This window comes from Nocardia sp. 852002-51101_SCH5132738, assembly GCF_001665695.1.
In the GTDB taxonomy this organism is placed as follows: Bacteria; Actinomycetota; Actinomycetes; order Mycobacteriales; family Mycobacteriaceae; genus Nocardia; species Nocardia nova.
The window spans coordinates 1-57,671 of sequence record NZ_LZML01000183.1; the positions used below are offsets into that span (position 1 = coordinate 1).

The 57,671-nt window shown below is 68.3% G+C and carries 52 protein-coding genes and 2 pseudogenes (1 of these 54 running past the window's edge); 32 read left to right on the forward strand and 22 right to left on the reverse strand.

The window, feature by feature from the left end:
- The 10 genes and pseudogenes from A5789_RS36035 to A5789_RS27050 all read left to right on the forward strand — a co-directional run.
- A pseudogene (locus tag A5789_RS36035) lies at positions 1-86 on the forward strand (F420-dependent glucose-6-phosphate dehydrogenase); the annotation flags it as partial.
- Between the two features lie 168 nt (positions 87-254).
- Positions 255-3,506, forward strand: a complete 3,252-nt coding sequence (gene fdh / locus A5789_RS27015) for a formate dehydrogenase (protein WP_064906887.1) — start codon at positions 255-257, stop codon at positions 3,504-3,506.
- Positions 3,507-3,508: 2 nt separating this feature from the next.
- Positions 3,509-4,414 carry a 4Fe-4S dicluster domain-containing protein gene (locus A5789_RS27020; RefSeq protein ID WP_082940991.1) on the forward strand — a complete coding sequence of 302 codons (906 nt, stop codon included), beginning with the start codon at positions 3,509-3,511 and terminating at the stop codon, positions 4,412-4,414.
- A 74-nt stretch (positions 4,415-4,488) separates the two neighbouring features.
- Positions 4,489-5,448 (forward strand): NrfD/PsrC family molybdoenzyme membrane anchor subunit, encoded by a 960-nt coding sequence (gene nrfD, locus A5789_RS27025; RefSeq protein WP_227462715.1) that lies wholly within the window; start codon positions 4,489-4,491, stop codon positions 5,446-5,448.
- A 106-nt stretch (positions 5,449-5,554) separates the two neighbouring features.
- Positions 5,555-6,116, forward strand: a pseudogene (locus A5789_RS27030) (hemerythrin domain-containing protein).
- Positions 6,117-6,493: 377 nt separating this feature from the next.
- A complete protein-coding gene (locus tag A5789_RS36975) occupies positions 6,494-6,754 on the forward strand; it encodes a hypothetical protein (protein WP_146098739.1) in 261 nt (86 codons plus the stop codon).
- Positions 6,751-7,596 (forward strand): SDR family NAD(P)-dependent oxidoreductase, encoded by an 846-nt coding sequence (locus A5789_RS27035; protein ID WP_064906886.1) that lies wholly within the window; start codon positions 6,751-6,753, stop codon positions 7,594-7,596. Before A5789_RS36975 ends, A5789_RS27035 begins: the two co-directional genes overlap by 4 nt.
- A 202-nt stretch (positions 7,597-7,798) precedes the next feature.
- A complete protein-coding gene (locus A5789_RS27040) occupies positions 7,799-8,377 on the forward strand; it encodes a hemerythrin domain-containing protein (RefSeq protein WP_064906885.1) in 579 nt (192 codons plus the stop codon).
- Positions 8,378-8,485: 108 nt separating this feature from the next.
- Positions 8,486-9,535 (forward strand): NAD(P)/FAD-dependent oxidoreductase, encoded by a 1,050-nt coding sequence (locus tag A5789_RS27045; RefSeq protein ID WP_064906884.1) that lies wholly within the window; start codon positions 8,486-8,488, stop codon positions 9,533-9,535.
- Positions 9,536-9,619: 84 nt separating this feature from the next.
- Positions 9,620-10,171: a dihydrofolate reductase family protein gene (locus A5789_RS27050; RefSeq protein ID WP_063017181.1), complete on the forward strand. Its 552-nt coding sequence runs from the start codon at positions 9,620-9,622 to the stop codon at positions 10,169-10,171.
- A 29-nt stretch (positions 10,172-10,200) separates the two neighbouring features.
- On the opposite strand, the gene A5789_RS27055 is transcribed toward A5789_RS27050, so the two are convergent.
- Positions 10,201-10,578: a VOC family protein gene (locus A5789_RS27055; RefSeq protein ID WP_227462716.1), complete on the reverse strand. Its 378-nt coding sequence runs from the start codon at positions 10,576-10,578 to the stop codon at positions 10,201-10,203.
- Between the two features lie 201 nt (positions 10,579-10,779).
- Between A5789_RS27055 and A5789_RS27060 the strand changes: the two genes are divergently transcribed.
- Complete coding sequence (locus A5789_RS27060; RefSeq protein ID WP_063017185.1) at positions 10,780-11,631, forward strand: SDR family oxidoreductase; 852 nt, start codon at positions 10,780-10,782, stop codon at positions 11,629-11,631.
- Between the two features lie 25 nt (positions 11,632-11,656).
- Here the strand turns inward: A5789_RS27060 and A5789_RS27065 are convergent, their stop codons facing one another.
- The 10 genes from A5789_RS27065 to A5789_RS27110 all read right to left on the reverse strand — a co-directional run bounded on the left by A5789_RS27065 (position 11,657) and on the right by A5789_RS27110 (position 23,866).
- Positions 11,657-13,018, reverse strand: coding sequence for an FAD-dependent oxidoreductase (locus tag A5789_RS27065; protein ID WP_064906882.1), 1,362 nt, complete (start codon positions 13,016-13,018; stop codon positions 11,657-11,659).
- A gap of 157 nt (positions 13,019-13,175) precedes the next feature.
- Positions 13,176-14,546, reverse strand: coding sequence for an MFS transporter (locus A5789_RS27070; RefSeq protein WP_064906881.1), 1,371 nt, complete (start codon positions 14,544-14,546; stop codon positions 13,176-13,178).
- A gap of 257 nt (positions 14,547-14,803) precedes the next feature.
- Positions 14,804-16,390 (reverse strand): NAD(P)/FAD-dependent oxidoreductase, encoded by a 1,587-nt coding sequence (locus tag A5789_RS27075; RefSeq protein WP_064906880.1) that lies wholly within the window; start codon positions 16,388-16,390, stop codon positions 14,804-14,806.
- Entirely contained in the window at positions 16,387-17,241 is an 855-nt protein-coding gene (locus A5789_RS27080) for an alpha/beta fold hydrolase (RefSeq protein WP_063017191.1), read from the reverse strand. The genes A5789_RS27075 and A5789_RS27080 overlap by 4 nt, the downstream gene beginning before the upstream one ends.
- 46 nt (positions 17,242-17,287) lie before the next feature.
- Entirely contained in the window at positions 17,288-18,046 is a 759-nt protein-coding gene (locus A5789_RS27085) for an aspartate/glutamate racemase family protein (protein ID WP_064906879.1), read from the reverse strand.
- Entirely contained in the window at positions 18,043-19,401 is a 1,359-nt protein-coding gene (locus A5789_RS27090) for a M20 family metallopeptidase (protein WP_064906878.1), read from the reverse strand. Before A5789_RS27090 ends, A5789_RS27085 begins: the two co-directional genes overlap by 4 nt.
- Positions 19,398-20,690, reverse strand: a complete 1,293-nt coding sequence (locus tag A5789_RS27095; RefSeq protein WP_064906877.1) for an amidase — start codon at positions 20,688-20,690, stop codon at positions 19,398-19,400. The genes A5789_RS27090 and A5789_RS27095 overlap by 4 nt, the downstream gene beginning before the upstream one ends.
- A gap of 1 nt (position 20,691) precedes the next feature.
- Positions 20,692-21,564 (reverse strand): VOC family protein, encoded by an 873-nt coding sequence (locus A5789_RS27100; RefSeq protein ID WP_063017196.1) that lies wholly within the window; start codon positions 21,562-21,564, stop codon positions 20,692-20,694.
- Positions 21,565-21,615: 51 nt separating this feature from the next.
- Positions 21,616-22,668, reverse strand: a complete 1,053-nt coding sequence (locus A5789_RS27105) for a 2Fe-2S iron-sulfur cluster binding domain-containing protein (RefSeq protein WP_082940994.1) — start codon at positions 22,666-22,668, stop codon at positions 21,616-21,618.
- A gap of 4 nt (positions 22,669-22,672) precedes the next feature.
- A complete protein-coding gene (locus tag A5789_RS27110; RefSeq protein ID WP_064906876.1) occupies positions 22,673-23,866 on the reverse strand; it encodes a Rieske 2Fe-2S domain-containing protein in 1,194 nt (397 codons plus the stop codon).
- A 213-nt stretch (positions 23,867-24,079) separates the two neighbouring features.
- On the opposite strand from A5789_RS27110, the gene A5789_RS27115 reads away from it, so the two are divergent.
- On the forward strand, positions 24,080-24,712 hold the full coding sequence (locus A5789_RS27115; protein WP_063017200.1) for a winged helix DNA-binding protein: 633 nt from the start codon (positions 24,080-24,082) through the stop codon (positions 24,710-24,712).
- Between the two features lie 11 nt (positions 24,713-24,723).
- On the opposite strand, the gene A5789_RS27120 is transcribed toward A5789_RS27115, so the two are convergent.
- The gene (locus tag A5789_RS27120) at positions 24,724-26,136 is read right to left on the reverse strand and encodes an acyl-CoA synthetase (RefSeq protein WP_082857313.1); all 1,413 of its coding nucleotides are present in this window, start codon (positions 26,134-26,136) and stop codon (positions 24,724-24,726) included.
- A gap of 132 nt (positions 26,137-26,268) precedes the next feature.
- On the opposite strand from A5789_RS27120, the gene A5789_RS27125 reads away from it, so the two are divergent.
- On the forward strand, positions 26,269-27,003 hold the full coding sequence (locus A5789_RS27125; RefSeq protein WP_063017234.1) for an IclR family transcriptional regulator: 735 nt from the start codon (positions 26,269-26,271) through the stop codon (positions 27,001-27,003).
- Positions 27,004-27,091: 88 nt separating this feature from the next.
- Positions 27,092-29,086, forward strand: a complete 1,995-nt coding sequence (locus tag A5789_RS27130) for an APC family permease (RefSeq protein WP_064906874.1) — start codon at positions 27,092-27,094, stop codon at positions 29,084-29,086.
- Positions 29,087-29,105: 19 nt separating this feature from the next.
- Here A5789_RS27130 and A5789_RS27135 read toward each other — a convergent pair whose 3' ends face one another.
- From A5789_RS27135 to A5789_RS27150, 4 genes are all read right to left on the reverse strand, one after another.
- On the reverse strand, positions 29,106-30,374 hold the full coding sequence (locus A5789_RS27135; protein WP_064906873.1) for a cytochrome P450: 1,269 nt from the start codon (positions 30,372-30,374) through the stop codon (positions 29,106-29,108).
- 30 nt (positions 30,375-30,404) lie between these two features.
- Positions 30,405-31,796 carry an NAD(P)/FAD-dependent oxidoreductase gene (locus A5789_RS27140; protein WP_064906872.1) on the reverse strand — a complete coding sequence of 464 codons (1,392 nt, stop codon included), beginning with the start codon at positions 31,794-31,796 and terminating at the stop codon, positions 30,405-30,407.
- Complete coding sequence (locus A5789_RS27145; protein ID WP_063017206.1) at positions 31,793-32,011, reverse strand: ferredoxin; 219 nt, start codon at positions 32,009-32,011, stop codon at positions 31,793-31,795. The genes A5789_RS27140 and A5789_RS27145 overlap by 4 nt, the downstream gene beginning before the upstream one ends.
- Positions 32,012-32,190: 179 nt before the next feature.
- Positions 32,191-32,688: a MarR family winged helix-turn-helix transcriptional regulator gene (locus A5789_RS27150; protein ID WP_063017208.1), complete on the reverse strand. Its 498-nt coding sequence runs from the start codon at positions 32,686-32,688 to the stop codon at positions 32,191-32,193.
- A 119-nt stretch (positions 32,689-32,807) separates the two neighbouring features.
- Between A5789_RS27150 and A5789_RS27155 the strand changes: the two genes are divergently transcribed.
- The 4 genes from A5789_RS27155 to A5789_RS27170 all read left to right on the forward strand — a co-directional run bounded on the left by A5789_RS27155 (position 32,808) and on the right by A5789_RS27170 (position 38,354).
- A complete protein-coding gene (locus A5789_RS27155; RefSeq protein WP_064906871.1) occupies positions 32,808-33,752 on the forward strand; it encodes an NADP-dependent oxidoreductase in 945 nt (314 codons plus the stop codon).
- Positions 33,753-33,907: 155 nt separating this feature from the next.
- On the forward strand, positions 33,908-35,419 hold the full coding sequence (locus A5789_RS27160) for an aldehyde dehydrogenase family protein (RefSeq protein WP_064906870.1): 1,512 nt from the start codon (positions 33,908-33,910) through the stop codon (positions 35,417-35,419).
- A gap of 21 nt (positions 35,420-35,440) precedes the next feature.
- On the forward strand, positions 35,441-36,556 hold the full coding sequence (locus tag A5789_RS27165) for an NDMA-dependent alcohol dehydrogenase (protein WP_064906869.1): 1,116 nt from the start codon (positions 35,441-35,443) through the stop codon (positions 36,554-36,556).
- Between the two features lie 109 nt (positions 36,557-36,665).
- Entirely contained in the window at positions 36,666-38,354 is a 1,689-nt protein-coding gene (locus A5789_RS27170; RefSeq protein ID WP_064906868.1) for a sigma-54-dependent Fis family transcriptional regulator, read from the forward strand.
- A gap of 76 nt (positions 38,355-38,430) precedes the next feature.
- On the opposite strand, the gene A5789_RS27175 is transcribed toward A5789_RS27170, so the two are convergent.
- Positions 38,431-39,234 carry an SAM-dependent methyltransferase gene (locus A5789_RS27175; RefSeq protein ID WP_227463014.1) on the reverse strand — a complete coding sequence of 268 codons (804 nt, stop codon included), beginning with the start codon at positions 39,232-39,234 and terminating at the stop codon, positions 38,431-38,433.
- A 349-nt stretch (positions 39,235-39,583) separates the two neighbouring features.
- Here A5789_RS27175 and A5789_RS27180 point away from each other — a divergent pair, with 349 nt between their 5' ends.
- The 8 genes from A5789_RS27180 to A5789_RS27215 all read left to right on the forward strand — a co-directional run bounded on the left by A5789_RS27180 (position 39,584) and on the right by A5789_RS27215 (position 46,742).
- A complete protein-coding gene (locus A5789_RS27180) occupies positions 39,584-40,714 on the forward strand; it encodes a 4Fe-4S dicluster domain-containing protein (protein ID WP_063017235.1) in 1,131 nt (376 codons plus the stop codon).
- A complete protein-coding gene (locus A5789_RS27185) occupies positions 40,701-41,210 on the forward strand; it encodes a Crp/Fnr family transcriptional regulator (RefSeq protein WP_063017223.1) in 510 nt (169 codons plus the stop codon). Before A5789_RS27180 ends, A5789_RS27185 begins: the two co-directional genes overlap by 14 nt.
- Positions 41,211-41,251: 41 nt before the next feature.
- The gene (locus A5789_RS27190) at positions 41,252-42,061 is read left to right on the forward strand and encodes an FAD/NAD(P)-binding protein (RefSeq protein ID WP_064906893.1); all 810 of its coding nucleotides are present in this window, start codon (positions 41,252-41,254) and stop codon (positions 42,059-42,061) included.
- The gene (locus tag A5789_RS27195) at positions 42,061-42,834 is read left to right on the forward strand and encodes an oxidoreductase (protein ID WP_063017225.1); all 774 of its coding nucleotides are present in this window, start codon (positions 42,061-42,063) and stop codon (positions 42,832-42,834) included. Before A5789_RS27190 ends, A5789_RS27195 begins: the two co-directional genes overlap by 1 nt.
- Positions 42,818-44,110, forward strand: a complete 1,293-nt coding sequence (locus A5789_RS27200; protein ID WP_064906867.1) for a Ni/Fe hydrogenase subunit alpha — start codon at positions 42,818-42,820, stop codon at positions 44,108-44,110. The genes A5789_RS27195 and A5789_RS27200 overlap by 17 nt, the downstream gene beginning before the upstream one ends.
- Positions 44,107-44,598, forward strand: a complete 492-nt coding sequence (locus tag A5789_RS27205; protein WP_064906866.1) for a hydrogenase maturation protease — start codon at positions 44,107-44,109, stop codon at positions 44,596-44,598. The genes A5789_RS27200 and A5789_RS27205 overlap by 4 nt, the downstream gene beginning before the upstream one ends.
- 90 nt (positions 44,599-44,688) lie before the next feature.
- Positions 44,689-45,501, forward strand: coding sequence for an alpha/beta fold hydrolase (locus A5789_RS27210; protein WP_063014171.1), 813 nt, complete (start codon positions 44,689-44,691; stop codon positions 45,499-45,501).
- Positions 45,502-45,575: 74 nt separating this feature from the next.
- Positions 45,576-46,742, forward strand: a complete 1,167-nt coding sequence (locus A5789_RS27215; RefSeq protein WP_064906892.1) for a PP2C family protein-serine/threonine phosphatase — start codon at positions 45,576-45,578, stop codon at positions 46,740-46,742.
- Here the strand turns inward: A5789_RS27215 and A5789_RS27220 are convergent.
- On the reverse strand, positions 46,729-47,586 hold the full coding sequence (locus A5789_RS27220) for an aldo/keto reductase (RefSeq protein WP_064906865.1): 858 nt from the start codon (positions 47,584-47,586) through the stop codon (positions 46,729-46,731). The genes A5789_RS27215 and A5789_RS27220 overlap by 14 nt on opposite strands.
- A gap of 262 nt (positions 47,587-47,848) precedes the next feature.
- Between A5789_RS27220 and A5789_RS27225 the strand changes: the two genes are divergently transcribed.
- Positions 47,849-48,358, forward strand: coding sequence for a DUF2231 domain-containing protein (locus A5789_RS27225; RefSeq protein WP_063014167.1), 510 nt, complete (start codon positions 47,849-47,851; stop codon positions 48,356-48,358).
- 87 nt (positions 48,359-48,445) lie between these two features.
- Positions 48,446-50,647 carry an acyl-CoA dehydrogenase gene (locus A5789_RS27230; protein WP_063910768.1) on the forward strand — a complete coding sequence of 734 codons (2,202 nt, stop codon included), beginning with the start codon at positions 48,446-48,448 and terminating at the stop codon, positions 50,645-50,647.
- A gap of 9 nt (positions 50,648-50,656) precedes the next feature.
- Here A5789_RS27230 and A5789_RS27235 read toward each other — a convergent pair whose 3' ends face one another.
- Positions 50,657-52,000: a cytochrome P450 gene (locus A5789_RS27235; RefSeq protein WP_063014163.1), complete on the reverse strand. Its 1,344-nt coding sequence runs from the start codon at positions 51,998-52,000 to the stop codon at positions 50,657-50,659.
- Positions 52,001-52,099: 99 nt separating this feature from the next.
- On the opposite strand from A5789_RS27235, the gene A5789_RS27240 reads away from it, so the two are divergent.
- Positions 52,100-52,711 (forward strand): TetR/AcrR family transcriptional regulator, encoded by a 612-nt coding sequence (locus tag A5789_RS27240; RefSeq protein WP_064906864.1) that lies wholly within the window; start codon positions 52,100-52,102, stop codon positions 52,709-52,711.
- On the opposite strand, the gene A5789_RS27245 is transcribed toward A5789_RS27240, so the two are convergent.
- Positions 52,702-53,286 carry a TetR/AcrR family transcriptional regulator gene (locus A5789_RS27245; RefSeq protein WP_064906863.1) on the reverse strand — a complete coding sequence of 195 codons (585 nt, stop codon included), beginning with the start codon at positions 53,284-53,286 and terminating at the stop codon, positions 52,702-52,704. The genes A5789_RS27240 and A5789_RS27245 overlap by 10 nt on opposite strands.
- A 99-nt stretch (positions 53,287-53,385) precedes the next feature.
- Between A5789_RS27245 and A5789_RS27250 the strand changes: the two genes are divergently transcribed.
- Entirely contained in the window at positions 53,386-54,525 is a 1,140-nt protein-coding gene (locus A5789_RS27250) for an acyl-CoA dehydrogenase family protein (protein WP_064906862.1), read from the forward strand.
- Positions 54,526-54,548: 23 nt separating this feature from the next.
- On the opposite strand, the gene A5789_RS27255 is transcribed toward A5789_RS27250, so the two are convergent.
- Positions 54,549-55,496 carry a PHB depolymerase family esterase gene (locus A5789_RS27255; RefSeq protein ID WP_064906861.1) on the reverse strand — a complete coding sequence of 316 codons (948 nt, stop codon included), beginning with the start codon at positions 55,494-55,496 and terminating at the stop codon, positions 54,549-54,551.
- Positions 55,497-55,980: 484 nt separating this feature from the next.
- Positions 55,981-56,724, reverse strand: a complete 744-nt coding sequence (locus A5789_RS27260; RefSeq protein WP_082940995.1) for a patatin-like phospholipase family protein — start codon at positions 56,722-56,724, stop codon at positions 55,981-55,983.
- A gap of 284 nt (positions 56,725-57,008) precedes the next feature.
- Here A5789_RS27260 and A5789_RS27265 point away from each other — a divergent pair, with 284 nt between their 5' ends.
- Together A5789_RS27265 and hypB are read left to right on the forward strand one after the other, a co-directional pair.
- Positions 57,009-57,386, forward strand: coding sequence for a hydrogenase maturation nickel metallochaperone HypA (locus tag A5789_RS27265; protein ID WP_063014148.1), 378 nt, complete (start codon positions 57,009-57,011; stop codon positions 57,384-57,386).
- Positions 57,341-57,671, forward strand: partial view of a hydrogenase nickel incorporation protein HypB gene (gene hypB, locus A5789_RS27270; protein ID WP_064906860.1) — the 5' end (the start) only. 608 nt of this gene lie beyond the right edge of the window; 331 of the gene's 939 nt are visible here — the first part of the coding sequence; the start codon lies at positions 57,341-57,343; its stop codon lies beyond the right edge, outside the window. The genes A5789_RS27265 and hypB overlap by 46 nt, the downstream gene beginning before the upstream one ends.

The window sequence follows — 57,671 nt, forward strand, 5'->3', positions numbered from 1 at the left end:
TCTTCCACGCCCCGGGCCACGATCAGCGTCGTTTCCTGGATCTGTTCGCACGCGACCTCGCCCCGCGCCTGCGCGCATTGACCTGAGATTTCACCGCTCATGGCGTGCCCGCCGTAGCAGTAGGCGTGAACCCCAACCGCTGCGGCGCGGCAGGCCTCCACCGCGACAATGCCGGGATCTCGGTGGGGCACGTTTGAGTCCGGAGATCGCGGGTAGCACGGCGAGGACTTCGACGACCGAGCCGAGGAGCCGCGGTGGGTATACGTCAGTGGATCACGGAGTGGCCGGTCTACCGGCAGTTGACCGGCGAAGACCCCCTCGGCAAGGCGGCCGCCGCGCAGTCCGAGCACAGTCGATCGTTGCAGGCCAGAACGACCGACGCCGACCGTGTCGTGACGTCGGTGTGCCCGTACTGCGGTGTGGGGTGTTCGCAGCGGGTCTACGTCAAAGACGAGAAGGTCGTTCAGATCGAAGGTAATCCGGACTCACCGGTCAGCCGCGGACGACTGTGCCCGAAAGGTGCGGCGAGCCTGCAGTTGACGACCGGGGAGGCCCGGCGCCATCAGGTCCTCTATCGGCCGCCGCACGCCACCGACTGGCAACCGATCGGTCTCGAGCGGGCGATGGACATGGTGGCTGATCGGGTGATCGCCACCCGGCGCGCGTACTGGCAGGACGAGGTCGACGGCAATCGCACCGCCCGCACGATGGGAATCGCGAGTCTGGGCGGAGCCACGCTCGACAACGAAGAGAACTACCTGATCAAGAAGCTGTTCACCGCGCTCGGCGTCGTGCAGATCGAGAACCAGGCCAGGGTCTGCCACAGCTCGACCGTCGTCGGGCTGGGCACCTCGTTCGGTCGAGGCGGGGCCACGACCTTCCTGCAGGACCTGCAGCATGCCGACTGCATCATCATCGAGGGATCCAATTTCGCCGAATGCCATCCGGTCGGCTTCCAGTGGGTGATGGAAGGTAAGGCGCGCGGCGCCGTGGTCATCCACGTCGATCCCCGCTTCACACGCACCAGCGCGCTGGCGGACCTGCACGTTCCGATCCGCGCCGGCACCGATGTCGCATTTCTGGGCGGAATCATCAATCATGTTCTCTCCGAGGACAAGTACTTCCGCGAATTCGTCGTCAACTACACCAATGCGGCGACGATCGTCGACGAGGAGTTCGGCGATACCGAAGACCTCGACGGCCTGTTCTCCGGTTTCGAACCCGAGGCCCGGCACTACAAGAGCGCCGAATGGCAATACGAAGGCGTCGACGTGGCCTCGGCGTCGGGGCAGCGTGGCCGCGGATCCGGCGAGCCGCACAAGGAAGACGACGTCCGTTCCGCCGGACGTCCCGAGCAGCACGGCATGGGCGGCGCGGCGCTGGAGGGCGAGTTCGTCCGCGACGAGACGTTGCAACATCCGCGCTGCGTCTTCCAGATCCTCAAGCGCCACTACGCCCGCTACACACCCGAGACGGTGCACCGCATCTGCGGCATCCCGCCGGAGACCTTTTTCGAAGTCTGCCGGCATCTGACCGAGAACTCCGGTCCCGAGCGCACCAGTGAATTCGTCTACGCCGTCGGCTGGACTCAGCACAGCACGGGCAGCCAATTCATTCGCGCCGCCTGCGTGCTGCAGATGCTGCTCGGCAATATGGGCCGGCCCGGCGGCGGTATTCAGGCCCTGCGCGGGCACGCCAGTATTCAAGGTTCCAGCGATATCCCGACGCTGTTCAATCTGCTGCCCGGCTATATCCCGATGCCGTACGCGATGCCGCGGCAGAGCCGCGCCGATTTCATCGACTCCCATGCCGCGCGCATCGGCTTCTGGGCGAATATGGACGACTATCTGGTCAGCTTGCTCAAGGCGTGGTGGGGTGATGCGGCGACCGCGGACAACGAATTCTGCTTCGACTATCTGCCCCGGCTCACCGGCTCGCACAGCACCTACGACACCGTCTTCGAGCAACTGGAAGGGCGGTGCAAGGGCTATTTCCTGTTGGGGGAGAACCCGGCCGTCGGCTCGGCGAACGCCACGCTGCAGCGGCTGGGCATGGCGAATCTGGATTGGCTTGTGGTGCGCGACTTTTCGTTGATCGAGAGCGCGACCTGGTGGAAGGACGGTCCCGAGACAGAGACCGGTGAGATCCGCACGGAAGACAACGGCACCGAGGTGTTCTTCTTCCCCGCCGCCGCGCACACCGAGAAGTCGGGCAGCTTCACCAACACCAACCGCCTGCTGCAGTGGCACGACCAGGCCGTCGAACCCGACGGCGACGCCCGCAGCGACCTGTGGTTCACCTATCACCTCGGGCGCATCATCCGCGAGAAGCTGTCCGGTTCCACCGACCCGCGAGACCGTCCGATCCTCGACCTCACCTGGGACTACCCGACTCTGGGCGATACCGCCGAACCCGACGCCGACGCCGTGCTGGCCGAGATCAACGGCTTCGACGGGCAGGGCAACCCCTTGCAGAGCTATACGCAGCTGCGCAACGACGGCTCGACCACGTGCGGATGCTGGATCTACTGCGGAGTCCGCAAGGACGGCGTGAATCAGGCGGCACGCCGCAAACCACAGACCGAGCAGGACTGGGTCGCGCTCGAATGGGCCTGGGCATGGCCCGACAACCGCAGAATCATGTACAACCGCTGTTCGGCCGCACCCGACGGATCCCCGTGGAGCGAACGCAAGAAGCTCGTGTGGTGGGACGCCGACCAGCAGAAGTGGACAGGCCTGGATGTGCCGGATTTCCAGGTGACCAAGTCACCGGATTACCGGCCCGGCGACGACGCCGCGGGTGTGGACGCGTTGTCGGGCATCGACCCGTTCATCATGCAGGCCGACGGCAAGGGGTGGTTGTACGTCCCGGCCGGCCTCGCCGACGGACCGCTGCCGACCCACTACGAGCCGCAGGACTCACCGGTGCGCAACGAGCTCTACGGACAGCAGCGAAGTCCGGCACGAATGGTGTTCTCCGACCCCCGGAATCGCTACGCGCCCGATGCCGGCGAGGCGGGCGCTCGGGTCTACCCCTACGTGGCGACCACCTACCGGCTCACCGAACAGTTCACCGCGGGCGGCATGTCGCGCTGGACTCCGTACCTGTCGGAGCTGCAGCCGGGAATGTTCTGCGAGGTCTCACCCGAACTCGCGACCGAACGGGGCCTGGTCAACGGCGAGTGGGCGACGATCGTCAGCCCGCGTGCGGTGATCGAGGCCCGGGTGCTGGTCACCGATCGGATGACGCCGCTGACCGTGTCCGACCGCACCGTGCACCACGTCGGCCTGCCGTACCACTGGGGACCCAATGGGCTCAGTACGGGGGATGCCGCCAATGAACTGTCTTCGGTTGTGCTGGATCCGAATTCGCACATCCAGGAGGTCAAGGCATTCACCGTCGACATCCGGCCCGGACGTCGCCCACGCGGCGCCGATGCGACCGCGATGGTCGCCGACTACCAGCGGCGAGCAGGAGTCACCGACAAGACCGGCACGGGAGTGTGAGCATGGACCTCGAACGAGACCTGACCGCCGACGACCCGCCACACAGCGGTGGCTACCCGGATCAGCACCCGCGGATGGGATTTTTCACCGACACCACGGTGTGCATCGGCTGCAAGGCCTGCGAGGTGGCGTGCAAGGAGTGGAACCACGTTCCCGACGACGGTTTGAACTTCACCGGCATGTCCTACGACAACACCGGCGGGCTGGGCGCCGACACCTGGCGCCACGTCGCATTCGTCGAACAGCGCAAACCGATTGCGGCACAGGCGAATACCGCCGAGGTGGTGGATCTCGGAATGCCGAGCTCCACCAAACCGGGGGACGGTGACGGGGAGCGTGGCGAATTCCGCTGGCTGATGTCGTCGGATGTGTGCAAGCACTGCACGCATGCGGCATGCCTCGATGTCTGCCCGACCGGGGCGCTGTTTCGAACCGAGTTCGGAACGGTCGTGGTGCAGGAAGACATCTGCAACGGTTGCGGATACTGCGTGCCGGCCTGCCCGTACGGCGTCATCGACCAGCGCGAGGACGACGGCCGGGTATGGAAGTGCACGCTGTGCTACGACCGGCTCGGCGACGGAATGGAGCCCGCCTGCGCCAAAACCTGTCCCACCGATTCCATTCAGTTCGGCGAACTGTCGCAGCTGCGCGAGCGCGCCGAAGAGCGCGTCCGGCAGCTCCACGACGCCGGCGTCACGGATGCCCGGCTGTACGGGCAGGATCCCGACGACGGCGTCGGCGGCACCGGGGCGTTTTTCCTGCTGCTCGACAAACCGGAGGTGTACGGCCTGCCGCCGGACCCGCTCGTCACCACCCGTGACCTACCGGCCATGTGGCGCAACGTCGGCATCGCGGCGTTGGGCATGCTCGCCGGGCTGTCGGCGACGTTCCTGAAAGGGCGACGATGAGCGAGCACGAGAGGCAGACCGGCATACCGCAGGATCGGTCTGCGCCACCTGATCGAACGGCCCTCACCGGAGACGTGAATCGGTTGCCGCGGCGCCGGCGGGGACGCGGCCGGGGCGAGAAGAAGGTGGTGCCCGACGCGCACTTCGAGTCCTATTACGGCAAGCCGATACTCAACAAGCCGACGTGGGAGGCCCGCGATATCGCCGGTTACCTGTTCCTCGGGGGGCTGGCAGGCGGATCGTCGGTGCTGGCGATGGGCGTGGAATTGACCGGCCGCCGGAAAATGGCCCGCGTCACCAAGGTCAGCGGGCTGGCCGCGATCCTCGCCTCCCTGGTGGCGCTGGTCCACGACCTCGGCCGCCCGGAACGATTCGTTCGGATGCTGCGAGTGTTCAAGCCGAGTTCGCCGATGAGCGTCGGTTCCTGGATCCTGGCCACCTACGGTCCGCTGGCGGGAGTCGCCGCGGCCACGGAGATCACCGGATGGTTTCCCCGTGTCGGCAGAGCCGCGACCGTCGGGGCCGGCGTCGTCGGCCCGGCCGTCGCCTCCTACACCGCCGCGCTGATGTCGGACACCGCGGTGCCGACCTGGCACGACGGATATCGCGAGATGCCGTTCGTATTCGTCGGCTCGGCCGCCACCGCGGCGGGCGGACTGGCGGTCCTCGCCTCGCCCGCGCACGAGGCGGGCCCCGCGCGCCGCGCCCTGATCCTCGGTGCCGCAACCGAATTGGCCGCCGGTGAGGTGATGAGCCGCCGCATGGGATTGTCGGCAGAGCCACTGCATCAGGGGACCGCGGGCCGATTGATGAACGCCGCCAAGGCATTATCGGTGTTCGGCGCGGTCGTCGGGGGAGTCGGGGGCCGACGGTCGAGGACCGCGGCGATCATCGGCGGCGCCGCCGCGGTGGCAGGTTCGGCGTGCACCCGGTTCGGCATCTTCCACGCCGGCGTCGCGTCCGCCGAGGATCCGAAGTACACAGTGATCCCGCAACGAGAGCGGCTCGCGCAGCGTGAGGGTGTTCCCGGCTGAATACGAGGGGCCGGGGCGGGTAGTGCGGCCGTATAGCGCCGACCTCGGCTTCCTGCGCCGACCGGCGTCGAAACAATTCATTCCCGGCAGAAGAAGGTGTTGGTAGATGAGCGCGGACAAAGCGGATGTCGTAGACCTGTTGATCGCGCAGCATCGACAGATCGAAGATCTCTTCGACAAGTTGCGCGCCGGACCTGACGACAAGCAGAACCTGTTCGAGGAGCTGGTACGGCTGCTGGCGGTGCACGAGACCGCCGAGGAAGAAGTCGTCCATCCGGCAGCTGCGCGCGCAGTTCGGTGCGAAGCCGATGGTGGAGAACAGGCTGGCAGAGGAGAACGAGGCGAAGCGCGACCTCGCCGAACTCTACGACCTGGGCGTGGACAACCCGGAATTCGACGCCAAACTCTCGGCATTCGCTCGAGCGGTGCTCGCGCACGCCGAACACGAGGAAAAGGAAGAATTCGCCTTACTGCGCCAGTCGTTTTCGGGGACCCAGCTGACCCACATGGCCAATACGGTCCGAGGCGCCGAGGCCATCGCACCTACCCGCCCGCACCCACACGCGGGTGAATCGCGTGCTGCCAACCTCGTGGCCGGACCACCACTGGCCGTGTTCGACCGCGCGCGCGACGCACTGCGGAATGCTCGTCAGCACGACACACAGTGACGTGCAGCGCCACCTCGCGCAGGCCGACGACGGGGCCTGCGCAGCGAAATGCGGGAAGCCACCGCGAAATTCGAGTAGCGGTCTACTCGGGTCGGTCGCTCCGTCGGTGCATACGCTGACAGCAACGTAGAAAGTTGAATGTTCGGCGTGGCTGGATCGGATGAAAGTAACGACGTCACCGGCACCGCCCGAACCGGGGTACGTTGCCGCAGCACATCGCGGCGACGGTCGGCGTGAACGGCGACCCGGGTTTCGTGGCGGCGGTGCGGCTCGGCTTATCGCCGCACAGCGTCGTCGGCACTACACCACACCGGTACCGCTGTGGGCCGCCTCGGGGTTCCTCGTTCGGTCGGTCGACACGATGTCCCCGGAGTCAGGTGGTGGACATCGTCGGTCTCGGTGGCATCGCGGTTGCCCATGTCGGTTTTGCGCTGCCCCGGTCCGGGAGGTTCCGGGTGATGTTCGATTCGTCGATTCGCCGCGGTCGGTGGCGCGATGGCAAGGGCCAGGTACCTGAGGGCGCGAGTAACGACCACGTCGGCTGGATGCTGAGACGCGCGCCGATCGTCGACCGAATTCTAAGCTGGTGGCATACGGAAGGCGCACGCCACGCATCCACCGACTGGAGACCCTGGTGACAGATAGCCGATCCTCGAACTCGCGACGCACGATCGTCATAACCGGTGCCAGCGACGGCATCGGAGCGGTGACCGCCCGGGCGCTGGCCGCCCCGGACGTCGACCTCGTCATCGTCGGCAGGTCGGCGCAGAAACTTGCCACGGTGACCGCCGACACCGGTGCGACCGCCTTCACAGCCGATTTCGCCGTTCTCGACGATGTGCGCGGTCTCGCCGAGCAGATCGGTGACCATGTCGGCTCGATCGACGTGCTGCTCAACAACGCGGGCGGTCTCTTCGAGCCGCGACAGCGGACTGTCGACGGGCACGAACCCAATTTCCAGATCAACCATTTGGCCCCGTTTCTGCTGACCAATCTGCTGCACGACAAGCTCGCCGCCAACGGCGCGCTCGTGCTGAACACCGCGAGCGTCGGCAACCTGTTCGGGCGCGTCGACATCTCCGACCTCGACTACCGGCGCCGCCGCGCCTTCGGATGGCGCGCCTACGGGACGAGCAAGCTGATGAACATCATGTTCACCCGCGGTATCGCGCAGCGCTGGTCGTCGGACGGAATCGTCTCCGCCGCAGTACATCCCGGTCCTGTGGCGTCGAGCTTCGGCCGCGACTCGCGCGCCGTCGGCCTGCTCTACCGCACCCCACTGCGCCACGTCGGAACGATCACCCCCGCCCGCGGCGCCGAACCCCTGATCGAACTGGCCGGCCGCGGCGCCGACCCGGAAATCAACGGCGTCTACTTCCATCGGCACCGAGCGCGAGGCCCCGAGTCCCCGCAAGCACACAACCGCCGCCTCATCGACGAACTGTGGACTGCCTCGGCCGATCTCGTCGGCCTCGGCTGAGCAAACATCGCCGAGAGTATCGCCGGCCCCGGTATCGAGGACTTGTTCGCCGCCGGGCGCAATTTTCGGCGTGAACTGCAGGGAGATGTGAGCGTCGTCGGCGGTGCGTTATGGTCGGGTTCCAGGGGACGTCCCGGCTACCTGCGCGGCAGCCGGTCCTCGGGTCCGGTACTTGCCTGCGATGCGGTGTCAGGGAGGAAATGTGGATATCACCCAGTTGATCCTCGATGACCATCATGAGCAGCGGCGGCTGTTCGCGATCGTGGAGCAGATCGATCGCGGGGACACCGGTGCGCTGGGGGCGATCTGGGACCGGCTGGCGGCGTTTCTCGAGCTGCATGCGCAGGCCGAGGAGGAGATCTTCTATCCCGCGCTGCTGCAGGTCGGGATCGCGGCGCGGCGTGCGAGCGGGGCGGAGGACGAGACACTCGACGCCATCCACGACCACAACGAGATCAGGGATGCGGTCGCCGACGTAGGGCGGCACCAGGTGGGCACCGACGAGTGGTATGCCGCTGTCGCGGCGGCGAACCTGGCCAACAGCGACCATATGGCCGAGGAGGAGCGCGAGGGGCTCACCGACTTTCGCCGCCTGGCCGGACTGCAGCGCCGCCATCAGCTCGCCGTGGCCTTCGCGGCGTACGAGGCGCGCAACTACGCGGGCGTCGTGCCCGTCGACAAAGATCCGGCCGGCTACGTCCGCGCGGCGGAGGCGGTGCTGCGCGGCGAGGGGAACGGATCGCTCAGTGTGGGCAGCTTGAAGCGAATTCCGCCCAGCTGAGGAGAGTCGATCAGTCCTCGGCGAATGTTGCGATGCGCGTGGCACTCTGGACAAGTGCCTGTTCCGGCGGATGGCCGCCGGCACGACAACGCTGGGAGGTCGCAGGACATGGTGAGCGTTATCGGTGGCGGGATCGCGGGCAGTTGCCTGGCCGGTGGTCTCGCGCGGCAAGGGCATCGGGTCGCGCTCTACGAACAACAGCGCCCGGGTCCCGGAGCCGGGGCGTTTCTGTTCATCGACGGGCGCGGACACGATGCGATGGAGGCGATGGGCGTCGATCGCTCGGCGCTGCACGAGGTGTCCTATCCGCTCGCGGGACTCGACTACGAGGACAGTCGCGGCCGGCGCAGCGAAATGCCCAGCCGCGGACATCGTTTCTGGTTGCGCCGCAACCTCATGGGCGTGCTCTCGGAATTCGTCGCGCGCTCCGGCGCCGACCTGCGCTACGGCGAGCCGATCACCGAAGTGACGGTGAGCGACGACGATCACACGATCCGGCGGGGCTCCGACGTCGTCACCACCGAGGAGCTGCTGATCGGCGCCGACGGTATCGACTCCGTCGTCCGGGCCGCGCTGGAACCCGCACGCACACCGGTCTACGCCGGTGATGTCGTGCTGTACGGAATGACCGGCACGCCATTGGATCCGCCGCCGCCCACGACCCCCGCGGTCCTCCACTTCTTCGCCGAGGTCGCCGAAGACGGCAGTGCCGGAAGTACTTTCGGCCACATCTGGCGCCCCGAGGACCCCGCAGCCCTGTGGTTCGTGCGGATCCCGCGCGATCCCCTCCCCGGTACTCGCGACGATATCGGGATGCGGCCGGTCGACGAGTGGGCCGAAACCGTCCTGGCCGCAACGCCTTCCAGCCGGGCGCTGGTATCGGCCTTCCTGTCGCGGACGGAACTGGTGCACGTCAGCAACGCCCGCAACGTCCCGCTGGAAGGCGCACGCGCACCGCAGGATTCGGTGATCCTGATCGGCGACGCCGACCACGCGATCACTCCGGCGGCCGGGGTGGGAGCCCGTGACGCGCTCGAGGACGCCCGTGCGGTCTTCGACGCGATCGTCGGCACCGCCTCACCCGCCGAAGCGATGACCCAACGCCGCAAGCAGATCGTCATCGACCGGGAAACCGCCCAGCGAGCGCGGCGCCGATGACTGTCACCGCGTCGGCAGATCCGTGAGCCGGGACCATTTCGTTGTGCGCCGATGAATTTCGCGCCCACAGGACGTCTCCTTCTCATGAGGAAACTGAGCTACGGGATCAGCATGTCCCTGGACGGCTACATCAACGACCGCGACGGCAGCATCGACTGGTCGAATCCGGACGACGAGTTGCACCAGTTTCACAACGACCGGTATCGGGACATCGAGATTTCACTGCACGGTCGTCGCCTGTACGAGCTGATGGCCGAGTACTGGCCGCATGTGCCGGAGGATGCGCCCCCGATCCAGCGTGAATTCGGCAGGTTGTGGACGGAGAAGCCGAAGGTCGTCTTCTCGCGGACACTGACCGAGGTGCACTGGAACAGCACGCTGGTCAGCGAGAACGCGGTGGAGCAGGTGCGCAGGCTGAAGGCCGAGGGCGACGGCGTCATCGAGGTCGGCGGCGCGAGTCTGGCGGCTTCGCTGATTCCGCACGGGCTCGTCGACGAGTACCAAGTGTTCGTGCTGCCCGTGGTGCTCGGCGGCGGCACACCGATGTTTCCCCTGCTGGACAAGCGTATTCCGCTCCGGTTGGCGCAGACGCGGCATTTCGACACGGCGGTGATGCTGCGCTACGTCGTCGACTGAGGACGGGTCCGGCTCGAGGTCAGAGAACGTCACCCAGCGGGGCTTAACCGACTGGCGATTTGGTAGACGTTCCCGAACGGGTCGCGAACCATGGCGCGGCGGTCACCGTACGGCGTGTCGAGCGGTGCCTCCAGCGTGTCCGCGCCCGCGGCGACCGCGCGCTGGTAGGTGGCCCCGACGTCGTCGACGTAGATGTAGAGAAAGGCCGGAAACGGTTCGCGCTCGCCGGATTCCGAGACCATGATCAGCGAATCGCCGACGCGGACCTCGGTCGGCCGGTTCGGCTCCACGTCGCCGGTCGCCCCGAATACGGTCCGCAGAAACGCGACCGCCGCGGGGTGGTCGGCCACCACCATGCGTGGTGTCACCGAACGAAAACCCGGCGGGGGAGCAGAAGCCGTAGCCATGGCGCGAGTCTGGCACGCGATCCTCGACCGGGATGGCGTGTCGGCGGGAAACGTTCGCCGACCTGCGCTGTGGCTCCCGTGGGGCGCGGTCGCCATTGTGCACGCGCTCGCACTCGGGCACAGTTCGGTGCGGCGGTGACGGGTCGTCGGCCGCCGGTTGGTGATCGTTCGAGGCTCGGGTAGCGGAAAGCAGGCGATGCGGTGGGTGTGTACGTGGTGACCGGTGCGGCGTCCGGAATGGGGCGCGCCGCGGCGGAGAAATTGCGTGAGCGGGGCCATACGGTGGTCGGTGTCGATCTCAAGGACGCGCAGGTGGTCGCGGATCTGTCGACGCCGGCCGGCCGCCGCACCGCGATCGACGGTGTGCTCGCGGAGGTGGACGGGCATCTCGACGGCGCGATACTCGCCGCGGGGGTCGGGCCGGCGCCCGGTGCGGACCGGCCGCGGCTGATCTTCGAGGTGAACTACCGCGGCGTCGTCGAACTGCTCGACGGGTGGCGCACGGCCCTGGCCCGGGCGGATGAGGCGAAAGTCGTTGTGTTCGGCAGCAATTCGACGACCACCACCCCGTTGGTGCCGCGCCGGGCGATTCGTGCGCTGCTGGCGGGCGACACGGACAAGGCGCTGCGGGCGTTGCGGATCTTCGGCCGGAACGCGCCGTCGATCGCCTACGGCACCTCGAAGATCGCGGTGAGCCACTGGGTGCGCCGCCACGCGACGACCGCGCAGTGGGCAGGCGCGGGAATCCGGCTCAACGCGCTGGCACCCGGCGCGGTGCTGACGCCGCTGCTGGAGAAGCAGCTCGCGACCCCGGCCGAGGCGAAGAACATCGAGCGTTTCCCGGTCCCGATCGGCGGCTTCGGCGATCCGGGCGATCTGGCCGAATGGGCGGTGTTCATGCTGTCGCCCGCCGCGCGATTCCTGTGCGGCAGTATCGTTTTCGTCGACGGCGGCAGTGACGCCTATTTTCGTGCCGATGACTGGCCACGCGCTGTCCCGCTGCGCAAGCTGCCCGGTTATCTGTGGCGATTCTTCGGCTCGGGTCCGCGCTGAACGTCGCGGACCGCGTCGGGGCGCCTCAGACGGCGGCGAGTTCGTGCCGCAGCACTTCGCTCGCGGCGCGTTCACCCGAGCGGACCGCGCCGTCGACCCAGCCGCACATCACGGCCGAGCTCTCGGTGCCGGCCCAGTGAATCCGGCCGCACGGTTCGCGCAGCGCGCGGCCGAACTGGGTGAGCACGCCGGTCGGCGTGTGGCTGAGCATTCCGCCACCGGAGTACCGTTCGGCGCTCCAGTCCTGCTCGACGTACTCCTCCGGGGAACCGGCCTTCGTCCCGAACCTGCCGGCCAGTTCTCGCAGGATGGCCGTTCTGCGGTCGGTGGCGTCGAGGTGTCCGATCCGGCGGGCGGTGGGCCCCTCCGTGATGACGCACAGGATTCCGGGCCGGGCGGTGTCGGTGCAGGCGTCGAGGGTGACGGTGGCCGGCGACCCCGGCGCGGCCGACTGCCCGGACAATCCGTCGTGCCGCCAGAACGGTTCGGCGTAGACGACGGAGGTCTTGATGATCGAGCCGCTCGGCACACGCTGATGCAGCAGTGAGCGATCGACCGGCAGCATCGGCTCGTACCGGATCTGACCGGCGATCGCCAGCGGGACGGCCACGATCGCCCGATGGGCACGCAGCGCCGACCGACCGGCGTGCACGGTTACTCCGGCATCGTCCTGCTCGATGCCGTGCACCGGCTGCGACAGCCGAATCGCCTCACCGAGCTCGGCCGCCATCGCACGGTAGATCGCACCCATGCCGCCCACGGGCCGGGAGTCCTGGGAACCGCCCCTGACGCTGAACATGAAGTTCGGCCCGCCCCCGGACGCCATCTGATACAGCGCGAAGAGCATCGACACCTCCGAGGCGGCCGAGGTGTAGCTGCCCGCGATGGCGGTCTCGAGCAGATCGTGGGCGGTCCTCGACCGGACGGTGCGATTCAGCCACTGCGCCAAGGTGATTCGATCCCATTTCTCGGCGTTCTTCGCATCCCACGGTGCGTCGAGCGGAATCGACTTGCACAGGTGGGCCAGCTCGGCGAAGCCGGCGCCGAGATGGATCGAGGCCCACGGACTCATCGTCCACGGGATCGTGCCGGTGTAGCGGTACTGCTTGCCGTCGACGACCATCAAAGCCTGGCCGTCGGTGTACTGGCGATAGCTTCCTACGCCGAACTCGTTCATCAGGGCGCGGACCCGGTCCTGGCCGGGCCCGATCCAGGCGCCGCCGCGGTCGATCCAGCAACCGTCCCCGCGCACCTCGGTGAACGTGCGCCCGCCGAGCCGGTCGCGAGCTTCGAGTACCGCTACCGATCGGCCCGCCTGTTTCAGTCGCAGCGCGGCGGTCAACCCGGCGAACCCGCCGCCGATTACGCAACAGTCCACATCCGTCATCGAGAGCCGCCTTCGTGTCGACGTTCTCCGGGCGGCGGCGGGGCACGGCACTGCTCACATCCACGACCTCGCCGCGACGAACCACTTCGGTCGGATCGGCACCTCAGGTGGGCAATTTTAGAGCAAATCGGGGAGGTGGCGGACCGAAACCCCGCACCTACCACCGGTGGCCGGTCGCGACGGGTTTCGGGGAGCCCTCGCGCGGAACGAGCACGACGCGCCGACCCGACATCCGCACTCGCAGGCCGGCGGCGCGGGCGAGGACGACACCGATCAGCGCCGCTGAAAGTGCGGAGACCGCTCCGCAGGCGAACAGGCCGAATCGGGGCCCGAACTCCTCGGTGAGCCATCCGACGATCGGGCCGCCGATAGGTGTGCCGCCGGTGAAGACCATCATGTACAGCGACATCACCCGCCCGCGCATGGCCGGGTCGGTTTCCAGCTGCACCATCGAGTTGCCCGAGGTGTTGAAGGTGAGTCCGAGCAGGCCCACCGCGGCGAGCAGCGCGGTGAACAGCCAATAGTCCGGGGCGAAGGCGGCGACCGCCTCGAGCGCGCCGAAGCCGACGGCGGTGCCGACCAGCATCCGCATCCGCACCCGCCCGCGGCGACCGGCCAGCAGCGCGCCCGCGAGCGAACCCGCTGCCAGTGCGGTGTTGAGCAGCCCGTACTTGCCGGCATCGACATCGAAGACGTGATACGCGAAGCCCGACAGCACGGTGGGGAAGTTGTAGCCGAAGGTGCCGATGAAGCCCACCATGACGATCGGCCAGAGCAGTTGCGGATGGGCGCTCACATACCGGAGGCCTTCACGCAGTTGCCCTTTCCGGCGCGGCAGGCGCGGCACCGGTGTCAGCTCCGCCGGTCGCATGGCAAGCAGACCGGCGATGACGGCGACGAAGGAACAGGCGTTGATCGCGAAGGCCCAGCCGGAGCCGACGGCGGCGATCAGCGCTCCCGCGACCGCCGGCCCGACCAGTCGCGCGGCCTGGAAGTTCGCGGAGTTCAGACTGACGGCGTTGCGCAACCGCTGCCGGCCGACGATCTCCGGGACGAACGACTGACGAGTCGGATTGTCGACCACGGTCACCATGCCCAGCACCAGCGCCAGCACGTAGACGTGCCACACCTCGACCGTGCCGGTCAGCGTCAGGACCGCGAGGACCGCGGCGAGCAGTCCCATGGTGGCCTGGGTGAGAACCAGAAGTCCGCGCTTGGGGAAGCGATCGGCGATGACGCCGCCGTAGAGACCTAACAGCAGCATCGGCAGAAACTGCATGGCAGTGGTGATGCCGACGGCGAACGCGCTGCCGGTGAGACCGAGCACCAGCCAGTCCTGCGCGATCCGCTGCATCCAGGTACCCGTATTGGAAACCACCTGGCCCGCGAAGTAGTAGCGATAGTTCGGCACGGTGAGGGAGGCGAACATCCCACTGGGGCGATCCGGCGGTGCCGGCGGTGGCGCGGGCAGCTCGGACGGAAGTGAATCGGTGGTGGTCTCGTGGTCGTCGGTGCGAGTCGCGGTCAAGACTGCCTTTCCTGCGGTCAGCTCCTTGTTCGGTGAAGAGCAACGTTCGGTTGCTGCGGATGGGCTCGGAGAGTGGATGCGGCGCGACGCCGGGTGAGCCGGTCGGCGGTCCGCCGATCCACGTTGTTTAGCCTATCTAATCAATTATACTGCGGCGCAGCCGATGATCTCTGTGCGGTTGGCAACAGGAAGACGGTCTCGGCTGGTGGGCCGGGTGATCGTGGCGCCCGAATCACCCGGACCATGCAAGGGCTTGGTCAGCGCGCGGAGGATGCCGGAATCCCCGCACCGGCGGCATCGGCGCCTCCACGGGGGTAGCGCCGATGGAGTGCCGCGGTCGCGGACCGATACGCGGCAGGCTTCACCGGAAGCAGCCACTGCCGCAGCCTGGCCACGGGGCCGATGTTCACCCCGATCTCGTCCAGGATCTCGTCGACGTGGCGAATCGAGAACGGAATGATGTTGGTGCCGCGGGCTTGTTTGCCCTCGGTGCGTTCGATCATCCAGTTCAGGCGGCGCCGGGCGAACTCCCGTCGGTGTTCGGCCGAGGGCAGGCCGGTGCCGCCACCGGCCAGATAGTCGACCACCCACATCGCGGAGGCCTCGGCGGCGATCGGGCTGACCAGCGACGAGCTGTAACCGACGAAGAACAGATTCGGCACATCCAGTGGCAGGATCTGGCGATACAACAGGAAATTGCCGTCGCCGTCGGTGAGCCGATCCTGCACCGAGGGACGCAGGAACGGCACGCGCTGAACGAAACCGGTGGCGCAGACCACGATGTCGGCATCTCGCAGCGTGTCGTCGGACAGTGCGATGGTCGGTTTGCCGTCCTTTTCGTGCAGTCGCGCGATGACCGCGCCGCGGTGCAGGGTGATGACGCCGTCGCGGATCTTCTCGTAGAAGTTCTCGGTGGCCAGGCTCACCGCGTGGCGGACCACGCGCTCGAACGGGCCGTCGGGCACCAGTCCCAGCCGGTCCAGCAGCAACTGCCGGCGCACGATCGAACCCATGCCCCCGAGCAGCGCGTTGCGCAGGAAACGTCCCGGCCCGGTCAGGAATCGAGCGAACCCGCGCTGGTCGATATGGTCGAACAGCGCCTCACTGAAACGGGTGAGCAGGATGTATTTGTAGGTCACCAGCCCGGCAAGCCTGCGCGGCACCTTCCATGTCACCTCCCGGGCCACGACGGTGGTCGAGCGAGCGACGTCGCTGAGCGCTTCCGCGATATCGCAGGCGGATTTGCCGTAACCCACCACGACGACATCCTTGTCGGCCGCGTCGTCGATCCGGGTGAAATCCGATGCAGCGCAAACTCTTCCGCCGGCGCGTTCGAAATCCTCCCGGCCCGGATACTCGGCAACGAACGGATCGCAGAAGATGCCGGTTGCCACGACGAGGTGGTCGAAGACCGCCGGTGCCTCCGTCCCGGAGGTGAGGTCCCGGACGATCAGCGTCCAGGTCCCGGTCCGCTCGTCCTGGGCGGCATCGGTCACCTCGGTCCGGAGGCGGATGAGGCGATGCAGATCGAACCGGGTCGCGTAGTCCTCGAGATAGTTCTGCACCTGGGCGCCGCTGGGAAATTGCGGATAGGCGCGCGGCATCGGGAAGTCGGAGAACGCGTAGGTGCCCTTGTTGTTCTGCGTGGTGACGCCCGGATACCGGCGGGTGCGGCTCCACACCCCACCGACGTCGGGGGTGCGGTCGTAGACCGTGACGTCGAATCCGAATTCGGTCAGCAGTTTCGCCGCACACAGTCCGGAGACCCCGGCTCCGATGACAGCGACCCGCACGGAGGATTCACCTCCCGCGGCCTCGGTTCCGGCATCGCCCGGCGCGCTCACGCGGGCACTCCGGCCGTGCTGCGTGCTTCCTGGAAGAAGGCGGACACCAACTGCTGGAAGCGCTGTGCGTGCTCGATCTGTGTCCAGTGCCCGCAGTGGCCGAACACGTGCAGCTGCGCGTTCGGGATCGTGGCGAACATGTGCTGTGACGCCTCCAGCGGTACCACGCGGTCTTCGCGTCCGTGCAGCAGCAGCACCTCGTGCGGGATGGCCGCGAGTTGTTCGTCGGGCACGATCTGGGCGTCCAGCCAGCGCGCCCGCGGGGGCGGGAAAACCTTCTCGAAGGCTTCCTGCGCGCCGGGCCGGATAGTGGCGCGGTAGCGCAGTTCGGCCAGCTCGTCCGTCACGAGCGACCGGTCGTAGGCCATGATGTCCATGATGTTCTTCATGTTCTGCACCGACGGGGTGTAGCCCCAGAGCTGATCGAGCTCCTCGGTGAAGCGCATCTTGACTCCGCCCGCGCCCATCAGCGCGATCCGGTTCAGGCGCTCCGGATGCCGGGTGGCTAAGTGCAGGGCGAGCCCGCCGCCGAAGGAATTTCCGACCACGTGTGCTTTCTCGATGCCGAGGCCGTCGAGCAGGGCCGATATCTGATCGATCCAGGTGTCGAAGATGTGGAAGTCGGCCGGTTCGGGAAGTCCGGTATAGCCGAAGCCGACCAGATCCGGGGCCACGACGCGAAAATCTCGGGCCAGCACCGGAATCAGGCCGCGCCAGTTCGCCCAGGCGGAGACTCCGGCGCCGGAGCCGTGCAGCAGCAGCACCGGGTCGCCGGTCCCGACGTCGTGGTAGTTGGTGTCGAAGGTGCCGGTGCGCATGCTCCGGCCGATTTCGGGATTCTCGGCGGTCATCGTGTACTTCCTCCGGTTGCCTGAGTGGTTCGGTACGTCGGGTGATTCAGTGGGTCGCGGCCAGTGCCGACAGCAGGTCGTCCTGCACGAGAGCGGGAGACGGGAAGGCGCGTTTGCTGTGGCTCAAGCCGGTCACCACCAGCAGCTCGCAGAGTTTGTAGGCCACCACGCCGGGATTGAGGACCGGCACGTCCAGCACACGTGACAGGTAGGCATGGGACTGATGCATCGTGGTCGAGCCGAGCACGATCACGTCGGCGCCGTCGTCGTCGATCGCGGCGCGTGCCTCCCGTTCGAGAGCCGCGAAGACGAAATCCTCTTTGCCGGCGAGCAATTCGGCCGTATCGGGTGCGACGCCGATATCGCGGACGGAGGCCATGCGGGCACCGAGCCCTTGCTCGCGGGCCGCCTTGTGGTACAGCTCGTGCCACTGCGGCCACATCGTGATCACCGAGAATTTCTTGCCCAGCAACGACGCCAGCAGCATCGAGGCCTGGCTCGGTGCGACCACCGGAATGGTGAGCCGGGAGCGCAGCGCCGCCAGCGCCGAATCGCTCATCGAGTTCACGCACACCGCCGCGTATCCCTGTTCCTCGGCGCGAGATCCGGCCTCGAGGACGAAGGCGTCGGCCAAGGTCGTTTCGTAGGCGCTGTCCAATGTGGTGCCGCCGGCGCGGGCGCTGACGAAGACGTTCTCGAATCCGGGATGCACGATGTCGTCCGGGATCTGGGCGGCGAAGGCGGCCAGCGCCTCCGGCGGCACCGGTACGGGAACGATGTTGAGTACCTTGCGTTCTGGGCTCACAGTCCCACGTCCTCTCGGGTTCGGGTCAGGGTGTCGACGACGGCGTAGGCGACGGCGCGCACCGCGGTCATCACGTCGGAGACCGACGCCACGCCCATGCCGCCCAGGCCTTCGTTCATTTCGGCGGGTGCGGTCGCGGGCGGCCAGGGATAGCCGATGCGCGCGCAGGGCACGCCCATGCGGCGGATGAGGGTTCCGTCGGTCTGGCCGCCGAGTAGTGGTGTGGATTCGTAGGGACGGCCTTCCACCTCTTCCCAGCCGCGCCGGCAGGACTGGATGATCCAGTTGCCGGGATCGGTCATGCCGCCAGGCAGCGACCCGTACATCTCCCAGTCGAGGTCGATATCGGGCTCGGTCGCGCGGATGTGGGAGATCAACCGGGCGAACTGGTTTCGCACCTCGCCCGGAGTGGTTCGGGGGTTGACCCGGACATCGAGGTAGATCTCGGTGGTCGCGGAGGGGAATGCCGGCTTGTCCGGGTTTCCGGAACGCAGGGCCGAGATCCACCCCTCGGGAATGGTGGAGCCGGAGGTGTTGCGCGCGGTGTATTCGGGCAGCCAGGCCTCGATATGTTCGACCACGCGCGCGGCCGGCACGATCGACGAGCGAAACCCCGGTGTGCCCCTGCTGATTCCGGCGTATCCGAAGGTGCCGCGCACCGACACCTTGAACCAGCACATGCCCGGTTCCTCCGGGTAGACGGCCCACCACGGTTTCAGGACGATGGCGTGATCGGGCATCGCGCCGTGGGTGAGCAGGTGGAACACCCCGCTGCTCATGCCCACGTTGTCGCGGTCGCTCATGGTGACCGGCATTCCGCCGCCCGCGAAGCCGATCGCCAGATCACCGATCAGGGGCACACCGGCGTCCGCGACGGCGTGGACGACCTCGGTCAGCCCGGCCACCATGCATTTCGGATTCGAGGCGCCGAGCCCGATCACCAGATCACCGTCCACCCGCGCCTGGGGCACCATATCCGGACGCAATCGCGGCCCGACCCACGGCACATCGGCCTCGGGGTCGATGTGAGTGTCGATCGGCGCGTACAGCAGTAGCCGGCTGCCGCCGCCGCTGCCGCGTATCTCGCCCAGCACATTGCCGGTGTGCTCGCTGACCGGTCGATAGGCGGCGTCGATGCCGACCGCGTGGCGCAGATGGTCGGCCATGAATTCCGAGGCCGCGCGTTCGCGTCCGGTGGGGCTGTGGATGTCGACCAGCGAGACGAGCAGATCGCGGAAGCGGTCGGGGTCGAGTCGATCGCAGACCGCCTCGTACATCGCGCGCCGGTCGTCGTCCAGCGGTAGGTCCTGGATCGATTCCGCCGCGCCCTCCGTGCTGGTGATGGCGTCGTTCATCGCTGTTCCTCCGGTAGCGGGCAGCGGGCGGCCAGCCCGACCCGGTCGGTCAGGCAGGTCGCGATGCGCACGAGCGAATGGTCGGTGCCGGTCGGGCCGATGAGCTGCACGCCGAGCGGCAGTCCGGTGGCGCCGGTGCCGGTCGGCAAGCCGACCGCGGGCAGCCCGGCGACGCTGGCGAGCTTGTTGAACACCGGGTCGCCGGTGCTGTCCAGGCCGTGCGGCGCCTCCCCGGTCGCGGCGAGGGTCAACAGCACGTCGGCGCGGCGGTGCGCACCGTCGACGAAGCGCCGGGCAGCGCGAAGAACGCTGCGCGCGTGCTGAATTCGGCTCGGCTCCGCGGTGCGGCCACGGGTGAGGAATTCGGCCAGCCGGGCGCTGATCCCGTCGGTTCCGTCGCGGCCGACGCGGTCGTGGAGTGCCGCGGCGGCCTCCGCGGCCATGATCAGCGTGTGTGCGTCGTCGAGCTCGGCCAGCTCGGGCGGAACGGCGATCTCGGTGACGGTGGTGCCGTGGGCGCGCAGGCCGGCGGCGAACGATTCCAGGCGCTCCAGCGCGTCGGTCCCGGCGCGGTCGTCCCACGGGGGGCGCAGCACACCGACGGTGAGGTCGCGGGTGGCGGGCAGTACCGCGGTCTGTACTCGGTCCGTGAGGACCTGGTCGACCGCGCCGAGCCACACCGGATGCCGCGCGAACGCGCCGAGGGTGTCGAAGCTCAGCGCCACCGGCAGCACGCCGTCGAACGACCACCGGCCGTAACTGGGTTTGAGCGTGAAGACGCCGCAGTAGGAGCCGGGACGCAGCACCGATCCGGCGGTCTGGGTGCCCAGGGCGATGGGCACCTGGCCGTCGGCGACCGCTGCCGCCGAGCCGCTCGACGATCCGCCCGGTGTGTGCTCGAGATTGTGCGGGTTCCGGGTGCGGGCCGGCTCGTAGGTGGCGAACTCGGTGGTGGCGGTCTTGCCGAAGATCAGCGCGCCTGCCGCGCGCAGCCGGCGTACCGCGTCGGCATCGCGGCCGGGGCGATGTCCCGACCAGAGGGGGCTGCCGTAGGCGGTCGGCTGATCGGCGGTGTCGATGATGTCCTTGATGCCCACCGGAATTCCGTGCAGCGGCGAGCGGGGCGTTTCGGCATCGAGTGCGCGGGCCTGCGCGCGAGCCCGGTCCGGATCGAGAAAGGCCCAGGCACGGACGGATTCGTCGCGTACGGCGACGCGCTCCAGATAGCGTTCCACCGTCGTGATGCTCGAGGTCTCGGTGTGCTCGCCGGTGGTGGCGTCCACGGTCATCTCAGCTCACCTTCTTCCGGACCTCGTGGCCCCAGCGCGCCGGGGCGTCGTAGGTCTGCACGACCCAGTCCTCGTCGACAACGGCTCCGCCCCAGCCGATTTCGATGCCGAAGCCGGACGGCGTGGAGAGGTAGAACGAGGTGACCCCGTCGTTGGTGTGGCGACCGAGCGTCATCTTCAGATCGATGCCCGCGGCGGTGATCCGGTCGTAGGCCCGGCCGACGTCGTCGAGCGTGGCGGTCTCGATCATCAGATGGTTGAGGTCGCCGCCGCGCATCCCGAAGCATTCGTTCATCAACGCCAGGCTGTGGTGGCGTGAATTGCAGTGCAGGAAGGTGGCATCCGCGCCGTCCCAGACGATGTAGTCGGTGAGCCGGAAACCGAGGACGCGGGTGTAGAAGTCCACCGCCGCCGGATAGTCCGAGCACATGTAGACCACATGCCCCAGGCCCAGTTCGCCGGTGACGAAGCCGCTGATCACCCCGCCGGGCCGTACCGGGTGGTGGTCGGTCAGCACGCCGTAGCCGATCTCGGTGGGAAACCCGTCCAGATCGGCGAACCGGATGGCGGCGGCGACATCGAACGTGTCGCCGGCGGCCACCCGCTCGACCTCGATGCCTTCGGCCTCGACCGCCTCGGCCAGCGTCTTCAGCTGCTCGGGAGTGTTCACCTCCCAGCTGACCCGCCGGACGCGGTCCTCGGCACCGGGATACAACGCGATGCGGTGGTGGCGGTCGTCGAGGCGGATCAGCAGCGGATCCGCCGACGAGGTGCGGGGCCGGGCATCGAGTTCGAGAAGGTCGACCAGCAGATGCTGCCAGGCGTCGATATCGGCGACCTCGACGGTCAGAGCCCCGAGTCGGGCGATGCTCATGATGATTCGTTCACAATCTGTGCGCACCGGCGGCCGGGCCGCCGGTGGTGATCAGCTGGGGAGGAATTGCTCGGCGTGGATCCGCTCGGGCGGCAGGCCCAGTTCGCTCAGCCGGACGCGGGCCGCATCGAGCATGGCCGGGGGACCGCACAGGTAGGCGCTGGTGTTCGGGTCGGCGACGTCGGCCGCGGTGAGCACGCTGACCGGATTACCGGTGAGCACGTCGGGATGGTCGAACGGCTCGTCGACCACCACCCGCACCGACAGCCCCGGGGTGAAACTGCACCGTCCCGCGAGCTCGTCGAGGTGGAACAGATCGGGTCCGCGGGTACAGCCGAAAACCAGCTCGATGCGGTCGCGATCGCGTGCGGTCTGCAGCGTGTCGAGCATCGACAACATCGGGGCCAGTCCGGTGCCGCCCGCCACCATCAGAATCGGACCGGGTTCGGGACGCAGTCCGAACGACCCCATCGGGCCCTCCATCTCGAGCTCGTCGCCGACGGCGGCGCGCTCACGCAGATAGTGCGACATCGCCCCGGACGGCAGGACGCGCACGGTGAAGGTGAGCCGGCGCTTCTCCCGTTCCCCGGAAGCCATGGAGTACGAGCGCCATTCGCTGGTGCCGGGCACCCGCAGCCGCACGTACTGTCCCGCCCGGAAGGAGAATTTCGCCGACTTCGGCAACCGGATCTGCAGTTCCACCACGGAATCGGCCAGCCAGGTGAGGCCGGCGACCTTGGTGGCGGTCGTGATGATCGGGTTCTCGTCGAGCAGGGCCGCCGGGTAGTCGAGGTCGATCTCGGCGTCGGAACGGGCACGCGCCTGGCACAGCAGCCGCATGCCCGCCGCCGATTCGTCCGCACGCAACGGGTAGACGCGGCCTTCGGGCATGACCACGTCTCCGGCCGATATCCGGCCGATACAGGTGCCGCAGGTGCCGATCCCGCATTGATGGGCCAGCCGCACGCCGGCGGCGGCGTCCAGCACGGAAATGCCTTCCGGTACGTGGATCTCCTTCACCGTGTCGGTGTAACGCAAACGGACACAATGGGTTCCGGTGTCCGCGCGGTCGGTGGAGCGGATTTCGCTCGGAGACATGGTCATGCGGTCAGTCCTCGTCCCGATACGGCGATTCGAAGTATCCGCGCAGGTGACGGGCGGCCATCTTGCGCCACGCGATGATGGAATAGTCCATGTCGCAGAGCATTTCGTTGTTCCAGCCGTCGAAGCGGGTGTAGTGCTCCTCGGTGGCCTCGCGGGCGAACACGTCGCTGTTGTTGAAGCCTTCGAGCGCGAGCGGCTTGAAGAAATGCTCGAACTTGAAGTCGAATTCGGCCCGTTCCTCGTCGGTGTGGGCGCGGGTCGCCACGACCTCCCAGTACTCGTGGTGGTGGTCGTCGATCGGGACGTAGAACTCGTACTGCACGACGTCTGTGATCGGCCAGTGCTCCACCATCAACACGCCCGGCACCCACAGCGAGGTGCGGAAGTAGTGCTGAACGTTGCCGCGGGCCTTGATGTCGACCTTCGGGTTCTCCAGCACCGGCTGATACAGATCGGGCCGGTCGTAGCGGTTCATCACGCCCTTGGGCCCGTTGGGGATGTCGATCTCCTCGGTCGCGTCGTCGGTGAGGGCATTGACGCCGAGCGGCAGGGCACGGTCCAGGGCCACCAGGATCTGGTTGTCCCAGTGCACCAGCAGATGTCCCGGATCGAGGCCGTTCTCGGCGGCCAGGCGCCAGTTGCCGACCAGCTTGCGGTGGATGCCGCGCACGATGATGTTGTCGTCCATCAGGTGGGCGACGGGAGAGTTGTTGGGGTCGTTGGTGACTCGCATCGGCAGATCGCTCTCGAGCGGCGGCGGGGTGCCGTAGTCCGCGTCGCCGACGAAGACGAAGATCATGCCGTTGACTTCTTCGACCGGATAGGTCCGGATCGCGGCCCGCCCGATCAGCGAATCGTCGGGATTGCCGACGATGGTGGTGAGGCTGCCGTCGTCGACGCTGTAGGTGTAGCCGTGGTACCAGCAGGTCACGGTGCCCTCGGACAGGCACATGGGCTTCGCCGACAGTTTCACGCCGCGGTGGATACACCGATCCGACAGCGCGTAGGCCTTACCCGCCGACCGGCGCAGGGCGATGTCGTGGCCGCCGATGGTGACGCCTTTGACGGTGCCGTCGGCGAGCTCGGTGGAGAACAGTGCGGGATACCAGTGGTTGGCATAGCCCCAGTCGGCCTGGACGTAGGGGGCGTAGTGCCGGGTCACACCGGCCGAGGTGCCGTTGTAGTGGTCAGCGGACATCGAGAAACCTCCATCGAGGTGGGGACCACGCGGTGTGTGCGTGGTTGATCCGTGATGAGTGGCGCGGCGGGGAATGCGGCGCGGAATGTGGGCTGGACACCGTGGTGTCCTGAGCCACATTACAGAATCTTCGTGGACTATCAATAGACTTTCAACGTAAATTTCATGTTCCACGTTGCGGTCGGCCGGGTTACCCGTGTTGGCTGGTGTCCTATGACCGCCACCGAAGCCGCCGGCGCCGACCGGCCCGCGAATCTGGATCCGGAACGTCGCTGGCATCTGGCCGAGAACACCCACGAAGAGGCGATGACCGCCTTCGAATTCGCCCTGTTGCAGGTCGAGGGCGCGTTCGAGCGGTTCGCCGTGCAGGCGTTACGGATCGCCGGGGATGTGGATCTGGCCTTCAACGAAGTCGTGGCGCTGCATGTCGTGCGCATGCAGGAACGCGCCAAAGACACCGCGACCATCGCGCAGCTGACCAATCGCGAGGATCTGCCCAATCTGCAGTACAACCTGCGGAAGCTGGTCAGCCTGGGTCTGCTCGAGCGCACCAAGTCGGGCACCTCGTCGGTGTTCCGGGTGACCGAGGCCGGGCGCGAGATCTCCGATCGCTATGCCGCGTTGCGGCGTGAACTGCTCACGGCCAATCTGGCCGAATTATCCGATGTGACAACGAAAATGCGGCACGCGGTCCGCACGATGCACATTCTGACCGGCCTCTACGCGGCGGCCAGTCGTGACCTGGCCACCATCAATCCGGCGGTCATGTTCCCGGCCGAGGGCGACGAGGCCGAACCCGAACCGGCCGCGAAGCGGCGCCGGCGGCGCGGTGACGGAGCCGGGTGAACGATGTCCGGTCAGTGCGGGGTGTGATCACTGAGGAGCGTCTTCTTCTGGATCTTGCCCATCGCATTGCGTGGCAGCGCCTCGACCATGCGAATCTCACGCGGCCGCTTGTGTACCGCCAGTGATCCGGCGACGAAATCGATGAGGGCGTCGTGGTTTCCGGGCTCGCCGACGACATATGCCACGATGCGCTGGCCGAGATCGGCATCGGGGACACCGACCACAGCGGCCTCGCGCACGCCCGGGTGCGACAGCAGTGCGTGTTCGACCTCGCCCGCGCCGATCCGGTAGCCGCCGGATTTGATCATGTCGACCGATTCACGACCGACGATGCGGTGGAAGCCGTCCGGATCGATCACGGCGATGTCGCCGGTGTCGAACCATCCGTCGAGCGACATGACCTCGTCGGTCTTGGCCTTGTTGTGGAGGTAGCCGTCGAACAGTGTGGGCCCGGCGATTTCGAGGCGGCCGAGAGTTTCGCCGTCGTGGCCGACGGTATCGCCGGAGTCCGAGCGGAGCCGGGTTTTCACTCCGGTCACCGGTAGTCCGACCCAGCCGGGGCGGCGCTCACCGTCGTATCGGGTGCTGAGTGTGATGACGGTTTCGGTCATGCCGTACCGCTCGATCGGCGCGCTGCCCGTAAGCGCCCGCAACCCTTCGAACACCGGAACCGGCAGCGGCGCGCTCCCCGAGACCAGCAGGCGAGCGGAGGCGAGCGCCCGCGCGGAATCCGGATCGGCGCAGACCCGCGACCAGACCGTCGGCACGCCGAAATACAGCGATCCGCCCGCCGCGGCGTATCGGTCGGGGGTCGGGCGAGTGGTGTGGACCAGCGGCGATCCGGTGCGCAGGGCGCCCAGCACGCCGACCACCAGGCCGTGCACGTGGAACAGCGGAAGCCCGTGGACGACAACGTCGTCGGCGCTCCACTGCCACGCGTCGCGCAGTCCGTCCAGGCTGGCGGCGATCGCGGCGCGCGACAGCACCACTCCCTTCGGCGCGCCGGTGGTCCCGGAGGTGTAGACGATCAGCGCCGCCGTGGCCGGATCGGGTTCTGGGCCCGTCCAGGATTCGGAGGCGCGCGGGTCGACCGTGACCGCGGGCAGGGAGATATCGGAATCCGTTGCGCCGAGCCATAATTCGGCGCCCGAGTCGGTGAGGATGTGGCGGCGTTCGACCGCGCCGGAATCCGGGGGAACGGGGACCGCGGGCACACCGGCCAGCAGGCAGCCCACGACGGCGATCACGGTGTCGACGCTGGGGCGGGCGTCGATGGCGACACATCCGGCGCCGGCGAGGCGATGCGCGAGCGCGCCCGCCGCGCCCAACAGCGCATCGGGCCGCAGGGCGATGTCGCCGATCGTGACGGCGGGGCGGGACTCGGCCGTTGCGGTCTGCAACCCGGTGAGAAGAGGAACTGGCATGAGGGCCACTTTCTCGTGTATGGTCCACATCGTGGACCGATGTGCTACATTATGGACCAGTGACGGTATTAGCTCCAGACGACTCCGTCAACAACGGGTGTGCCGCCGCGCGTTCGGCGCAAGGGCGCGGTCGTGAACAGCGTGCTGACCGCCCTGCGGGTATTCGAGGAGGTGGCGCGGCTGCAGCCCGCGGGTCTCAGCGACCTCGCCCGGCGGCTGGAGGTTCCGAAAAGTACGGTGCAGCGCTGTCTGAAAACCCTCGAGGAGGCCGGGTGGGTCCGGTCGTCACCGGAAGGACGGTGGGAGATCACCGGTCTGGCTTTCCGGGTGGGTAGCGCGGTCGCGGGTCGCGACAATCTGCGTGAGGTGGCGCTGCCGGAGCTGTCCGCGCTGCAGATGTCGACCGGTGAGACAGTGCATCTCGCGGTTCCCGACGGCGACGAACTGGTGCTCATCGAACGTCTCGACAGTTCGCACCAGGTGCGCGCGTTCATGGCGCTGGGCACCCGGCTGCCGCTGCACGCCGCCGCGACCGGAAAGGCGTTCCTCGCGACCCTGTCCGACGAACGGATCGCGGCCTACCTGTCCCACGCCCCCGCCAAGACCACCGAACACACCATCACCGACGCGGACGAACTCTGGGAGGAGATCGCTCTCATCCGCCGACGGGGATACGCCACCACGATCGAAGGGCTGCACGACGGAATCTGCGCGGTCGCGGTGGCCCTGCGCGGGCGCTACGGGCCGGCCCGCGCATGCTTCAGCATCTCCGGGCCGTCGTCGCGGCTGACCCCCGCGCTTTTCGAGGATTACGGAGCCCGGGCTCTGGCGACCCGTGCCGCCGTCGAACGGCTGCTCGGCGAGTGAGGTCTGCGGCTGCGGCGCGGGATTTTTACGTTTTCCCTACGCCTCGCGATCACTGGGTTCGGGTTTGCCGGATTTAGGCTGATTAATCGTGGTTTCACCGATCGACGTCGCCAAACGGGTGGTGCTGGGACGACCGTTTCGCAGCGAGCGGCTCGGGGAGACGCTGTTGCCGAAGCGGCTGGCATTGCCGATTTTCGCCAGTGATCCGCTGTCCTCGGTGGCGTATGCGACTCAGGAGATTCTGCTCATCCTGACGCTGGGCGGGCTCAGCTATCTGTATCTGACACCGTGGGTGGCCGGTGGTGTCGTCGTGCTGCTGGCGGTGGTCGCGTTGTCGTATCGCCAGGTCGTGCGCGCCTATCCGTCGGGCGGTGGATCCTATGAGGTCGTCGCCGAGAACCTCGGGGCGATACCGGGTTTGGTCGTCGCGGCGGCGCTGCTGGTCGATTACGTGATGACGGTGGCGGTATCGGTCGCGGCGGGGGTGGACAACGTCATCTCCGCGGCGCCGGCGCTGAACCCGCATCGGGTGCTGATCGATATCGGGTTCATCGTGGCGCTGACCGCGATGAACCTGCGTGGGGTGCGAGAATCCGGCCGGGCGTTCGCCGTGCCGACCTACGCCTTCGTCGCCGGCGTCATGGTGATGATCTCGATCGGTGTGGTCGAGACGCTGATCGGGCACGCACCGGTCGCCGAGAGCGCGCACTACCAGATCAACGCCGCGCACGCCGGCCTCGGCACGGCCGCGGTGGCATTTCTCGCGCTGCGGGCGTTCTCCTCGGGGTGTACGGCGCTGACGGGGGCCGAAGCGATCTCCAACGGCGTCCCCGCGTTCCGAAAACCGAAGTCGCTCAACGCGGCCCGGACCATGACCGCGATGGGTGTGCTGGCGATCGCCATGTTCACCGGTGTCACCGCGCTGGCGATGATCACCCACACGCGCGTCGCCGAGAATACCTGCGACCTGATCGGCTTTCCGGGTGATTGCCGCACCGACGCCCAGAAGACCGTCATCGCGCAGATCGCGGGGGCGGTCTTCGGCGACAGCAGGCTGGGCTTCTACTACCTGATGGTCACCACCGCGTTGATCCTGATCCTCGCCGCGAACACCGCCTACAACGGATTCCCGCTGCTGACCTCGATCCTGGCCCAACATCGTTACCTGCCACGCCAATTGCACACGCGCGGAGACCGGCTCGCCTACTCCAACGGCATCATCCTGCTCGCCGCGGTCGCCGCCGGGTTGATCTACGCCTTCGACGGACAGACCACCAGGTTGATCCAGCTCTACATCGTCGGCGTGTTCACCTCGTTCACGCTGTGCCAAACCGGCATGGTCCGGCATTGGAATCGCGAACTACGCGCGGTGACCGCGCCGGGGCAACGCCGGCGCATCCACCGGGCCCGGGCGATCAACGCGTTCGGTGCCTGCTTCACCGGCGTCGTGCTGGTCGTGGTCATGATCACCAAATTCGGTCACGGCGCCTATCTCGTGGTCATCGCGATGCCACTGCTGGTGCTGATGATGTATTCCATCCACACCCACTACGCGACGGTGCGCGCCGAACTCGACATCGACCCCGACGAGGAGACGACGCTGCCCGGCAGGGTGCATGCGATCGTGCTGGTTTCGGACTGGCACAAGGCAACTCAGCGGGCCGTCCAGTTCGCGCGCGCCACCCGCCCGGACACCCTCACCGCCGTCACGGTCAACGTCGACGACACCGACACCCGGGCGCTGACCCAATCGTGGGAGCGCCACGACGTCAGCATTCCGTTGAAGGTCGTCGAGTCGCCCTACCGCGAAATCACCCGTCCCGTCGTCGAATACATCAAACGGGTCCGCCGATCGCGGCCCCGGGACGTGGTCAGCGTCTACATACCCGAGTACGTCGTCGGACACTGGTGGGAGAACCTGCTGCACAACCAGAGCTCGCTCCGGCTCAAAGCACGCCTGCTGTTCGAACCGGGTGTCATGGTCACCAGCGTTCCCTACCAACTGCGCTCTTCGCGAAATCGCAAGCCGCCCACAGTCACACCGAGCCCCGGTCAGATCCGCCGCGGCATCGTCGCTCCCTGATCGGAGGTTTCCGCCGCGGTCATCGATCGGCTCGGCCGGCGATGTGGTCGACGTCGATGAGCAGATGTCGTGGTCCCCGGAAGATTTGGCTGCGCCGATACGGTGGCGGATCGACGACCAGCCGCGGTGTCACGACGCGGCGTAGGAAGATCTCCAGTGCGAGATTGACTTCCAATCGCGCGAGCGGGCCGCCCGGGCAGGTGTGGATGCCGCTGCCCCAGCCGAAATGCTCGTTGTCGGGCCGTTGGATGTCGAAGCGGTTCGGATCGGTGAACCGGTTCGGGTCGCGGTTGGCGGCGGCGTAGACCAGATGCACCGCGGACCCTTCCGGAATCACGGTGCCGCCGATCTCGATATCGGCGGTGACGCTGCGGCTGGGGAAGAACTGCACCGCGGCCTGCAACCGCTGGACCTCTTCGATCGCGCGCGGCAGAAGATGTGGCCGGTCGCGCACCTGGGCGTAGGAACCGGGGTTGCGCAACAGTGTCAGCACGCAGTTGGCGATGGTGTTGACCGTCGAGTCGTGCCCGGCGATCAGCAGCAGTACCGCATTGGCCAGCACCTGTCCGACCGGCATCGGGCCGTCGGGGCCGTCGTCGTGCAGCAATCGCGACAGCAACCCCGGGCCGGGCGCACGCTGGAGTTGCTCGATCAGGCCGGCCATATATCGGGTGAGTGCGTCACGGCCGGCGTGCGCCCGGCCGGCGCGAACCTTGCCCTCTGCGGTCCGCGCGTCCGGGCCCAGATCGGTGCCGGTGAGCATGTCGTAGATCCAGGCGTGGAACCGGGGCTCGTCCGCGAGCGGGATGCCGAGAATCGTGGAAATCACCGTCACAGGTACGGGGTAGGCGTAGTCGTCGACCACGTCCATTCGGGTCGTGCCGCCGGCCTCGAATTCGTCGAGCAGCCGGTTGCACAACCGGACGATGACGGGTTCCATGCCGGGGATGACATCGGGCGAGTGCGGCGGGCCGAAGTGGCGCATCACCTGGCGGCGTGCCCGATCGTGATCGGGCGGATCGGAGACGATGATGCTCGGCGTCCGAGTCGGCGGCGTGCTCGCGGCGCCGGCGTTCCCTGCCAGGGGGTTGCCCAGCGGGCTGCGGCCGATATCGGAGCTGACCCGCGGGTCGTGCGCCAGCGCCAGCAGTTCCTGATAACCCGTCACCACATACAGGTTGTCGGCCACGCGCGCGACCGGGGTCCGGCGTAGCTGATCGAAGAACGGGTACGGGTCGGCGCGGTGTTCGAATGTCATCGCCTCGGCCCAGGCGGTCGCCGCCGTCATACTGCCTCCTCGCTCGACGGAACTCGGCGCTCAATGGAACTCGGCGCCTCGTGAGGTGGGGTCGTGGCCGGTCAGCACCACGTCGGGGATGCCGGTCGGCACTCGCGGATCGGGAAAGCGGGCCGGCATCGGTGCCGGATCGGGGGCCCGGTCGTAGCCCGGCGGTGGCGGCGGAAACGGCGCCGATCGTTCGATCATCGCCGCGTAGTACGGGAGCCATTTGCCGTGATCGAAGGTCACCGCACCGACGATGCGGCCCCGGCGGCCGTAGACGGCGGCGAACCGAAAGTCCTCGGGCGATCCCTGGGTGAACGCGATCTCGTCGCCGAACGAGCACACGCCCACACCCTTGATGTTCACCCCGAATTGCGCCGACCAGAACGACGGCAGCGGCAAATGCGGTCGCCGTTCGGTCTCCAGGCTGATCATGTTGTTCGCGGCGACCTGCGCACCGGATACCGCGTTGTCCCAGTGCTCCATCGAGATGAACTGATACTCGTAGAGCACATGGGGCTGACGTGCGACATCGCCTGCCACGAAGACGTTGTCGGTCACCACGCCGTTGATGTCGAAGGCACGGCAACCGGCATCGCACCCGACGCCCCAGAAACCGGCGGCAAGTCCGGCGCCGCGCAGCCATTCGACATTGCGGATCGACCCGAGCGACGCGACCACCACATCGACGTCCACTGTGGTTCCGTCCGAAAGGCAGGCCCGGCGCACCTTTCCGTCGGCGTCGCCGTCGAGGGACCGGACGGACACACCGGTGCGCAGGTCGACTCCCGCGCCGCGCTGCATCCGCGCGGCGATATCACCGATCACCCCGCCGAGCGGGCCGATCAGTGGACCGCCGCCGCGTTCGGCGACGGTCACCGGCACGCCGCGCTCGCGGCATACCGAGGCCAGTTCCGAGCCGATGAATCCCGAGCCGACGACCAGGACGCGCTGCGGATTCGCGTTCAGCGCTGCCTGCAGCCCCGCAGCGTCCTCGCGGGTGCGCACGGTGAACACTCCGCGCAGGGCGGCCTCGGCCGGGTTGGGCCACGGCCGGGCCCGCACGCCGGTGGCGATGAGCAGCCGGTCGTAGGGCACCGCATCGCCGGTGGCCAACAGGACCTGCCGGTTCGCTCGGTCCAAGCCGGTCGCGGCCACCCCCAGCCGCCAGTCCGCGTCGACGGCCCGCATCCGCGGAAGTGCTGTGTGATCGGCGCGCACCCATCCCTGCAAAACCTGTTTGGACAACGGCGGACGGTCGTACGGTTCGTGCGGCTCGTCGCCGATGATGGTCAAGCTTCCGTGAAAGCCCCTCTCCCGCAGAGCTTCCGCCGCGCGCAACCCGGCCAGCGAGGCGCCCACGATCACGATGCGGCCTTCGGCCCGGAAGGCGTCGACCAGGTCCGCCATCAGCGAGGCGGTCCTCATGTCGCGGGCTCCGCCTCGTCGGGAGTGTGGGTTTCCACCAGGATGGCCTGAACCGGGCAGGACGCCGCCGCCCGCACGACCCGGCGGCGCTGCCCGTCGTCGGGATTGGGGTCGTAGGCCAGCGCCTCGTCGCCCAGTAGCCGCAGCACCTGCGGTGCCAGCGGAACGCACTGGGCATACCCCTGACACCGATTCAGATCGACCACGATGCGCATGTCCTCAGCTCCTCGTTCGAACCGAGTCTGATTGGGCCGGATTGCCTTGCGACCGCTGCGGACCGATCGGCGCTGATCCCCGCGAGGGTCGACGCGAACTCCCACCGGAGGACACGTCCCGGAATGCCCGGTGCCGTGCGGGCACCTCACCAAGGATTCGTAGCGGCCGGGCCGATGGGTTATCGCCGGCGGCGGGGTGTTGCCGAGCGGGGTGGCGCAGCACGCATGTGGTCGCGCACCGGCGACAGCAGCTCGGCCAGCGCCTTGGTGTCCGCGCGGGACAGCGGTTCGAAGAGTTGCTGGTTGACGACCTCGGTATGACCGGGAAGGACCTCGGCGAGCAGCGCCCGGCCGGCATCGGTGATCGTGACCGTGACGCCGCGCTCGTCGTCCGCGGAGGGCGCGCGCGTGACCAGTCCCGCCTTCTCGAGCAGACCGGCCTGATAGGTCAATCCGCTGCGGCTGTAGACGACGCCGTCGGCCAGATCGGTCATGCGCTCACTGCCGGTGGGGGAGTCGAGACCGAGCCGCGCCAGCAGCTGGAACTGCACGTAGCTCAGATCGCCGGCGTCTCGCAGCTGCTGCTCGACCGCGTGCCGGAGCAGGCCGGCGACCTCCATGAGGGCGAAATACGCGCCCAGTTGGACGGCGTCCAGGGGCCGCGGGGTCTCGGACATGGCACGACTGTACAACTCTTGCTTCGATTTCGAAACTCTTGCTTCGAATTCAAAGCACTGCTACCGTGACGGATGTGCTTCGAACTCGAAGCACATCACATCGAGAGTGAGGCACCACGATGAAGGCGGTTCGATTCCACGAGTACGGCGATCCCGAGGTCCTTCGCTACGAGGACGTCGACCGGCCGGTTCCCGGCCCCGGCCAGGTCCGGGTGCGCGTCGCGGCGACATCGTTCAACGGCGTCGACGGCAATATCCGCGCGGGATTGATGCAGGGCCCGATGCCGCTGGCCCTGCCGCACATCCCCGGCCTGGACGTCGCCGGAACCGTCGACGCGCTCGGCGAGGGCGTCGACGAGCCGAAGGTCGGTGACCGGGTCGTCGGCTTCCTGCCGTTCACCGACGACGGCGCCGCGGCGGAGTACGTGCTCGCCCCCGCGCGGAGTCTGGCGGCGGCGCCGGCGAGCATCCCGCTCGCCGATGCGGCCGCGCTGCCGCTGGTCGGACTCACCGCGTGGCAGGCGCTGTTCGACCACGCCGAACTGAAGCCCGGGCAACGGATCCTGATCAGTGGCGCCGGGGGAGCCGTGGGTGGTTATGCGGTACAGCTGGCCAAGGCGGCCGGCGCCCATGTGATCGCCACCGGCAGTCCGCGCAGCCGCGAGCGCGTCGAGGCGCGGGGCGCCGACGAGGTCGTCGACCACACCACCACCGAGGTGACCGCGGCGGTGACCGAGCCGATCGACGTCCTGCTCAACCTCGCGCCGATCGATCCGGCCGAGTTCGCGGCGCTGGCCGGACTGGTCCGCGACGGCGGCGTCGTGGTCGGCACCACCGTGTGGATGCCCGCCCCGGCCGACGCGGCGCGCGGCGTGCGTGCCGTCGACGTCTACGTCCGCAGCGACGCGCGGCAACTGGCGGAACTCGTTGCGCGCGTGGACCTTCGCGCGTTGATCGTCGATGTCGACGAGCGTGTCCCGCTGGCAGAGCTGGCATCGGTGCACACCCGGGCGGCCGCGGGAACGTTGCGGGGCAAGGTCGTCGTCCTCCCGGCCGCGGACTGACTGCGCCGGACCGGCGGGGAGACGACACCGACGGGTGCCGGCGCGGGACCGCTGCCGGCCGGCTCACGCCGGGTGTTCAGAAACTGGACACTTCCCGATGCTCGATCCATCCCACTATGGCTTGCATCACATCAGGTTGTAGCCAGGAGGTTTCGATGACGGTCGTCTCCGAGTTCCCGGTCCGAGCGGACGTTCGGGCGGTACTCAGCGGTCGAAAGCAGCTGCTGATCGACGGCGAATGGACCGATGCCCAGTCGGGTCGGACATTCGCGACGCACAATCCCGCCGACGGCGGTGTGCTGGCGGAGGTGGCCCACGGCGAGGCGGCCGACGTGGACCGCGCCGTCCGCGCCGCCCGCCGCGCCTTCGACAACGGGCCGTGGCAGTGGATGAAACCCAATGAGCGCGAACGGCTGCTGTGGCGGGTGGGCGATCTTCTCTCCGAACGCGCGGAGCAATTCGGCGAACTCGAGGCGCTGGACAACGGTAAATCCGCGGCGGTCGCCACCGTCGTCGACACCGCGTGGGCGGCCGACGTCTTCCGGTACTACGCGGGCTGGGCGACCAAGATCGTGGGCAGCACGGTCGATGTGTCGATGCCGTTCGCGCCGCCCGGCAGCCGGTTCCACGCGTACACCCTGCGCGAGCCGGTGGGGGTCTGCGGGCTGATCGTGCCGTGGAACTTCCCGCTGTTGATGGCAGCCTGGAAGCTGGCCCCCGCGCTGGCTGCCGGAAATACGGTGGTGCTCAAGCCCGCCGAGCAGACTCCGCTGACCGCGCTGCTGCTGGGAGAGGTGTTCCAGGAGGCCGGATTCCCGCCCGGCGTGGTCAATATCGTGACCGGATTCGGCGATGCCGGCGCCGCCCTGGCCGCGCACGACGGCGTCGACAAGGTCGCCTTCACCGGATCCACGGAGGTCGGCAAGTTGGTCGTCGACGCTGCCAAGGGCAATCTGAAGAAGGTGTCGCTGGAGCTGGGCGGCAAGAGCCCCAACGTCGTGTTCGCCGACGCGGATTTCGAGGCCGCGGTCACCGGCTCGCTCAACGCCTGGCTGTTCAATCACGGCCAGTGCTGTGTCGCGGGGACGCGACTGTATGTGGAGGACAAGATCTTCGGCGATTTCACCGCCGCGGTGGCCGAGGCCGCCTCGCGGGTGAAGATCGGTCCCGGCTTGGACCCGTCCACCGAGCTGGGCCCGCTGGTGTCACAGGAGCAGTTCGACCGCGTCACCGCCTATCTGCAGGCCGGCCTCGCCGACGGGGCGAAGGCGCTCACCGGCGGGGGCCGCCACGGCGACACCGGATACTTCGTGCAACCGACCGTCTTCGTCGACGTGCGGCCCGAATTCAGCATCGTGCGCGAGGAGATCTTCGGCCCGGTCGTGGCGGCGCTTCCGTTCGACGCCGACGAAGGGATCGCGGCCGCCGCGCACCAGGCCAACGATTCGATCTACGGCCTGGCCGCGGGCATCTGGACCCGTGACATCTCCAAGGCCCACCGCGTGGCCCGCGAGCTGAAAGCCGGCTCGGTGTGGATCAACCAGTACAACGGCTTCGACACCGCGATGCCCTTCGGCGGTTACAAGCAGTCCGGCTGGGGCCGTGAACTCGGCCCGGACGGCCTGGACCTGTATTTGCAGACCAAGTCGGTCAACGTCGCCCTCTGATTCCAGCGCAGGAGAACTTTCGTGAAGACAACAGCAGCAGTACTCGTCGAGCCCGGCAAACCGTTCGAACTGATGGAACTCGACCTGGACGGGCCCGGCCCCGGCGAGGTCCTGATCCGCTACACCGCAGCCGGACTGTGTCATTCCGACCTGCATCTCACCGACGGCGATCTGCCGCCGCGCTATCCGATCGTCGGCGGGCACGAGGGCTCGGGAATCATCGAGGAGGTCGGTCCCGGCGTCACCAAGGTCGCTCCCGGCGACCACGTGGTGTGCAGTTTCATTCCCAACTGCGGCACCTGCCGGTACTGTTCGACCGGCCGGCAGAACCTGTGCGATATGGGTGCGACCATCCTGGACGGCTGCATGCCCGACGGGACGTTCCGATTCCATTCCGGCGGAATGGATTTCGGTGCGATGTGCATGCTGGGCACCTTCTCCGAGCGGGCGACGATCTCGCAGCATTCGGTAGTGAAGGTCGACGACTGGCTGCCCCTCGAGACCGCGGTCGTCGTGGGTTGCGGGGTGCCGACGGGGTGGGGCAGCGCGGTCTACTCGGGCAATGTGCGCGCCGGTGACATCACCGTCGTCTACGGCATCGGCGGGCTGGGCATCAATTCGGTGCAGGGCGCCGTCCATGCCGGGGCCAAGTACGTCGTGGTGGTCGACCCGGTCGGCTTCAAACGCGAGACGGCGCTGAAAATGGGTGCCACCCATGCCTTTTCGACGTCCGAGGAGGCGGCCGAGAAGGTCGCCGAACTGTCCTGGGGGCAGGGCGCCGACCAGGCGATCATCACCGTCGGCACGGTGACCGAGGAGGTCGTGTCGGCCGCCTTCGCCGTCATCGGCAAGGGTGGGACGGTCGTCGTCACGGGCCTGGCCGATCCGGCCAAGCTCACCGTTCACGTCTCCGGCGCCGAGCTGACCCTGAACGAGAAGACCATCAAGGGCACGCTGTTCGGATCCGCCAACCCGCAGTACGACATCGTGCGGCTGCTGCGTCTCTACGACAGCGGCCAGTTGAAGCTGGACGAGCTGATCACCACGCGATATTCGCTCGAAGACATCAATCAGGGCTATCAAGACCTGCGCGACGGCAAGAATATCCGTGGTGTGGTGATCCACGCCGGATCGTAGGTCCGCCCCGCGGCCGCCGCCACGGTGGCGGCCGCGGTCCCCGCCCGGGACCGTGGCAGGCGAACCGCGGCCGACGTGGGTATGCCCGGCAGACAGGAGGTAGTACCGGATGTCGACATCGCAGTGCGGCGAGGCGACGGCGTCGGCGCCGCGCCGGGAGATCGAGTTGTCGTGGCGGCGCTCGAAGCTGTCCGGCGTACCACCCGAATTCGACGGATTCCCCGATCTGCCCACGGTGGAGGTCGATCCGCGCAGCCGGCTGCTCGAGGCCGCGCGGCCGGTTCTCGATCAGATGGCGGTCGCCCTCGCCGACACCGCCTACAGCCTGCTGCTCGCGGATCGCGAGTGCCGGCTGGTCTACCGGTGGTTCGGCGATCCGCGCTTCGAGCAGGCGCTGGACACACTGGGCATCCGGAGCGGAACCAGCCTCGCCGAGGACACCTTCGGCACCAATGCGCTGGGTACCGCGCTCGAAACCCGCCGCGGCATCGCCGTCAACGGCTCCGAGCACTACATCGAGCGCTTCAAGGGATTCACCTGCTACGGTCACCCGATCCTGCATCCGGTCACCCGCCGCCTGGTCGGCGCCTTGGACATCACCAGCACCAACACCCACGCCGATCCGCTGCTCGGCCCGTTTCTGCAGCGGGCGGCACAGGATATCGAACAACGGCTGCTGGATCAGGCCAAGGCGTCCGAACGTGCGCTGCTGGCCGCGTTCCAGACCGTTTCCCGGCAGCGGCGCGCCATCGCCGCGGTCGGTGACGACATCGTGCTGACCAACAAGAGCGCGGTGGATCTGCTCGGCCGGTCCGACTACGCGCTGTTGCGCCTGCTGGCGGAGCGGACCGCCGCACATCCGCGCGTCACCGAGGTTCGGCTCGCGTCCGGTGCGGCGGTGCGCATTCATCTGTCCCAGGCGCCCGGCGCCGGCACCGGCATGCTGTTCCACTTCGAACCGCTCGAAGAGGCGGCGACCGTGACCAGGGTGCCGGCGGGCACCACCGGGCACCGGGCGCTGGAAGGGGCGACGACGGGACCGGTTCTGATCGTCGGCGAACGAGGCTCCGGCCGCAGCAGCGAGGCTCGGCGGCTGGCGCGCGGCGCAGACGTGGAATTCCATCAATGCGCGGACGTCGCGGCGGACGGCGCCCAGCACTGGATCGACAGGCTGCGGGAGAACTTGTCCGGCCCCGGTGGCGCCGTCTGCGTCGACGGGGTCGATGCCCTGCCGGAGCCGGTGGTCGACCAACTGATCGATGCGATCGACGCCGCGCGCGGGCGCAGAGTGTTGCTCACCTCGCTGCCGCTGCGCACTACCCACGGCGCGCATGCCGCGCTGGCGGCCAGGTGTGTGCAGCGGGTGGACGTGGCGCCGCTGCACGAACGCGTCGCCGAACTGCCCGCGATCACGAAAACCCTGCTGCACGAGCTCGATCCGTCCGCCGATGTGCGGTTGCTGCCGAGCGTGATCGAATTGCTCGCCACCCACCCGTGGCCCGGCAACCTGCACGAACTCAAGGCCGTCCTGGCGCATGTGCTGCGGCATCGCCATCGCGGGGACGTGACGGTAGCCGACCTGCCGGACCGTTACCGCGTGTCCTCGCGGGCCCGCCGCCTTTCCGGTCGCGAGCGCGCCGAGCGCGATGCCATCGTCGAGGCGCTACGCCGCAATCAGGGCAACAAGCTCAAGACGGCCCACGAACTCGGCATCAGCCGCACCACGCTGTACGCCCGGCTCAAGGCGCTGCGCATCACCGACGGCCGATCGTCGCTCGGCCGTCCCGCGTGCCGATAGCGCGGGACGGCGTTCGGGAGCAGCTGCCGCCGAAACGGTTGCGGCACAGCCTGTTCCGGGCGATGCGGGGACCGGGCTACTTGCGTGCGACGGCCGCGTAGGCGGACACCTGCACGTCCATCTTCTTCGCGGGTGCGACACCGTCGGGGCGCCAGCGGTGCGGCACCTCGACACCCGGTTCGATCAGCTCCATGCCGTCGAAGAAGCGCGCGAACTCGTCGCGGCTGCGGACCTGGCACGGCAGACCGCTGCGGCGGTAGATCTCGACCACCGTCGCTATCGCCGTCGGATCGAAGTCCGGGGTGACATGCGTCATCACCAGGTACGAGCCGGGCACGAACCGCTTCATCAGCGTCTCGATGATCCCGTAGGCGCCGTGCTCGTCGGGCACGAAATGCATCAGCGCGTTGAGGCTGACCGCGACCGGCTGGGTCAGGTCCAGCGTCTCGTGCAATCCCGGGGCGTCGAGAATCGCTTCGGGGGTGGTGACGTCGGCGGAGATGTAGTTGGTGCGTCCCTCCGGGGAGCTGATCATCAACGCCCGGGCGTGGACGAGCACGATCGGATCGTTGTCGACGTAGACGACCCGCGAGTCGGGGGCGACCTGCTGGGCCACCTGATGCAGATTCGGCTCGGTGGGGATACCCGTTCCGATATCGAGGAATTGACGAATCCCCGCGTTCGCCAGGAACCGTGTCACACGGTGGATGAACGCCCGGTTCTGCTGCGCGGCCACCCGCACTCCGGGCCAGGTCGCCACGACCTTCTCGGCCGCTTCCGCATCCGCGCTGTAGTGGTCCTGGCCGCCGAGGTAGTAGTCGTACATGCGGGCAGTGTGGGGCTGGTTCTGTCGCAGGTCGACAGGGGAGCCGGATTCCACGTCGCAATCCTTTCCGAGACGAAGCGGCAACGGCGATATGCGGAGTGCCGTGTCGAACGTGTTGCGGGCAACGGGAATCGGCGACCGAGGCCGATTCCCGCACGCGGCGAAAGTCTACCCGGCACCCTCGGCGCGAATCCGGTTCTCGGCGATCTCGTGGCCCGGCCGGTCGACGATCCGGCGCCGTGGACCACCGAGGACAACGGCGCCGGTTGCCGTGGATGGATCCGATTCGGGCCTTCCGGCCCCCCGGCCGGGACCTTCGGCGCTCCCGGTCGGGCACCCCCGCGACGAGGCTGGAATGCGAACCGGCGACGAATACCGACTCTGCGGCGAACAGAGGCTCCACATGACCATCGGCGACAACGTGACGATCGACCGGGCGGGCCTGGATCGGCTCGTCACCGTCCTCGTCGAGCACGGATACCGGGTCATCGGCCCGCAGGTCCGCGATGGGGCGATAGTCCTCGACGAGCTCGATTCGGGCGCCCGGCTGCCCGGGGGCTGGGGTGTGCACACCGAGCCGGGGCGATATCGGCTGTTCCGGCGCGACGACGAAGCCGTCTTCTCGCATTCGGCCGGCCCGGGATCGTGGAAACAATTCCTCCAGCCGCCTCATCGCCGGATAGCCCGGTTCGACGCGGATCTGAATTCCGAACCGGTGCAGGATATTCCGACGCCGACCGCATTTCTCGGAGTGCGCGGCTGCGATATGGCCGCGATCGGCGTGCTCGGGCAGGTGCTCGGCGGCGGCGCCCATCCCGACTCGGCGTTCGCGGCGCGGCGCCGGGAGCTGTTCATCATCGGCGTGAACTGCACCGAGCCGGGCGGCGTGTGCTTCTGCGCATCGATGCACACCGGTCCGGACGTGTCCTCCGGCTACGACCTCGCCCTCACCGAACGCATCGACGACACCGGGCACCGGTTCCTCGTCGACGTGGGTACCGAGGCGGGTGCGCGCATCGCCGCCGAACTGGTCGGCGAACCGAGTTCGGAGGCGGAGATATCGGCGGCGCGAGCCGAGGTCGCGGCGGCGGCGGACCGGATGGGACGCAGCATGCCGGATGTCGATGTCCGCGACGTGCTTCGCCGCTCCCGCGAATCGCCTCACTGGCAGGACGTCGCGAGCCGCTGCCTCACCTGCGCCAACTGCACCATGGTGTGTCCCACCTGTTTCTGCACCACCACCGAGGACGTCACCGATCTCACCGGCACACATGCCGAGCGCTGGGAGCGGTGGGCCTCGTGCTTCGAACTCGACTTCTCCCATCTGCACGGCGGCAGTGTGCGGCAGTCGGGAGAGAGCCGGTACCGGCAGTGGCTGACCCACAAATTGAGTACCTGGTACGACCAATTCGGCAGTTCCGGTTGCGTGGGGTGCGGACGCTGCATCGCGTGGTGCCCCGCGGGTATCGACCTGACCGTCGAGGTCGCCCGCCTGGCCGAAACGGCCGAAGGAGGCGAGGATGACCACCGCTGAGGAACTGTCCGCCTTCGCGCCGCTCGCCACGCTGGACCGCGGCAAACTCGGCACGCTCGCGCAAGCCGGGCGAAACGTCCGCTATCCCGCCGGGCAGCGGCTGATCACGGAGGGCCGCCGAGCCGACCGATGCTGGCTCCTCCGATCGGGATGTGTAGCCGTGGACGCGACGCTTCCCGGCCGCGAGCCCTTCGTGGTGCAGACCCTCGGACCCGGTGATCTGCTCGGATGGTCATGGCTCGTGCCCCCCTACCGCTGGCATTTCGGCGCCGTCACCACCGAGCCCGTGCAGGCGATCGAATTCGATGCGGCCCGCCTGGCCGACATCGCCGATGCCGACCCGAAATTCGGCTACACGCTCACCTTGCTGCTCTTCGAGGCGCTGGTGGAGCGGCTGCAGGCCACCCGGGCGAGGTTGCTGAACCTCTACCGCAATCCGGGCGAGGCGGCCACGACCGCCCCGCTGCGCCGGGGGGAGAGCGGAGGTGGGCGGTGAGCAGCGCGCCGGCCGCCGCCGTGGTCGCCGACCCGGACACCATGCTCCGTTATCGGGTGGTCGAGCGCATCGCGCAGACCGCCGATACCGCGACCTTGGTCCTCGCCCCGATAGCTGATGCGGCACAACGGTTCCGGGCCGGCCAGTTCATGATGCTCTACCGATTCGGGGTGGGCGAGATCGCCATCTCGATCAGCGGAAATCCTTGTGCCGCCGATGATTTTCTCGAGCACACCATCCGCTCGGTCGGCCCGGTGAGCGCCGCGCTGTACGACTCACCGCCCGGTGCCGTGGTCGGGGTGCGCGGGCCGTTCGGCACCGGATGGGATCTCGATTCCGCCGTCGGCCGCGATCTGGTCGTCGTCGGCGGCGGAGTCGGAATGGCGCCGCTGCGTCCGATCGTGCTGGAGGCGCTGGCGCGGCGAGCCGAATACGGCCGGATCGTGCTGATCACCGGCGCGCGAACCCCCGGTGAGACCCTCTTCCGGGACGATCAGCGCGCATGGCAGGCCGACAGCCGGCTCGAGCTGTACCGGACCGTCGATCACCCGGCTCCCGGCTGGACCGGAAGGGTCGGCTTCGTCACCGAACCCCTCCGCGCGCTCGTCGTCGATCCCGCGCGCACCACCGCATTCCTGTGCGGGCCGGAACCGATGATGCGGTTCTGCGCGCAGACTCTGATTCGGCACGGCGTGGCCCGCGGCGACATCCGGCTGTCGATGGAGCGCAATATGCAGTGCGGCGTGGGCCGATGCGGCCACTGCCAGCTCGGGCCGCTACTGATCTGCCGGGACGGTCCCGTCGTCGACTACGCGGTGGCCGGACCGCTGATGACGGTACGGGAGTTGTGATGACCGTCCCGACACTCGCGGTATGGAAGTTCACATCCTGCGACGGCTGCCAGCTCACCCTGCTGGACTGCGAGGACGAGCTGCTGACGCTCGCGGGCCGGATCCGGATCGCGCATTTCACCGAGGCGTCCAGTGCGGTCGAACCCGGGCCCTACGACGTGTCGCTGGTCGAGGGATCGGTCTCCACGCCCGAAGAGGTCGATCGGATCGCCGAAATCCGTTCGCAGTCACGCATTCTCGTCACGATCGGCGCCTGCGCGAGCCACGGCGGCATCCAGGCACTGCGCAACTTCGCCGATATCGGCGACTTCACCTCGATCGTGTACGCGAGCCCGGAGTACATCTCGACGCTGGACACCGTGACCCCGATCGCCGCGCATGTGCGAGTGGACTACGAACTGCGCGGCTGCCCGATCGACCGCCGCCAGCTCCTCGACACCCTCTGCGCCCTGCTGGCCGGTCGCGCACCCGATCTGCCCGACACCAGTGTGTGCACCGAATGCAAGCGCCGCGGCAATACCTGCGTCATGGTCGCCGACGGCATACCGTGCCTGGGCCCGGTCACCCAGGCCGGCTGCGGCGCCCTGTGCCCGTCGTATCACCGCGGCTGTTTCGGATGCTTCGGGCCGATGGCCCGCCCCAATATCGGTGCGCTGCTTCCGATCCTGCGCGTCAACGGCATGTCCTACGACGATGTCGATCGGGTGTTCGCCACATTCGCCGCGGCCGCACCGCCGTTTGCGGAAAGGGGGCGAGATGAGCCACCGCAGTAGGCGATTGACGGTGAATTCGCTGGCTCGGGTGGAGGGCGAAGGAGCCCTGCGGGTCGTCGTCGAGGGCGACAAGGTCACCCGCGCGGAATTGAACATCTACGAGCCGCCACGGTTCTTCGAGGCGTTCCTGCGGGGCAGGGCCTACACCGAGCCGCCCGATCTCACCGCCCGCATCTGCGGAATCTGCCCGGTGGCCTATCAGACCAGCGCGTGTAACGCACTCGAACAACTCTGCGGTATCCGCCTCGACGCGCCGCTGGCGGCGTTGCGGCGGCTGTTGTACTGCGGTGAGTGGATCTCCAGCCACGCCCTGCACATCTACCTGCTGCACCTGCCCGATTTCCTCGGCTATCCCGATGCCGTCGCGCTGGCCGCCGACCACCGGGAACTGGTGGAACACGGTCTGGCGGTGAAGAAGGCGGGCAACAGCCTGCTCGAACTCGTCGGGGGTCGCTCGATCCATCCGATCAACGTCCGGATCGGCGGCTTCTACGCGGTACCGGATCGGGCCCGGTTCGATCCGATCGCCGAACAGCTGCGTCGCGCGCGGGACTACGCCGTCGAGACCGCCGCATTCGCCGCGGGATTCGACTTTCCCGACCTCGAACTCGACCACGACCTGCTCGTCCTCACCGCGCCGGACGGGTACGCCATCGAAGACGGCACCCTGCGCAGCGATACCGGAACCTCGTTCACCGCAGCCGATTTCGGTGCGCACGTCGTCGAAGGGCAGGTGCCGCATTCCACCGCGTTGCACGCCCGGTTGGACGGCCGGCGCTACCTCGCCGGGCCGCTCGCCCGCTACAGCCTCAACTCCGCGCAGCTGTCACCGCTGGCCCGCGAGGTCGCGGCGGCCGCGGGCCTGCGCGCGCGGTGCCGTAACCCCTTCCGCAGCATCCTCGTTCGCGCCGTCGAACTCGTCTACGCCCTCGACGAAGCGCTCCGGCTGATCGACGACTACGAGCGACCCGCGCGACCGGCGGTCCCGGCGCGGCCGCGTGCCGGTGTCGGCCACGGCGTCAGCGAAGCTCCCCGCGGAGTGCTCTACCACCGATACGAAACCGACGACGCGGGAGTCGTCGGCGCGGCCACCATCATTCCGCCCACCTCGCAGAATCAGGCCGCGATCGAGGACGACCTGCGCCGGGTGGTCCAGGCCAACCTCGGACTGGACGATGCGGCACTCACCCACCTGTGTGAACGCACGATCCGCAACTACGACCCGTGCATCTCCTGCTCGGCGCACTTTCTCGAGCTCGACCTGGTGCGCCGATGACCGGACCGCGGGCCGTGGTGATCGGCGTCGGGAACGACTACCGCCACGACGACGGCATCGGCCCCGCCGTGGCCCGTCGCCTCGAATCGCTGCGCATCCCCGCCGTCAGAGTGGCGCAGTGTGACGGCGAACCCACCGGCCTTCTCGACCTGTGGGCCGGTCTCGAGCTCGCGGTGGTCGTGGACGCGGTTCGCTGCGATCCCCCGGCTCCCGGGCGGGTGTGGCGCACCACGGTCGAGGACCTGCGCGGGTGCCCTCGCGCCGCCGGTTCGCACGCGCTCGGCGTTGCGGACGCGCTGCCGCTCGCGCGAGTCCTGGGCCGGGCCCCGGCCGAACTCGTCGTCGTCGCGGTCGAGGCACAGTGCCTCGATCCGGGTGTCGGCCTGTCCGGCCCGGTAGCGGCGGCCGTCCCGGACGCCGTCGCGGCCGTGCTGAGCGAACTCGCCCGCCTCGGGCTGCGCCCGGCCGGAGCAGGGCCGCCGGACTGAACGTGCACCGCGTCCGGTGCCGGTGAGGGCTTCGGCACGCGCGGCCCCGAGGAGAAGGTCGGCCCGGCGTCGGCGTGGTAAGCATGTCGGGTGGCAGTGCGTGACAGGAACAACGTGGTCGTCCTCGGCCCGGCGGAGGGGCCGACGCTGCTGCTGGCGCACGGATTCGGCTGTGATCAGAACATGTGGCGCCTGGTCACCCCGATCCTGGCGCGGCGTTTCCGGGTGGTGCTGTTCGATCATGTCGGTTCGGGCCGCTCGGATGTCCGGGCGTGGTCGGCCGACCGGTACGGCGACCTGCACGCCTATGCCGACGACATCATCGATATCTGTGCCGAGCTGGATCTGCGTGATGTGGTGCTGGTCGGCCATTCCGTGTCGGCGATGATCGCGGTGCTGGCGGCGAATCGGGCGCCGGAACGGTTCGCGAAGCTGGTGCTGGTGACGCCCTCCCCGCGGTATATCGACGACGGTGACTACCGCGGTGGATTCAGCCGCGCCGATATCGAGGAATTGCTCGACGCCCTCGAGGCCAACTATCTGGGCTGGTCGGCGTCCATGGCCCCGGTGATCATGGGCAATCCGGACCGGCCGGAACTGGGCGCCGAGTTGACGGAGAGTTTCTGCCGGATGGATCCGGCGATCGCGCGGGTTTTCGCGCGGGCCACCTTCCTGTCCGACAATCGTGCCGACCTGCGGCAGGTGAGCGTGCCGACGCTGATCCTGGAAACCGCGCAGGATCCGATCGCCCCGCGCGAGGTGGGCCGATTCGTTCACGACCGGATCCGGGGCAGCGAACTGGTCACCCTCGACGCCACCGGGCACTGCCCGCAACTGAGCGCCCCCGAACTCACCGCCGCCGCCATCGAAGCGTTCGCGAGCCGGACCGCGGCAAGCCGATGATGATGTGCGGGCAGGGCGAGTCCGGCCGTCGCGACAGCGAGCGGTCACCCGATGCCGACCCCGCCTTCTCGGCGATGCTGGAGGACAGCGCGGAGGACCTCTACGACAACGCGCCGTGCGGATACCTGTCCACCCTGATGGACGGCACGATCGCCAAGATCAACAGCACCCTGGTGGGCTGGCTGGGCTACGAGCGGTCCGAGCTGATCGGCCGCCGCGCATTCACCGATCTCCTCGCGGTGGGCGCGCGCATCTACTACGAGACCCATATGGCGCCGATGCTGGCCATGCACGGTCACGTCAACGGCCTGGCTCTCGACCTGCGCTGCGCCGACGGGACGAGGTTGCCGGTGCTCGTGACGTCGGTGGTGAAACGCGGCTCCGACGGCACCGCGCAACTGATCCGCACCACGGTCTTCGATGCCCGCGAGCGCCGCGCCTACGAGCAGGAGCTCCTGCGCGCTCGCCAGGCCGCCGAGCATGAACGAGAGCGGGCGTTCACCCTGGCCGCCACCCTGCAGCGCAGTCTGCTGCCGTCCGAACTGCCGGCGGTGCCGGGTATGCAGGTCGCCGCCTACTACCATCCCGCGTCCGCCGACGAGGTCGGCGGCGACTTCTACGACCTGTTCCCGCTGACCCCCGACACCTGGGGATTCTTCCTGGGCGACGTCTGCGGCAAAGGCGCCGACGCCGCGGTGGTGACGTCCTCGGCGCGATACACGATGCGCGCCGCGGCGGTCTACGACCCGGACCCCCTGGCCGTGCTGGCACACCTCAACACGGTGTTGTGCCGCGAATTCGACACCGGCACAACGGGTTTCTGCACCGTGGTCTACGGCTCCGTGCGCCCCACTCCCACCGGCGCGACGCTCACCCTGGCCGCCGGCGGGCATCCGCCACCGGTGCTGATCCGGGCCGAGGGCGCCACCGAATTGCTCGAGACTCCGGGCGGCATGCTGGTCGGCGCACTTCCGGATGCGGTATTCGCCGGGCGCGCAGTACATCTCGCACCCGGCGATACCCTGCTGCTCTACAGCGACGGCCTCACCGAGGCCCGCGTCCGCGGTCGCGAACGCCTCGGTGAGGAACGTCTTCGCGAATTCATCGATGCCCTCGGCCCGGTCTCGGCGCCCGCGCTGATCGCCGCGTTGACCGAGCTGCTCGCGGGATTCGACGGCGTCGACGACGACACCGCCCTGCTCGCACTCGGCATCCCGCCCACCGCGGCTACCGACCGCTGAAAACCGGGAACCTGCCGGACTCGCCGTAATCCTGGAACTGCTCCATGTTCCGCAGCGCGCGCATGTCGTCGTCGGCGATCACGAAATCGACCTGGGCGTTGCTTCGCATGTGATCCGGGTTCGCCGTTTTCGGCAGCGGGAGCGTGCCGAGTTGCAGGGTGTAGCGGATGCACAGCTGCGGCACGGTCCCTCCGTAGCGGTCCGCCATCGCGGCGAGGTCCTGATTCTCGAGTATTTCCCCGTGCGCGATGGGGGAGTAGGCCTCCACGAGGATGTTCTCGTCCTCGCAGTAGGCGATGAGGTCGGCCGGAGTGTTTCCGACGTGCACGAGCAATTGATTCACCTGTGGCGCGACGGTGCAGGCCGAGAGGATGTTGTCGAGGTCGTGCTGTTCGAAGTTGGACACGCCGATGGACCGCAGCTTGCCCGCTCGATACGCGTCCTCGAGGGCGCGCCAGGCCGCCCGATTGCCCTCCGCGTAGTCCCCGCCCCGGAAATCGGCCCAGGGCTGCGGACTGTGGATCAGCATGAGGTCGATGTGGTCGAGTCCCATCGTTTCGAGCGAACGATCGATGGCGGCGGCCGCGTCGGGGTAGTTCTTGATTTCCGCCGCCAGTTTGCTGGAGACGAACAGATCCTCACGCGCGACGCCGCTGGTACGGATCCCTTCCCCGACGCCGCGTTCGTTTCCGTACGCCTGCGCGGTGTCGATATTGCGGTATCCGATGTCGACGGCGTCGGCCACCGCCCGGGCCGCTTCGTGGTCGTCGATGAACCAGGTGCCCAACCCCAGCTTGGGCACCCGCACACCGTTGGACAGCGTGTACGTCTCGTTCAGAACCATCGATTTCCACTCCTTCGGTCGTCGAATAGATTGCGGGAGAGAGTTTTTCGATCGGTCGCGGGCAGATCCGGCCCGGCAGCAGGACAGCAAACATTTGCCTACGGCCGTCGACTACCCACTGCGGCCCGGCTGTACCGCCGCCGACATCGGCGGGGGCCGACGGCAGTGTCACCTTCATCACGACGGCATCGCGGCTCAGCGATTTCACAGCAGGGTCGTGGAACGCTGGCGCGCGTTCGTCCGTCCGAAAGAAAGACCTTCGATGTCGACTCTCAATGGGCTGCCCGCTCATATCCTTCTGGTCCATTTCGTGGTGGTGCTGGTGCCGCTGACCGCCGTGCTCACCATCGCGTGTGCGCTGTGGCCGGCGGCGCGCCGGCGGTTCGTGTGGCTGAACCTGGCGCTGGCGGTGGTGGTCCTCGTCCTGACTCCGATCACCACCGAGGCCGGTGAATGGCTCGAGCGCCGGGTCGGCGCCAATCCCGATCTGAGCACCCACACCCATCTCGGCGACACCTTCCTCTACTTCGCCGTCGCGTTGCTCGTCGCGGCGGGCCTGATCGTGGTGGTTCATATGCGTGCGACCCGTGAGCGCGGGCTCTCCCGGCTGGTGGTGGGCGCGGTGGCTGTCGTCGCGATCGCCGCGAGCGTGGCCGCGACCGTGCAGATCTACCGCATCGGCGAATCCGGGGCGGGGTCGGCCTGGCACGGGGTGGCGACCCGGCCCGCGCACGCGCGCGCCGCGACGCAGGGCGTCACGTCCTCGCGGTGAACCGCCCCGCACATCGCTGCGAACCTGTTCTAATCGGGGTGCGCGGCCGGGAGCCCGGACCGTATCGACGCCGAGCGGAGTGAGATCGTGCCCCTAGCCCTGACCGCGGATCAGGCGGCGCTGGCGCAGGCCGTCAGCGGATTCGCCGACCGCCACCACACCCGTGAATACACCCGCAAGCACACCGATCGCCTCGCCGCCGGCGAACGGCCCACCTTCTGGGCCGACCTGGTCGCACTGGGTCTGCCCGGTGTGCATCTGCCGGACGAGGTGGGCGGACAGGGCGGAACTCCGGACGAGATCGCGGTGGTGCTCGCCGAAGCCGGGCGGGCGCTGCTGCCCGGCCCGCTCCTGCCCTCGGTGATCACCAGCGCCATCGTCGCCTCGGCGGAATCCGTTGCGGCGGTGAGCGATACGTTGCGACGTTTCGCCGAGGGCGGGACCGGTGCGACCGTGGATGCCGGACACGGGGTGCGGTTCGCCGACGGCGGGGCGAGCGGTACCACCGCCCCGGTCCTGGGCGCCGCCGCGGCCGACGTACTCCTGGTGGCCGCGGCCGACGGCGACCGGACCCGCTGGTTGCTGGTGGAACGTGGCGCCGCGGGCGTGCGGATCGAGGCGTGTGCCGGATCGGACCTCGGCCGCGACCTCGCCGTCGTCCGCCTGCACGATGTCGCCGGAATCGAGCTCACCGGCATCGACTCGGGCTACGCCGAGGCGGTCGCCACCGCCTTCATGGCCGCCGAAGCGGCTGGGGTGATCCGCTGGTGTTCGGACACGGCCATCGAATATGTCAAGGCCCGCAAGCAATTCGGCCGCCCCATCGGTTCCTTCCAGGCCGTGCAGCACCGTGCCGCGCAACTGCTGATCACCAGTGAACTGGCCACCTCGGCGGCCTGGGACGCGGTGCGCGGCCTCGCCGACGAACCGGCTCAGCGCACGCACGCCGCGGCCGGCGCCGCGCTCACCACCCTCGGCAACGCCGTGCACGCGGCCGTGGAATGTCTGTGCTTGCACGGCGCGATCGGGTTCACCTGGGAGCACGATCTGCACCTGTACTGGCGGCGGGCGATGTCGCTGGCCGGGCTCGGCGGGTGCGCGGAGAGCTGGGAACGCCGCCTCGGTGAGGTCGCGCTCGGCGGCCCGCGCACATTCGCGGTGCCGCTGCCGGAAACCGATTCCTCGTTCCGCGAATGGGTTTCGGAGATTCTGGACCGGGCCGCCGCCCTGGACAATCCGAATCCGGGCAAGATCGGTGACCACGACGCCACCAATACCGGCCCCCGGCGGACCTTGCTCGCCGACTCCGGGCTGGTCTCGCCGCCGATGCCGAAACCGTGGGGGATCGAGGCCGGTCCGCTGGAACAGTTGATCCTGCAGGACGAATACGACAAGCACGGAATCGCCCAGCCCTCCATGGGAATCGGCCAGTGGGTGGTGCCGATCGTGCTGCAGCGCGGCACCCCCGAACAGCTCGCCCGGCTGGCCGCGCCCGCCCTGCGCGGCGAGGAGATCTGGTGCCAGCTGATGAGCGAACCAGAGGCGGGTTCGGATGTGGCGTCGCTGAGCCTGCGCGCCACCGAGGACGGCGACGGCTGGCGGCTGAACGGGCAGAAGATCTGGACCACACTGGCGCATCGCTGCGACTGGGGACTGCTGCTGGCCCGCACCGATCCCGAGGCCGAACGCCACCGGGGCCTGACCATGTTCCTGGTCGATATGCACGGTGCGGGGGTGACGGTCCGGCCGATCACCCAGTCCAGCGGTAACGCCGAATTCAACGAGGTGTTCTTCGACGACGCCTTCGTACCCGGCGACATGGTCCTCGGCGAGGTCGGACAGGGCTGGGCGCTGACACTGGAAACCCTTGCCCAGGAACGGCTTTTCATCGGTGGCGTCCGCGACCCCGGGCACAACTCCCGCATCGTCGGCATCATCGAGCGCGGGGAGTACGCGGGCAGTCGCGACAACGCCCTGCGTGTGCTGGGACGGATCAGTGCCCGCGGAGCCGCCATCTCGGCGATGAACCTGCGCGAGACCATTCGCCGCCTCGACGGTCACGCAATCGGCCCAGCCACCAGTATTTCCAAGGCCGCGGCCTCCATGCTGCACACCGACGCCGCGGCCGCCGCGCTCGAACTCGTCGGGCCGGCCGCGGCGCTGAACGAGAAGGACTGCGAAGTCGTCCTCCACGAACTCGACATCCCCAGCTGGGTGATCGGCGGCGGGACCCTGGAGATCCAGCTCAACACCATCGCCACCCTGGTGATGGGCTTGCCGCGGAAATAGCGGGCGTGCTCAGTTGCGGACGAAGGTGATGGGCAGGCCGTCCTTGGGGTAGGGCAGGGAGTGGTAATCCAGGGGCGCGACGTAGGCGGGATCCACCCGCCAGTGGTAGTCGCGCAGCAGGCGATGCATGATCGACTTCACTTCCAGCCCACCGAAATGCATGCCGATGCATTTGTGCGCGCCGCCGCCGAAGGGCTCCCACGCGAAGCGATGGGATTTGTCCTCGCGGCGTTCGGGGCCGAAGCGGTCGGGATCGAAGGTGTGCGGGTCGGTCCAGTACTGCGGCATCAGATGGGTGAACTGGATTCCGACGACCACATCGGTGTCGGCCGGGATTCGAACCCCTTGGATCACCGTGTCTTTCACCGCGTAGCGGACCAGCACCGGAACCGGGGCGCGCAGTCGCAGCGCCTCGCGCATCACCAGATCGATGGACTCCAGGCGCTCGAGTTCGGCCATCGACGGCGCGGGGCCCAGCGCCGATGCCTCACTGCGGCAACGCTGCTGCCATTCCGGGTGTTGTCCGAGGTACTGCAGGATCGTCGAGGTGGTGATGGTGGAGGTGTCGTGGGCGGCCATCATCAAGAAGATCATGTGGTTGACCACGTCGTCGTCGCTGAACCGGGCACCGTTCTCGTCTTCGATATGGCACAGCACCGAGAAGATGTCGTCGGTCTGCTCGGCGCGTTTCGCGGGCAGATAGTGCCGTAGAAAGTCTTCGAGCACTCGCCGGCCGCGATAGGCCCTGCCCCAGCGGGTGAACGGCACGTTGCCGCGCACGATTCCGGCCGCGGCCTGCACGCACGCGATGAACGCCTTGTTGATCCGCTCCATCTGGGCCGGTGAGGTGTCCGCGGCGCCACCCATGAACAGATCGGCGGCGATATCGAGGGTGAGTTGCTTGAGTTTCCAGTAGGCGGGGAAGGATTCGCTCTCACCCCACTGCGCGACACCCTGTTCGATCGCCGGATGCAGGCGCTCGGTATAGGCCTGCAGGCGGGGGCGGGTGAACGCCTGCTGCATGATTCGCCGATGCCGCTTGTGCTCGTCGAAATCGATGAGCATGAGCCCGCCGTGGAAGAACGGGCCGACCAGCCGCGACCACGCCGGACCGTTGGCCAGCGCCCCGTCCTTGTTCAGCAGTGCCTCGCCGCACGCGTCGGGGCCGAGCAGCAGGGCCGCGGTCCGGCCGAGTGAGTACATCGGGGCGACCGGCCCGTAGTGATCCCATTCGCGCTGGAACAGAGCCAGCGGGTCCTGGGCGAATTGCAGAACTTGCCCGAGTACGGGGTAGCCGCGGTCCTCCCGCCGCTGCGTCGGGATGGGCCTGGTCTGCAGTGCGTCGGCCGTCATCGCACACCTCGTCTCTGTGATGTCGCTCACGTCACAGCCTGATTCAGGAAGGACATCCTGTCAATCTTCGTGTGGAACTCGCTGTGGCATGCTGGGGCCATGGCCGTGCAATCAGGGGTCTATCGCGGAGCGACCGCCGCCGAACGGGCCACCGAACGCCGGTCGCGGCTGCTGGCCGCGGGGCTCACGGTGTGGGCCGAGGCGGGGACACGGACGACGATGACCGCGGTGTGTGCGGTGGCCGGACTCAGCGAGCGCTACTTCTACGAGAGTTTCACCGGACTCGACGCCCTGCTCGAAGCCGTGCTCGACGGGATCGCCGTCGACATCGAGAACACCAGCCGCAGCGCCGCCGACGCGGCGGGAAATGATCCGGAAGCCCGCATGCGGGCATCGATCGGCGCGTTCGTGCGGCTGCTGGTCGAGGATCCGCGCAAGGGTCGCGTCGCGATCGTCGAGTCGGTGGCGTTTCCGCACTTGCGAAGGCGGCGAACGGAATTGCTGCGGCACCTGGCGCACGAGTCGGCCCTCGAAGTGCGAACGTGGCTCGGCGATGCCGGCCGCAGCCGGGCCGCCGACGAAACCTCCGGTCTGCTGTTCATCGGCGGTATGGCCGAACTGGTCACCGCCTGGCTCGACGGTGCGATCGAGGTGACCGCCGACGAGATCGTCGAAGCCGCGTGCCGGGCGCTGCGCGGTCTCTACCGCTGAATGCCGGTGGTGAGGATGGCCGCGAGTTCGCGGTAGGCGTCGGCGTCGTCGAGGCCGGTTTCGGTGCGGACACCGCCCTGCTGAATGCGGACCATCATGGTCGCGGCGAGGTCGGCGGCGAAAGCGGCGTGTACTTCCCGGAATTCGCCGGCCGCGACTCCGTCGTCGACCAATTCGCGGACTCTTCTCGCCGCGAGGCGGGTGTTCTGTTCGTAGACCTCCCGGGCGGGTGCGAAGGCGTCCAGGTCGGTCATGAACTGCTGCGATGCGGCGCCGAGGACGGCTCCGACGGCGGACAGATAGGCGATGATGCGTTCGCGGGCACCGGTGGTGGTCGCGATGCGTTGCTCGACATCGTCGGTGGCGCGCCGGAAGAAGTGCACGGTGGCGGCGCGGACCAGCTGTTCCTTGCTGCCGGCGAGGGTGTAGAGCGTGCTCTTGGAACAGCGCAGCCGCGCGGCGATCTCGTCGAGGGTGAGATGGGCGAAGCCCTCGGTCAGGAAGAGGTCGACGAGTGCGTCGAACAGTTCGGTCCGCCGCCGGGTGCCGAAACCGCTGCGAGTCGTCTGCGTCATGCCTGAATAGTACTCAAGTGAGTGTTGCAGTACTGTTCGCCGAACAGTACTGTGGCCGATAACAGAGTACTGCCAGGCGTAGCCGAGAGGGAGGATGTCGTGGCTGTCGATCGATTGCTGCCCACCGACGAGGCGCACGAGCTGATCCAGCTCACCCGTGACATCGCGGACAAGGCGCTCGCGCCGATCGTCGACGAGCACGAGCGGTCGGAGTCGTATCCGAGCGGTGTCTTCGCCACGCTCGGCGAGGCGGGGTTGCTGAGTCTGCCGTATCCGCAGGAGTGGGGCGGGGGCGGCCAGCCCTACGAGGTGTATTTGCAGGTGCTCGAGGAGATCGCGGCGCGATGGGCGGCCGTCGCGGTGGCGGTGAGCGTGCACAGCCTCGCCTGCCATCCGCTGATGGCGTTCGGGACCGAGGAACAGCAGCGCCGCTGGCTACCGGAAATGCTCGGCGGCACCACGATCGGCGCCTACAGCCTGTCCGAACCGCAAGCGGGATCGGATGCCGCGGCGGTGGCGTGCAAGGCCGTGCCGGTGGACGGTGGTTATCGGCTCAACGGCACCAAGGCGTGGATCACCCACGGGGGGATCGCCGACTTCTACAACGTGTTCGCCCGGACCGGTGAAGGCTCGCGCGGGATCTCGTGCTTCCTGGTGCCGAAGGACCTTGAGGGTCTGAGTTTCGGCAAGCCCGAAGAAAAGATGGGCCTGCACGCGGTGCCGACCACGACCGCGCATTACGACGACGCATACCTGACCGCGGAGCGGCGGATCGGCGCCGAGGGGCAAGGTCTGCAAATCGCTTTGAGCGCCTTGGACTCCGGGCGTCTCGGGATCGCCGCGGTGGCGACGGGGTTGGCGCAGGCGGCGCTCGACGAGGCCGTCGGCTATGCGAAGGAGCGCAGCACCTTCGGCCGCAAGATCATCGATCATCAGGGCCTGGGGTTCCTGCTCGCCGATATGGCCGCCGCCGTCGACTCGGCCCGGGCCACCTACCTCGACGCCGCGCGCCGTCGCGATGCCGGACTGCCCTACTCGCGGCAGGCCTCGGTCGCCAAGCTCGTAGCCACCGACGCCGCGATGAAGGTGACCACCGACGCGGTGCAGGTCTTCGGAGGCTACGGCTACACCCGCGACTTCCGTGTCGAGCGGTATATGCGGGAAGCCAAGATCACGCAGATCTTCGAGGGCACCAACCAGATTCAGCGTCTGGTCATCAGCCGCTCACTCGCGAAGTAGCCGCCTGCCACGGACTCGGGGCGTTATCGGCCGCTGAAGAACTGCCAGATGACGGTGGCGGCGTCGAATTGCCGGCTGACCTTGCCGACGAGGGCGGCGGGCAGATATTGCGGGCCGCCGGGCCAGGTGTGGCCGCCGTTGTCGATCGAATACGCCGCTACCCGAGTGTTGTCGGCACACGCGGCGGTCGCGGTGTGGACGGTGGTTCCGTCGTCGACGACAGTCGGCAGTTCGGCGGTCGTGACGGGGCCGCACCGGTTTTTCGAGCGCCACAGTTGCTGGGTGGCGTCGACGGACAGGACAGGGCTGGTGCCAGGGCCGAGGCGGCCGGAGGTCATCCGCACGACTCCGCCGTCGTAGGGGACGACCGGGTCCGCGGTGCCGTGGATTTCGAGCACCGGCAGCGGATGCGTGGGCGCGCAGTCGGCGGCATCGGCGGCGGGAAGCGGTCCGGCGACCGGCGCGATCGCGGCGATCTCGGCCGAGAGCCGGCAGCCGAGGTACTCGGTGAACATCGCGCCGTTGGACAGGCCGGTGGCATAGACGCGGGTCGGATCGACGTCGTTGTCGGCGACGAGGCGGTCGATGATCGCGGAGACGAAGGCGATATCGTCGATCCGCTTCGCGCCCGCGGTGGTGTCCGCGCCCCGGCCGTCGTTCCAGCTCTTGTCGGAGCCGACGGGGTAGACGGCGACGAAACCCTCGGTGTCGGCCAGGGCATCGAAACCGGTTGTGGCGGCCATGTTTTCGGCTGTTCCGCCGCCGCCGTGGAAGATGAGGACGGCCGGTCGTCTCCCCGGCCCGGGTGATGACGGTTCGTGGATCAGGTACTGCCGTGGCAGACCGCTCGACTCCACCGTGACCGCCCGGTCCCCGGTCGGGGCGGCGTGCAGGGGAGCACATCCGCCCACTGCGGCGAGCAGACCGGCTGCCGCGACGACGGCCGGAATCGGTGCGAACGGCTTACCCATCGCACCACCGTAAACCGGATCCGTCGCTGCGTCGGCCGCGTGAAGCTGAGGATCTTCTGAAAGCCGCAGGGGCGGCAGGACGTAACGCGACGCGGTGCCCGACGGTACGTCCGACAATCGGGCGCCGACTGCGACGATGATCGGTTCATGATCAGGCCGAGAGTGATCGTCAGCCGGGTGATGGAGGCAGGGCTCGTGGTCGTGGGGCTGGCCGTGTTGTGGTCGGCGCTCCGAACGCCTGGCTCCTGATCTGGGACGTGCTGACAGCCGTCTACGTCGGGATCTGGGCGGTGCGGCTGTGGCGGCACCGGCGCGAGGAGGACCCCGAGGAATGGCTCGTCGAAGTGCAGGGCACATCGCGACATCCGCGCACAGGTGCTGGTGCATTCGGTGCTCGGATTCTTCTACAACGCCGCGGTCATCGGTGTCGCGGTCGGCGTGGTGACCGGCGGGCGGTGACCAGCCCGACCGCACATGCGTCGGGCTATGGCGCGGGCCAGATCTCACGTAGGCGTGCGGTGGCGACCGCGCTCTGGCGCAGGCCCGCCTCGTAGGCGGGCCGGAGTGCGGCCGGATCGAAGACGTCCGCCCCGGTGGCGGCTATGGCTTGGGCGTCGGGGGACAGGGAAACCGTTGTGGCCGAGGCGAGTTCGTGGTCGGTCTCGGCTCGGCGGTAGAGGTGGGCGCCCGGTTCGAGGATCACGATCGTCTCGGCGCCGGCCGCGAGGTCGGCGTTGATCGGGGAGCGCACGCCGCCGTCGGCGTAGCGGCCGCCGTCGATCGGGATCGGCGGGAACACTCCCGGCACCGCCGTGCTCGCCGCGACCGCCTCCGCCACGGACGCCGCATCGGTTCGGGCCCACGCCCGCAGCTCTCCGGACTCGGCATCGACCGAGGTGATGATCAGATCGCGGTTCGGCCAGTGCGGCATCGCCAGCAGGGCGTCCATTCGCGCCACGTGTTCGGCGGCGTCGGCAGGGACGGCCGGGGCGGGTTCCTGCCCCGGCCCGGGCGGGGTGAGCAAGCGGGCGACGTCGCCGCCCTCGGCGAGTACCGCGGCGACGACCGCGCCGGCCGAGGTGCCGACGATGCGGTCCGCTCGCGCGAGGTCGATCCCGGCTTCCCGCAGGCCGACCAGCAGCCCGACCGTCCACACGGTGCCGACCGATCCACCTCCGCCCAGCACGAGCGCGGACCGAAAACCGTTGGGCTGCAGAGCGGAAGTCACGCGTCGAGCCTACCGGCGACCCGCGGGGTGGTGCTCCCACAGCCGGGGCCCGGTGTCGGCACACGGGCCACGGTGTGACGTCCGCAGCAGGTGAGCGCGGAAGGGCCGGACCGCAGCGGGTAGACGTATCCCTGGGACCGCCGAAGGGGGCGGCGCCGAGTGATCGCCGGGGGCAGCCGGGACGAGCGGATCTCCTGGTAAGCGGGTTGTGCGGGAAAGTTGCCGGAGTACGCTGAGTGGGTCGGCCTGCGATGAATCGGCGCATCGATGAATCGAGAGAACTCATGCACGAGCTGGCAATCGCGCAGGGGATCGTGAGCGGCGCGTGTGAACACGCTGCCGGGCGGCGGGTGCACCGCGTGACCGTCGCGATCGGGATGCTCTGCGCGGTGGTTCCGGATTCCCTGCACTTCTGTTTCGGCCTCGCGGCCGAAGGGACCCTCGCCGAGGGCGCCGAACTCGTGATCGAGGAAGTTCCGGGCCGGGCGCGCTGCCGCACCTGCGGCGCCGAATTCGCTCTGCCCGATTTGATCCCGCTGTGCGCGTGCGGCAGCGCCGACGTCGACATCCGCGCCGGGCGGGAGCTGCGAATCCGCTCCATGGAGGTGAGTGACACATGTGCGCAACCTGCGGATGCGGCGGCGACGACACCCAGGCGGTGATCACCGGCCCGCACGAGCACGAACATCCGCACGACGGCGATCACGGACACGACCACTCCCACGATGCCGGTCACGGCCACGACCACTCGCACGACGGCGGTCACGGCCACGATCACCCGCACGACGGCAGCCACCCGCACGAGCACGGTCCCCGCCGAGGCGACGGGCACGATCGCGATTCCCGGCACGAGGAGGGCGGTCCGCCGACCGCGACGGTGACTCTGGAACAGAAGGTGCTGGCCAAGAACGACCAACTGGCACAAGAGAATCGGCGCTGGCTGGCCG

What these genes read in the sequence shown, in the direction of transcription:
- A5789_RS27095 (WP_064906877.1), bottom strand. Translation starts at nt 20,690, where the DNA reads ATGACCGTGGACGCCACCACCGGCGAGCACACCGAGACCTCGAGCATC.
- A5789_RS27150 (WP_063017208.1), bottom strand. Translation starts at nt 32,688, where the DNA reads ATGTCCGAGACCCCGCGGCCCCTGGACGCCGTCCAACTGGGCGCGTAT.
- A5789_RS27200 (WP_064906867.1), top strand. Translation starts at nt 42,818, where the DNA reads ATGAGCCACCGCAGTAGGCGATTGACGGTGAATTCGCTGGCTCGGGTG.
- A5789_RS27120 (WP_082857313.1), bottom strand. Translation starts at nt 26,136, where the DNA reads ATGCCAGTTCCTCTTCTCACCGGGTTGCAGACCGCAACGGCCGAGTCC.
- A5789_RS27140 (WP_064906872.1), bottom strand. Translation starts at nt 31,796, where the DNA reads ATGAGGACCGCCTCGCTGATGGCGGACCTGGTCGACGCCTTCCGGGCC.
- A5789_RS27045 (WP_064906884.1), top strand. Translation starts at nt 8,486, where the DNA reads ATGGTGAGCGTTATCGGTGGCGGGATCGCGGGCAGTTGCCTGGCCGGT.
- A5789_RS27155 (WP_064906871.1), top strand. Translation starts at nt 32,808, where the DNA reads ATGAAGGCGGTTCGATTCCACGAGTACGGCGATCCCGAGGTCCTTCGC.
- A5789_RS27110 (WP_064906876.1), bottom strand. Translation starts at nt 23,866, where the DNA reads ATGTCCGCTGACCACTACAACGGCACCTCGGCCGGTGTGACCCGGCAC.
- A5789_RS27055 (WP_227462716.1), bottom strand. Translation starts at nt 10,578, where the DNA reads ATGGCTACGGCTTCTGCTCCCCCGCCGGGTTTTCGTTCGGTGACACCA.
- A5789_RS27090 (WP_064906878.1), bottom strand. Translation starts at nt 19,401, where the DNA reads ATGAACGACGCCATCACCAGCACGGAGGGCGCGGCGGAATCGATCCAG.
- A5789_RS27065 (WP_064906882.1), bottom strand. Translation starts at nt 13,018, where the DNA reads ATGACGGATGTGGACTGTTGCGTAATCGGCGGCGGGTTCGCCGGGTTG.
- A5789_RS27105 (WP_082940994.1), bottom strand. Translation starts at nt 22,668, where the DNA reads ATGACCATGTCTCCGAGCGAAATCCGCTCCACCGACCGCGCGGACACC.
- A5789_RS27100 (WP_063017196.1), bottom strand. Translation starts at nt 21,564, where the DNA reads ATGAGCATCGCCCGACTCGGGGCTCTGACCGTCGAGGTCGCCGATATC.
- A5789_RS27220 (WP_064906865.1), bottom strand. Translation starts at nt 47,586, where the DNA reads ATGGTTCTGAACGAGACGTACACGCTGTCCAACGGTGTGCGGGTGCCC.
- A5789_RS27245 (WP_064906863.1), bottom strand. Translation starts at nt 53,286, where the DNA reads ATGACGCAGACGACTCGCAGCGGTTTCGGCACCCGGCGGCGGACCGAA.
- A5789_RS27215 (WP_064906892.1), top strand. Translation starts at nt 45,576, where the DNA reads ATGCTGGAGGACAGCGCGGAGGACCTCTACGACAACGCGCCGTGCGGA.
- A5789_RS27185 (WP_063017223.1), top strand. Translation starts at nt 40,701, where the DNA reads ATGACCACCGCTGAGGAACTGTCCGCCTTCGCGCCGCTCGCCACGCTG.
- A5789_RS27080 (WP_063017191.1), bottom strand. Translation starts at nt 17,241, where the DNA reads ATGACCGCCGAGAATCCCGAAATCGGCCGGAGCATGCGCACCGGCACC.
- A5789_RS27190 (WP_064906893.1), top strand. Translation starts at nt 41,252, where the DNA reads ATGCTCCGTTATCGGGTGGTCGAGCGCATCGCGCAGACCGCCGATACC.
- A5789_RS27195 (WP_063017225.1), top strand. Translation starts at nt 42,061, where the DNA reads ATGACCGTCCCGACACTCGCGGTATGGAAGTTCACATCCTGCGACGGC.
- A5789_RS27180 (WP_063017235.1), top strand. Translation starts at nt 39,584, where the DNA reads ATGACCATCGGCGACAACGTGACGATCGACCGGGCGGGCCTGGATCGG.
- A5789_RS27255 (WP_064906861.1), bottom strand. Translation starts at nt 55,496, where the DNA reads ATGGGTAAGCCGTTCGCACCGATTCCGGCCGTCGTCGCGGCAGCCGGT.
- A5789_RS27235 (WP_063014163.1), bottom strand. Translation starts at nt 52,000, where the DNA reads ATGACGGCCGACGCACTGCAGACCAGGCCCATCCCGACGCAGCGGCGG.
- A5789_RS27020 (WP_082940991.1), top strand. Translation starts at nt 3,509, where the DNA reads ATGGACCTCGAACGAGACCTGACCGCCGACGACCCGCCACACAGCGGT.
- A5789_RS27135 (WP_064906873.1), bottom strand. Translation starts at nt 30,374, where the DNA reads ATGACGGCGGCGACCGCCTGGGCCGAGGCGATGACATTCGAACACCGC.
- A5789_RS27160 (WP_064906870.1), top strand. Translation starts at nt 33,908, where the DNA reads ATGACGGTCGTCTCCGAGTTCCCGGTCCGAGCGGACGTTCGGGCGGTA.
- A5789_RS27265 (WP_063014148.1), top strand. Translation starts at nt 57,009, where the DNA reads ATGCACGAGCTGGCAATCGCGCAGGGGATCGTGAGCGGCGCGTGTGAA.
- A5789_RS27145 (WP_063017206.1), bottom strand. Translation starts at nt 32,011, where the DNA reads ATGCGCATCGTGGTCGATCTGAATCGGTGTCAGGGGTATGCCCAGTGC.
- A5789_RS27205 (WP_064906866.1), top strand. Translation starts at nt 44,107, where the DNA reads ATGACCGGACCGCGGGCCGTGGTGATCGGCGTCGGGAACGACTACCGC.
- A5789_RS27225 (WP_063014167.1), top strand. Translation starts at nt 47,849, where the DNA reads ATGTCGACTCTCAATGGGCTGCCCGCTCATATCCTTCTGGTCCATTTC.
- A5789_RS27240 (WP_064906864.1), top strand. Translation starts at nt 52,100, where the DNA reads ATGGCCGTGCAATCAGGGGTCTATCGCGGAGCGACCGCCGCCGAACGG.
- A5789_RS27115 (WP_063017200.1), top strand. Translation starts at nt 24,080, where the DNA reads ATGACCGCCACCGAAGCCGCCGGCGCCGACCGGCCCGCGAATCTGGAT.
- A5789_RS27050 (WP_063017181.1), top strand. Translation starts at nt 9,620, where the DNA reads ATGAGGAAACTGAGCTACGGGATCAGCATGTCCCTGGACGGCTACATC.
- A5789_RS27170 (WP_064906868.1), top strand. Translation starts at nt 36,666, where the DNA reads ATGTCGACATCGCAGTGCGGCGAGGCGACGGCGTCGGCGCCGCGCCGG.